Consider the following 57,671-nt stretch of genomic DNA (forward strand, 5'->3'; position numbering starts at 1 on the left):
ACAGATGCGTCACATGAGTGAACGAAACGGAGCTTACTCTACATAAAAATTCAACTCCTGAATAAATTCAATAACCACTCCGTTTGGACTGTAGATCAGAGCATTTTTGATAGGAAGTTGAGGTACCCCCAGAGTGAGGTTGTCTGGCTCCACTTAAGGCTTTGCCTTATGTGTGAGTGCCGTATGAAAGGCTTGGTCAACATCATCCAGATAAATTTTCCAATTTCAGCATTCAAAAGAGAATTTTAATCAATGGATATTAATGACATTGACATCCATAGGTTTTTCTAAAATAATAGAGTTTAATTGAATACTGGTACCTTTAATTCAGTCCAGAGAGGCTGACAAGGACAGCGGATTTTTATAATCGCGTGAGAAGCAGGGCATATTCCGTCAAGGGATGCTCTGTGTCTTAGCGCGGGTTATGATGAACAAAAGAGGCTACTTGTCAGTTTAATTTGACGAGTAGCCTCTTTTGTTTCTGCTTTTTTGGTATCAGGACACTTTATACTGGGGGTATTCTGATGAGTAAACAAGATCAAGAGTTTTCGTGGCAAGCGGTGCCGAAAACGCAGAGAAATCATTTTGGGAAGACGTTTTCCGTCATGTTGGCATTCACTTTCTTTTCGGCAAGCATGCTGGCAGGGGGGACGTTAGGCGTCAGCTTGACATTCATGGAGTTTATTGGGATCGTACTTGCAGGTAATCTGGCACTCGGCATCTATACAGGAGCACTAGCGCATATCGCTGCCAAAACAGGTCTTTCCACGCATTTGCTTGCAAAATATGCGTTCGGTGAAAAAGGGTCCTACCTTCCTTCTTTCCTGCTTGGCTTCACACAGGTCGGTTGGTTTGGTGTCGGTGTAGCCATGTTCGCGGTACCGGTCGCCAGAGCGATGGACTGGAATGTGTACCTTTTGATCTTCGTGTTTGGTCTCGCAATGACGGCATCAGCCATCTTCGGCATGAAGTCGCTCGTCATTCTGGGGTATATAGCAGTTCCGGCCATTGCTATTCTCGGTGGTTACTCCGTGTTCGAAGGAGTAAACACGCTAGGTGGTCTGCAAGGGTTGCTCGATTACTCACCAACGGAGTCGCTCACCGCCGCAGCAGCATTGACCATTTGTATCGGGTCATTCATTAGCGGCGGAACGTTGACGCCCGATTTTGCCCGGTTTGCCAGAACATCCCGGCAGGCGGTTACTGCAACGGTCATTTCGTTCTTTCTAGGGAACTCACTTATGTTCCTCTTCGGTGCAGTCGGCGCAATGGCTTATAATTTGGCAGATATCTCGGAGGTCATGTTCTTGCAAGGATTGCTCATTCCCGCGATCATCGTACTGGGGCTGAACATCTGGACAACTAACGATAACGCACTTTACGCTTCCGGGCTGGGCTTTGCCAATATCACTAAAATTCCGAAAAAGTTTTTCGTTATCGTTAACGGCATCGTGGGTACCATATTTGCCATGTGGATGTACAACAATTTCGTTGGTTTCCTGAATGTGCTGGGCGCGGCGATCCCGTCCATCGGTGCCATCATCATCGCAGACTATTTTATTGTGAAGCGCAGAAACTATAAACCATTTGCCGACATGACTTTCAAAAATGTAAACTGGATCGCGATGGTGGCTTGGGTTATCGGCGTGGCCTTCGCCCAGCTGGCTCCAGGAATAACACCACTTAATGCACTGATTGGAACAGCGGTTGTATACACCCTGATAATGCTGATCGTTGCTAAGAAAGAATCCAATGAAAAGGGGAATAAAAATGATTATACAGAACGCAAAATTGCGGGGTAAAGAAGGTTTATGGAATATTGTTGTGAAAGATGGGAAGTTTGAGCTTATCACGCAGTCAATGGAACTAACTGCGAATGAGGAAGTAATTGATGTTAACGGCTCACTTGTGCTGCCGCCGTTCATTGAACCTCATATTCACTTGGATACAACGTTAACAGCAGGTGAGCCGGAATGGAATTTGAGCGGAACACTGTTTGAAGGTATCCAGCGTTGGTCAGAACGCAAGGCCTTCCTGACGCATGAAGACGTCAAAACGCGTTCCAAAACTGCATTGAAGTGGCAGATCGCGCAGGGTATCCAGCATGTACGAACACATGTGGACGTCACCGATCCAAGCTTGACCGCCGTAAAAGCGATGCTTGAAGTGAAAGAAGAAATGGCACCGTTCATTGACATCCAGCTTGTCGCTTTTCCACAGGAAGGTATTCACTCCTTCCCAAATGGCGTTGAATTACTAGAAGAGTCGCTGAAAATGGGTGTTGATGTGGTGGGTGGTATTCCACACTTCGAATTCACAAGAGAATATGGCGTCGATTCAATGAAGGTTGCGTTTGACCTCGCTGAAAAATACGACCGTCTGATCGATATCCATTGCGACGAAATCGATGACGAGCAATCCCGTTTCTTGGAAGTTGTAGCCAAAGAAGCTTACGAACGCGGGCTTGGCTCCCGTACGACAGCAAGCCACACGACGGCGATGGGGTCATACAATGATGCATATACGTACAAATTGTTTAGATTACTGAAGATGGCTGACCTAAATTTCGTCTCCAATCCTCTGGTTAACATCCATCTGCAGGGACGCTTTGACACTTATCCGAAAAGAAGAGGATTAACTCGTGTCAAAGAACTGTTGGAAGCCGGACTAAATGTATGCTTCGGTCATGATGACATCTTTGATCCATGGTATCCGCTAGGCACAGGCAACATGCTACAGGTGCTGCACATGGGCATTCATGCTTCTCAGTTGCTCGGATACGATCAAATCGTAAATTCAATCGATCTTATTACGAAAAATAGCGCAAGAACGTTGAATATCGAGGATATGTACGGCATTGAAGAAGGTAAACCTGCCAACTTTATCGTTCTTGAAGCAGAGAATGAGTATGAGACCATTCGTAAACAGGCCGGAGTACTTTATTCGTTCAGAGCCGGCCGCAAAATCGCGGAAACAAAGCCGCGGGACACTTCGATTATTCTTGAGAACGGTTCGGAAAAGATTACTTTCAATAAATAATCGAATGAAGTATGTGCTGCATCAAGCAGCGTCTGCTTTTTAGCCAAAAATCCCTTCATGATAGTCAGGACTATAAGAGTTCATGTGATCACGAACTCTTCCTGCATACATGGGGGGATTTTTTTGATTCTTGTGTTTAGCCATTTTTCTATTGCAGGACGTTCCGGACCCAAACTCCAGTTTCACTAAGACTTTTTTCATAGCTTATTTCCAAGATTCGACCTTGTTTTCACCCACTGTATAGGCCAAAAGTATAAATTTACAACACTTTACATAAATCTATGTTTTTCCTAATCCTTATGAGATAGCATATTAGACGAAAGCGGTGGGCAATTATGAAAAAATCCACCGATCTATATTTTAAGGAGGAAGGATATGAAGGAGAAGCATTCAGGTTGGAAAAAGAAGCTGCTAAAAAGCATGCTGGTTGCATCTGTTGCCGTACCTCTGCATTTATTCACATTCGGAGCCGGCTCGGCAATATACGCTGAGGGGCCAAGCGACCCCGCGCCATTCATTGAAGCCAAAGTGGTCAACGAGCATGCAGGCCAGAAAATTCTGTTCGACAATACCCACGCGCAGACAGCCGGAGCGGCTGACTGGGTTATCGACGGCGCTTTTTCCGACTTTGGCAATGCGCTTGCGCAGGAAGGCTATTACGTCAAGGAGCTTCGTAAGACTACTCCGATTACGCTAGGCGATCTTTCCAGCTATGACGTCTTCGTCGTGGCCGAATCTAACATTCCATATAAATCCAGCGAGCAGGCAGCCATGGCGGAATACGTGGAGAACGGCGGCAGCATCTTCTTCATCGGCGATCATTACAATGCAGACCGGAATAAGAACCGCTGGGACGGCAGCGAGGCATTCAACGGTTACCGCCGCGGAGCTTGGGACAACCCGGCCAAAGGCATGAGCACCGAAGAGGCCGGCTCCGCGACAATGCAAGGCGTGGTCAGCTCCGACTGGCTGGCGGAAGAGTTCGGCGTCCGATTCCGCTTCAATGCGCTCGGTGACATCAACGCGACCAACATCGTGGCTCCCGATCAGGCCTTCGGTATTACATCAGGAGTATCAAGTGTAGCCATGCATGCCGGCTCCACGCTGGGAATCCTTGACCCGACCCGGGCGAAGGGCATCGTCTATCTGCCGAAAACCAACAACGCTTGGGGCAACGCGGTGGACCAAGGCGTCTACAATGGCGGCGGCGTAGCGGAAGGTCCTTACGTGGCCGTGGCGAAAAAAGGTGCCGGTAAAGCCGCCTTTATCGGCGACTCCTCTCCGGTCGAGGATGCCACGCCGAAGTATTTGCGCGAGGATACCGGTGCCAAGAAAACGACTTACGACGGCTTCAAGGAGGCTGACGATGCTGAGCTCTTGGTGAACACCGTTAACTGGCTCGCCGAACAGGAGAGCTATACGGATTTCACCCAGGTAAGTGGCCTGACGCTGGATCAGCCGACACAGCTGCATCCGTTTGAAGAGCCGTCACTTTCCACCGAACCTCAGCCAGAGCCATGGGCCGCGCCAAACGCCGGCTATAAATGGTTTGACCGTAACACCTTCAAGGCAGGTTCTTACGGCGGACCAGCGGCTACAGCAAGTGCGGTGTACAATTTCACGCACCAGACGGTGCTACCGAACGCGCAGGATTTCCAGATTCGCGTCAGCGTAGATAATCTTCCTGCCAATACCAGCGTATCAGGCTTCCAATTGGGTATCTACCAGGTGAGCAGCGGTGCCCAGATCGCCAAGATCCAGAACAGCGACGGCACTTGGCCGAGCAGCTATAATTACAGCGCCAACTTTAGCCTGACATCAGATCTGACGGGCCATGCCTATAAAGATCTGACCGTGCAGATCAAACCGGGCACCACGGCTGCTTCCAACCTGCGGCTGCGCCAGAACGGAACGAACCTGAAGACTGAATCGGTAACGTTCGGTAACGTCCCTGCAGAACCGCTTCCGGATGAGGAAGATCCGATTCCAGCGACCGTCTCCATCGGCGAAGCCCGGACCAAGATAGTAGGATCCTTGGTGACGGTTGAGGGAGTCGTAACAACTGAGCCGGGTATTTTCGGCGGGCAAAGCTTTTATCTGCAGGATAAGACCGGCGGTCTTTATGTCTACCAGAGCCAAAGTGGCTTCCATGCCGGCGACGCGGTTAAGGTAACAGCGTCCACGGCGCTGTATAATTCGGAGCTAGAGTTGACCGAAGTTGTGCAGATCGAGAAGGCCGGCACTGCGAAGCTGCCCGAGTCCGTTGACGTGCTGGCAGTGAACGATACCAATCAAGGTCAGCTGCTCAAGCTTAAAGACGTGACAGTGACGAATATTATCACCGCCACTCCAAGCGGTTCCTTTGAATTTGACGCCATCGCCGATGGCGGGACAAGCAATCATATCCGGGTGGATACCCGGACGGGCATCACGAAAGACAGCTTCCCTTATGCGGAAGGACAGAAGCTCAATATTACGGGCGTAGCTGCGATCTTCAAAGACGTATACCAACTCAAGCCTAGAAGTCTCGGAGACTTCAGCATTGTGGAAGAAGAGGTGGCTCCGGTAACGACGGCGACGCTGTCGGCGAATCCGAACGCTGCGGGCTGGTTGAACCAGCCCGTCGAAGTGACCCTGAAGGCCAACTCAGATACAGCTAAGGTTTATTACTCGCTGAACGGCGGTACGGAAGCCGTATACAGCACTCCGTTGGCCGTAAGCAAAGACGGACGGCATACACTGACTTACCATGCGGTTTCTGGCAAGGGCAAAGCGGAAGAAACCAAGACACTGAGCCTTAATATCGACACGATTTCACCGACAGCTGAGCTTACGGAGTCCGGTCATGCGGTCGGCGATGTGGAGGAGGAAGCCCAGCTTAAGTTTGTATTGACTGCCGATGATAACCTGTCTGGCGTGTCCTCCAAACAGCTTCTGCTGGATGGAAAACCCATTGCCGAAGGACAGACCTTGAACGCTGCGGAGCTGGGTGCCGGGTCCCATACAGTAAACTACATCGTGATCGACGCCGCGGGAAACACTGCAGAAAAGAGCTACACGTTCCAGATTACAGGTGGAGTCACTATCGCAACTGACAAACCTGGACAGCCAGTGTTGTCCTCAAACAGCGGCTACGGTTATGGACTCAGTGATGGCAACTTTACCGTCACTATGAACCTCTGGTGGGGCAATAACGCTACCAGCTATAAGCTTTATGAGAATGGCACGCTGATCGATTCCAAGTCTCTGAAGGATGTATCTCCGTCCGCCCAGACGGCAAGTACAACGCTTAACGGCAAGCCGAACGGCACCTATGTATACACAGTGGAGCTAACTAACAAATACGGCACAACCAAGAGCCAGCCGCTCACGGTGATGATCCGCGATGCCGCACCGGGCAAGCCGGTCCTGGCCCATGACAACTGGGACGGAGACGGCTCTTATAAAGTAACGATGAATCTATGGTGGGGCACTAATGCCACAGAGTATCGCCTTTATGAGAACGGGCAGCTGATTGACACGCAAGCGCTAAACGCCAACACGCCTTCGGCGCAGAGCGCTGCGACTGAGGTCAGCGGCCGCGCTTCCGGCGTATATGAATATCGGGCGGAGCTGGTCAATAAAGCTGGAGAGACCGTAAGTGATACCATCAAGGTAACCGTTAGCAATTAATAAGATGAACATTCAAAACTTGAACGAAGTATTTCAAGGGCTGCATATGTAAAAATATATGTAGAATCATACGTTTAAAACAACCTAGGGTTCATGCCTTAGGTTGTTTTAGTTTTGATTTCAATTCATTTAGAGAATATGGCTTGTTCATATTCCGTTCATATTGTCGTCACGAAGAGTACATCTTGCTAGATTACACTTTGAATATGTCGTCAAGGCGGCACTTCAGATACAGGGACAAGGAAGGGAAGAGATGAACGTGGCAAATATGGTGGAAATAAAAACAACTGGGACAAAGAGCCACAAGAAACGGAACCTATGGTTAAAAATAATCGGAGGTATTATAGGGGCGCTCGTGCTGTTCATTGGCATCGTTTTTATCGTTGATACAATCAGCGACGGAGTCGAGAAAAAGAAAATCGAATCGTATGGCCAGTATGTCAAAGTGGATGGAAAAAAAATGAATGTACTCATTCAAGGCAGCGGAGAACAAACCGTTGTACTCCTTCCGGGACAAGGAACCCCGTCGCCTGCACTTGATTTCAAATTGCTGATCGATGAAATTTCCCCCAATTATAAAGTCGTGGTAGTCGAGCCTTTCGGTTATGGTTTAAGCGATAAAACAGAGAAGGAAAGAACGACGGAGAATATAGTAAGTGAGGTTCACGAAGCTTTGCAGCAACTGGGTGTTGACAGTTACATTCTAATGGGACATTCCATCGCGGGACTTTACGGAGCGACCTATGTGAACACTTATCCGGATGAAGTTCTTGCTTTTGTCGGCATCGATAGCAGCGTTCCCAATCAACCCGGAATGGATGTCAAATTACCTTTGAAATCCATGCAGTTTCTTCAAAAATCAGGTCTGATGAGATTGTTCCAAAAAGTGAGCGGAGATCCGTATAAATCGCTTGCATTCGATGAGCATACTAAAGAGCAGATGCGTTTGATTTCGAATCAAGTCGCGAACAATCCAACGTTGATGAATGAATTGAGCCACCTCGGTTCCAATTTCAAAAATGGACAACAAGTCACAATGCCAAATGACTTGCCGTTGCTTCTTTTCGTTCAATCGAATAATGAGCACAATAAACAGTGGATTCCACTACATGAGGAGCAAGTCAAACAATCCGCACAGGGCAAAATGATCCCGATGGAAGGTTCTCATTACCTGCATCATACAAAATACAAAGAAATCGCCGAGGAATTCAAAGCTTTCATGAAGCAAATCCAATAGTATGGTTTGATAATTAAACTGCGGTGCCGAAATCGGCTCCGTGGTTTCTTTGTTTTTCCATTTAAAAATACGTTTTTAAACCTTATTCCTGGGACATTGGAGTATGGTATACTTCGAGACAAATCTTGGTCATTTCGTCAATGGATTTTGCAAAGTCGGATTGTATCCATTTGAGGAGAACATTATAGAGGGCCCCCGCTTTAAAGTATATTCGATACACATTCTCTTCGCTTTTGTCGTGAGCAGTAGAGAGCATCATTTCATTCAAGCAATCCAAAATCACATGATCAAACTTTGCGCTTTGAAGTGCTTTGTAGATGTTACGCTGTTGAAAAATAACTTCAAAAAGTACTTTGATAAATTTTTGAGGTTCTTTGGCTTTGCCTGTTAATTCATTGGTGTAAGGCAAGAGTTTTTGATTAATTTCGAAAATAAGCGAATCGACCAAATCCACCAGGATCTCTTGCTTGGAGGAATAATTGTTGTAATAGGCCGTTCGAGAGACCCCTGCGCGCTTCACAATATCGGTGATGGTAATTTTGTTAAAAGGCTGTTCCTGGATCAAGAAGACTAATGCCGTGCAGATGGCTTCTCTTGTCAAACGGTTGGTTTCTTTATTGGATTGATGCTGAGAGGTATTTGGACTGTATAATTCATGATTTGAGATGACATTTCCCCTCCGTTTGTACATTCTGGTTTTCATTTCATTGTTTTTCATGAGTCTTTTCAATATGCTAAAACCATAAGGCATTACAAATGTAATGTCAAAAATTTTAGTTAGATAAAATGGGAGGGCGTCATGTTAGAAAACTTATATAGACGATTGTCAGCGGTGCTGCTTTTGATCCTAGCACTCTGTGCTACATTATTTATTGGCAAAGAAACGGTAATCTCGATTGTGACCATTATCATTTTGTTAGTGGAATTAGGCATCTCCATTTTACTTTTTAAAAAGCGAGAGAAGTTACAAGTGGTATTTATTAGTGCGATTGTGGCAGAAGGGTTATTCATACTAACAAGAGAATTTTGGCTGCTTGCCCTTTCTATCTTGCTGCTGATCGTAGCGGGCATATGGAGAGGACTTTTTGAGCAAAAGGGACACAGAAGGGTCACTCCGTTTCTAGTGGTTCGTAAAGTGTTATTCAGCATTACAGCTCTTATCGTCACTATACTTTGGGGTATTGGAATCTATACAAAACCTATTACAACTCCTGTGGCATTAGCAGCTGATGCCGCCGTGACAATCGATGAACGTAAATTGGATTCTGCAGCAGTGATGCTGAAGGATATTGAAGTGATGAATTCTTTTGGAAGCCGGACAACCGGCTCTGAGGGTCACAATCAATTTATCGCATGGCTGGAGCAGCAGGTAACGGATATGGGGCTGCAAGTATCTCGTGATCGCTATACTTTTGACCGATGGGAAGAAAAGAGCAGCTCTTTAATGATTGATCAGCAGCCAATTCATGTCTCTTCAGCTTTTCCCTATTCTGGGGAAACTGACGAAAAAGGTGTAACAGGGGAACTGGTGTATACGAAGCGTGGTGAATATGAACAGGCTAGCGGAAAAATTGCTGTCATTGAAATTGAAAATTTTAAAAATTTCCCAAGTGGAATCGTAATGAACATGCGGGATTCATCTCCAAAGGAAAGCCAAATCGCCCCAAATGAAGGCGATCTAGTCCTCACTACAGCTTTAAAAGAAGCTAAATTGGAGCAAGCGAAGGAAATGGGTGTGAAAGCTGTTGTTGTTGTCTGGAAAGGGGTATCCGACGATAAGATTGAAAAGCAGTATGTGCCTTTTACTACCGATTATGCTGGAATCCCTGCGATCTGGGTCAATGAAACGGAAGGGAAAAAGGTGATAAGTGCAGCCAAGGAGCACAAAGAAGGTACGGTTATTTTAGAAGCGGAAATACAAAAAAATGCCCCAACAGAATCCTTTTATGTAAAAATTGACGGTAAAAATAAAGATGAAGCGATTATCGTAAATACTCATACGGATGGGATAAATGTGGTGGAGGAGAATGGTGCTGTGGGCATGCTGTCCATGATTCGTTACTTGCAGCAGGAGCAGCCGGAACGTACGATGATTTTCGCTTTTGTAACAGGGCATTTTAGATTACCTGATTTCAAAGGATCTTCTCAGGCGACTTCTACTTGGATGGAGGGGCATCGAGAGCTCTGGGATGGCGAGAACGGCCATATAAAAGCTGTAGCTGGAATTACGGTTGAGCATTTAGGCAGCATGGAGTGGAAGGACGATGATACGGGTCACTATGGTCCAACTGGACAAATAAGTACAGAATATACCTATGCGGGTAATGAAATGATGGCAGCCATTTGGCTGAAGGCTATTGAAAAGACAGACGGCACACGTGCTGTATTATTGCGAGGACATAACAAGTTTGAGTTTGGAGAGAGTCAGCCCTTATTTGAAGCAGGGATACCAGTAATTGGCTTCATTCCAATGCCCGACTATCTGCTCGTGGATAGTGACAACAGAGAGATAGATAAATTTGATGCAAAGCTCATGCATACGCAAATTATATCGTTGCTGAAAGCGGTCAAGCTAGTGGATGCAACGGAGACAACTAAGCTTGGGAAGTCAGATGGATACTCTTTTTTCTATGGTCGTACTAAATGATAGTGGCAGTTCAAGATTTGTCATGAAGAAGATGACATTAGTTTTAATTCAAAACACTGATGATTTGAGTCAGTGTTTTTTTGTTGCAAAGGGAGTATATATTAGGGATTAAGATAAAAAAATATCGGTTTTAATTAACATCGAGATAGGAGGAGACTTCTGACATCACATATATGCTAATGAATCAATAGCTCCTTCGGGTGATTTTTGTGTTATTCACTGAGTTGTCAGAAAGATTTGACCCTTTCTTGAACGTTTAGGGATTAAGAGATGTCAGTGATTGAATTACTTGAAATTTAAGATAAGATAATTTTAATCATTGGGTCACGTTATTAATTTGACTGCTCAGTATCAGGTAAATAGGCTAGCCAACTTTTGCTTTGTGAAATTTTTCTCTTTTTACATAGCAAAGAACGAGGAACGTCATACTAAAACCAACAGGCAACGATGTCGCTGAGCCCCGCTAAACCTGATATTGAATGCAGCCCAAGAATTAGCCGTCCTAATCATAAGCATCAACTTATGACGAAAAATGAACAGAGTTTGAAGGGAGCAGTAAAGAATGGCAATTGATACGGTGCTATGGAGCAGGCTGGTGACAGGCTTGACTCTCGGGTTCCACGTTATTTTTGCGACGATTGGCGTCGGTATACCGCTAATGATCGCTATTGCAGAGTTCATCGGGATCCGCAAAAAGGATCCCCATTATACACTTATGGCGAAGAGATGGTCTCGAGGATTTGTCATTTCTGTAGCGGTTGGTGTCGTGACCGGCACAGCGATTTCACTACAATTGGCCCTGGTGTGGCCGAATTTTATGAAACTGGCTGGGAATGTTATTGCACTTCCGTTATTCATGGAAGTGTTCGCGTTCTTTTTTGAGGCCATCTTCCTGGGCATTTATTTGTATACGTGGGATCGGTTTAAAAATCCGTATATTCATTGGCTGTTGACGTTTCCGATTGTCGCCGGGGCAGGCATGTCTGCCGTTTTTATTACGACGGTGAACGGATTCATGAACCAGCCTGGAGGCTTTGTCATGGAAGCTGGTCAATTCACAGCGATTGACCCGGTGCAAGCGATGCTGAATACGGCGACGTTCTCCAAGGTGTTCCATGTATTAAGCTCGGCTTATTTGACAGGAGCTGCCTTGTTAGCCGGGATTGCAGCCTTTGCAATGCTGAGAAAAGGGGTGTCCGCATACCACAAAAAATCCTTGAATCTCATGATGGCGGTTGTTTTGTTGTTCGGCTTGCTGAACACATTAGCTGGTGATGTGTCCGCCAAGTTTTTGGCCGAGCATCAGCCAGAGAAGCTTGCAGCGGCAGAGTGGCATTTTGAGACAGGCAGCGGTGTGGATTTGGTTCTAATGGGATGGCTGAATGCAGAGCATGAAGTTATAGGGGCTCTTCATCTGCCGAAAGTGCTCAGCTTCCTGGCCTTTGGAGACTTTAATGCAGAGGTAACGGGGCTGGAGGAATTTCCCAAAGAAGAATGGCCACCGCTTCTTGTTCACTACCTGTTTGATTTAATGGCAGGAATCGGATTTGCTCTGCTCGCTATATCGGTCCTATATTTCCTATTTGTGTTCTGGAAAAAGCGCAATGCGCTTAATAAGTGGATGCTTCGCATCATCGCACTGATCGCACCGCTCGCTTTTCTAGCTGTAGAGCTAGGCTGGTTTTATGCAGAGGTTGGGCGACAGCCGTGGATTATTCGTGGATATATGCGTGTAGAGGAGGCTGCCACGACTTCACCGAATGTAAGAATTATATTCTTCGCCTTATTGCTCTTGTACATCGTACTCGGCAGTATGTGTGTAATCGTGCTAAGACGCTTGTTCAACAATAATCCGGCAGAAGTTGAGATGGAGAAATGGATGAAGGAACATCCTAATCAATCTACGGAAAAGGGGGGCACTGAATGATGAGTTACGAAATAATTGGCATCTCGGTGCTCTGGCTGTTCTTGTACGGCTATTTAATTATAGCTTCCATTGATTTCGGAGCGGGATTCTTCGCCTTTTATGCACGTTTGACGAAGCAGGATCATCTCATTAATCGTCTGATTTCTCGTTATTTATCACCCGTTTGGGAGATCACAAATGTATTTTTCATCTTTTTCTACATTGGCATCGTCGGATTTTTTCCGGACACAGCCTATTATTATGGCTCCGCGCTGCTTGTTCCGGGAAGTATTGCAGTTATTCTTCTTGCGATTCGCGGTTCGTTCTATGCTTTTGAAAATTATGGTTCCAAGAAAAACATAGTATATCTTTTTTTGTACGGAGCTACAGGTCTGCTTATTCCGGCTTCGTTGTCAGTGGCACTAACTTTGTCTGAAGGCGGCTTTATTGTGAAGCAGGCTGAGACGGTTTCTCTGGATTACTGGGCGCTGTTTACCAATCCGTTATCGTGGAGCATCGTTGGACTGGCAATCGTGTCCGTTTTGTTCATAAGCGGCTCATTTCTGACTTTTTACGCATCTCGTGCAGAGGATCATTCCGCGTTGAAGCTGATGCGGAACTATGCCCTGTTTTGGAGCACACCGACGATAATTCTCGCACTGACAGCATTTATCTATTTGGGTCAACACAATGAGCGGCATTTTCAAAATATGATGGATTTATGGTGGTTGCTGGCACTTTCCGTTGCTTTCTTCATGATCGCAATGTGGCTGTTATATAACGGACGCCGTTACGGATTAGCGTTCATATGCATCATGCTGCAATTTTTCTGTGCCTTTTTCGCTTATGGGATTGGGCAATACCCTTATATTCTTGATCCGTATATCACGATTCAGAGCAGTGCAACTTCACCAGCAATGGGCTTAGCGTTAGTTGTTGTGTTTATCGGCGGTCTGTGCCTGTTGATCCCATCCCTTATTCTGGTCTTCAAGCTCTTCCTGTTTGATGCGGATTATGTAAAAGGGAAAAAATAAAGCTAATTGATCCATTACGGCGTGTTTGAGGTTTCTCTACAAGCCTATATATAAAGGAGGTGTGATCTGTGCCGAGGAAATCCAGTCTGATTTCTCAACAAATGTCTTCACAAAGAAATAATATGGCCCTCCTCGCGATCATTTCGCTCGCGCTTGGTACAGCTATTGTGAGTCAGGCTGGACTGCTTGCCGAAGCAGTCCAACGGATCTTTGTGGAGAGAGCTTCATTTTCATCGGTTATCCTGTTGCTCGGCATTCTTCTGGCTGTTATGGCTATACGCACATTGTTGTCATATGGAAACGGTAAAATTGGCTTGCGTATGGCTGCCACTGCCAAAACAAATATGCGCGCAGCCGTGCTGCAAAACTTGACCCATGCTTCCATGCCTTCCACCCTTCGTGGACAGACGGGAGGGAAGGTCAGTATTGCTCTGGATGCTGTGGATGAGGCTGATAGTTATTTCAGTCAGTACATGCCACGTATGATGGAAGCTGCTATCATCCCGATTCTGATTTTGGTCGTTACATTTATCCAACATGCCAACACAGGTTTCATTCTATTATTTACAGCCCCATTCATCCCACTGTTCATGATTTTGGTAGGGCTGAAAACGAAGAACAAATCCGAAGAAAAATATGCGCAGCTGGCCGAGTTTTCAGGTACGTTTCTGGATTCTCTTCAAGGGCTGGTGACGTTGAAAATATTTGGGCGGGCTCACCGTCAGCAACAGAAAATTGAACATAGTAGCCTGAGTTACCGTGATGCCACGATGGGCATTTTGAAGATTGCGTTTACGAATACCTTCATGCTGGAATCGATCGTGATGCTAAGCATTGGCATTGTCGCTCTCGAACTGGCCATCCAGTTGCTCGTTTTCAAATCTATGACGTTCCACACCGCCTTTCTCGTTTTGTTGCTCGTTCCCGAGTTTTACAACCTGTTAAAGAATACGGGAACGGCCTTTCACAGTGGCCGGACAAGTATGGGTGCGATTCGTAAGGTGGAACAGATGCTTGAAGAACCGGCAGGGGAGAGCAGGGACGAGATCGACAGCATGGATAGGGGCCACAGGGTAAGCAAATTGGAAATTGCAAATTTTAATGATCTTTCAGTACCGCCATCCATGGAAATAAATCATCTTCAGTTTCAATATGCTCCAGATTCATTCAAGCTTGAGACGGGTCAGATCCAGTTTAATCCTGGAGAACATATTGCGATTGTAGGTAAAAGTGGTTCCGGCAAAACGACTTTGCTCCATCTCATTGCCGGTCTGCTGAAACCAGAATCGGGAACGCTTCTGGTGAATGGAAGTCCACTCTCGCAATACGATGAAACCGAATGGTTCGAGCATGTTAGCTATATTACACAGCATCCGTATATTTTTGCAGGCACATTTTCTGAAAATATTGCGATTGGTGCTCGTGGGAGCATCTCTAGGGCAGAAATTGAGCGGGCAGGGGAGGAAGCAGGACTCGCTGCGCTTACAGCTCAATTGGAGCATGGATTTGATACCTTTGTTGGTGAAGGAGGCAGGGGACTGTCTGGTGGGGAAAAACAACGGCTTGCCTTAGCGCGCGCTTTTTTGAAGCGTCCTGCCATCATTTTGTTTGATGAACCCACAGTTGGACTGGATTTGCACACCGAGCGGGTACTGCAACGCTCCATAGCCAAACTGGCAAAAACGGCTACGATGATTACGGTGGCTCACCGATTATATACGATTCAACAAGCCGACAAGATTTTGTTTATGGACAATGGAGTGTTGGTGGACTCCGGACGACATGACGAGCTTTTGGAGCGCCTGCCACAGTATGCCGAGATGGTTGATGTAGAGCGGAAAGGAGGGGTACCATCATGAATGAGCTGGCTGTTCTGTCAAAGGCGATGATTCAGGAGCGCAAGGATATCATACTTTCGATTTTGGGTGGATTTATCGCCGGCATAGCCGGTGTGGCACTCTTTTCTGCGAGCGGGTATCTAATTTCGCAAACGGTATTTGCGCCACCGCTTTATACTTTGATTGTACTCACCTCGATGGTTAAACTGCTTGGTCTGCTTCGGGCGGCGAGTCGTTATGGAGAACGCTTGTATTCTCACCGAGCGACATTCTCCATGCTTAGCCGTTTACGTACATCCTTTTTTGCCAAGCTTATTCCTTTAACGCCTGGTATATTGAACAAAAATCGAAGCGGGGATCTGCTTGCGCGGATCGTTGGGGATGTGGAAAGTTTGCAAAATTATTTTTTGCGAGTCGCTTATCCTCCGATCATGGTCGTCATGGTGTTTTTGGCTACGGTGCTGTTTACTTCTACCTTTTCGATCTGGATTGCCGTTTTGTTTGTACTAGGTATGCTGATAACGGCATTCGTTGTACCGGGAATTGTGTTACTCGGGCAGCGGAGAATAGATGGACGCGTTCGTGAGCAGAGGGCGCAGCTGTCCACGGAAGTTACCGAAGTGTTGTACGGTTTCCGGGATTTGAAAGTATACGGTCAATTGGCACAGCGGGAGGAGCAGCTTCAGCATGCTTCCGCTGTATTGGCAACTGAACAGCAACGAGCAGCCGGGCACTTGCTGCGCGGGCAATCGATGCACACTTTTGTTACGTTTCTCGTTTCCTGGGGAGTGCTGACGCTCGGCGCCTATTTAATTATGGAAGGAGCGCTTGCAGGCGTATTTCTTGCCATGTTGGTCATGGCATCACAAACCGTATTTGAAGAAGCGACGGCTATGGCCACATTACCCGCGTATAAAGAGGATAGCGAACACGCAGCCAAACGACTGACGGAAACAGTTCAGACCTTTGATGAGCAGTCTTCGCAGCCAAGTGGCACATTGTCTATCAATCACGCCGTTACGATGGAACTATCCGATGTTACGTTTCAATATGAAGGGGAGTGGAGACCCGCGCTCAGGGATATGTCCCTGCACATTTTACCTGGCTCCAAAACGGCAATTGTCGGGCCGAGTGGGTCAGGAAAATCAACGATTATCGAATTGCTGCTCAAGCTTCGAACACCAACGGCTGGAGATATACGATTAAACGGCATTTCGGTGAAGGAACTGGATGAGACTAGCATTTGGCAAACGGCTAATGTGGTATTTCAGCAAAGTCATTTCTTCCGGGGAACGATCCGGGACAACCTGCTGCTGAATGGAGAAGACTATGCTGACGAACAATTGCTGGATGTGCTAGCTAAAATGCAGCTGCCCGATACATCGTTAACCGGTATGGTGTATGAAAAAGGGGAGAATCTGTCGGACGGCGAGAAGCAGCGGCTGGCTCTGGCGCGAGTGATGCTCCGCAAAGGACGGGTATGGCTTCTGGACGAACCAACGTCATCGTTGGATTATGTGACAGAAGAGCACGTTTTGAAGCATCTCTACGCACAGGCGGCTAATGATACGCTTCTCCTGATTTGTCATCGGCTTACCGGATTAGAAGAGATGGACCAGATTTTGGTCATGGACCAAGGCAGGGTAGTCGAATCGGGGTCCTATTCGGAGTTGATGGGGCAAAAAGGCTATTTTTATGAGATGAAACAAATCGAACAGCAAATGATCGGAGAAGTTGGAGTGTAAAAAAGCAAGACTTCTTCTGAGGCCAAATACATCAGCTCATAGGAAGAATACTTGTAATGGCTACTGGTTCTATGGTGACTCCGGATGATGTTGCAACAGCCATCGATAAGGGACTAAGACTGGTAGCGGGTATAATGTACGATAAATAGAATCAGCCACATTGGATGAAATTCCAATGTGGCTTTTTGTGTATTAAGTAATTTCTAATTTCGGATCACACGTAGATCTATCTTTGTTCACCGACAGAGGCGGGAACGCAGTTGAGCGAGCAATATAGTTTATTCTAATACATCTGTGGTATCGGAGTTCCTGGCGGTCTCCACCACGATTCAACAGTTTTCCAAACAGTATCATAATTGCTGCCTTTACCCATCAAATATCCAATGGCAACTGCTTCTGTTAATGTGTGTTGATAACCAAGGTATTGGGCTTCTCGTAATCCATGTCTAATAGCTGGTCTGATTATTGGAATAATTGGTGTTGAAGGTTAGCATCCCGATAATGTGGAGGTTGATTCACACTCATTCTATTACTCCTCACTTTGTATCAATATTTTGAAATAATTTATGGCGGGTATAGGTAAAAGCGGAACATGTCTTTAGCGTTTATTGTTTTTGAAGGTCACCTTTTGATCGGACGTAGTTATTCTCGAACGCCGGCTCGGACAGCGATTCTCAACTAGCGGCATTGGATTTACTTATATCTTTCAAGTCAAATAAAGCGCTCAGAGCTTTCGGCAATTTGTTGATGTACAACTAAAACAAAATAAGAGAGGAAAACGTCTATTATTAAGATGAATCTGTTATAGGAGGTTTTAATATGAAGAAAAAACTGGCCATTTCCTTATTTGCCTCAGCTTAACTTGTGCTTCCAGTAATACCGGTACTTAGCTTTGCAGCGGCTACATCTAAACCTACGATCATAAACAACGGCCAAATTAACAACAATCGAGTTCTCATTCCGTTACGAGTTGTTTCAGAAAATTTAGGCGCGAGTGTGGAATGGTTTCAAGCTGAGAAAGAAGTAAAAATTAAAAATGGCGACTCGACCATCTGGCTTGCTGCAAATTTCAAACGCGTAATCATTGTATCGCCGCCGACTACAGAAAACCCAGATATGCCGCATCGGGAATATATTGATTTGGATACTGCCACGCAGATCATTAATGGAACAACCTATGTTCCGCTACGCTTTGTTGGTCAATCGCTAAGTGCGAATGTGTTATGGAACCAACAGGCTAAGCAGGCGACACTGACATTGGGCGGTAAGGAACTCGTTGTCAACATGGAGCAACCGTCTGTTCAAATCTCTGTGAAGCATAAAATTATGGATCCACGGTTAAAACTACTTTCCGATAAATTAAATCAAGCAGCCGATGTCTCTTCAATTAAAAATATTAGTTCCTACTTTAAACCTTACTTTACGGATAAATTAATTAAGTCTATCGTTCAAAATAAAGGCTTGAATACAGCTAGTACCTATGAAACGCCTGCCTCGTCGCCAGTATACATTAACAAGACTTTAGCGACGCTTTCGCAATCGGTTATATTGGCAAATGGTCTAACAGGAGAAGATCAATATGCCGAGGATCGTACGATCACTCTCGTATTTACGAATGGTGTATGGAAGGTCGATAGCGTCAGCAAGGGGGCGAGGGTAATAATCTCAGGGTTCTCAGATTTTCAACCTCAATAATTATTCAAAGGCTCCTGATATTTGATTAAGAAAAACAAAAAGCCCTCATAAGAAGGGCTTATTTGTTATGTTTATTACTTACAAATTCTGAAAAGCAATAAGTGCCGGGATAGTTGCTAAAAAATGAAGATCAAAAATCCCCAACAATATGTCCATATGCATACGCCTACGTTAATTGGAGGAAGACAATTCTAAATCTAGAACATCTCACAGAGTGGATTTGAAAATAATTTACGGACAAGTGAAAGTACCTAGAAACGGTTGCGCTCACTCTGTCCGATTTTTCATGCCTATTGCATTACAATTATCCTAGGCTGTGCTTACTTAATATCTTATAAGAAATTCTTGAAATCACAGAAATTTATCCAATAGGGGGATGCTATTATACAAATATAAATAAAGACGAGGTGATGAAATGCAAACGAAATTGGCAGCGGACGCCATTCCCCTCACCAAAAAGCGGACTTCATGGATAAGAACGATAAAAAAGTATAAAGTGATGTACGCTCTCTTGTTCCCGGCATTAGTTTACTTTGCCGTATTCAAATACATTCCTATGGCGGGAATCATAATTGCTTTTAAAAACTATAACCTAGCTTTGGGACTATGGGATAGCCCATGGGTGGGATTTAGAAATTTTACAGATTTTATGAACGGCGTTTATTTCTGGGACATCATGAGAAATACGATAGTCATATCGCTGTATAAGCTATTATTCGGTTTCTCAGCTCCTATCATACTTGCTTTGCTGCTCAATGAAGTTTATACCCAATGGTTTAAGAAAATCGTACAAACGATCACTTATTTACCCCACTTTCTATCATGGGTCATTGTTTATGGAATGATGGTGGCATTATTAGCCCCAGGGGATGGTCTATTTAACATGATTTTGAAGGAATACGGTGTTGAACCCATCTCATTCCTAACGGAACCTGCCTGGGGCAGACTGCTGATCATCTTATCTGAAATATGGAAGGATATTGGATGGGGGGCGATATTGTACCTTGCAGCATTAGCAGGAATCGATCCAAGCTTATATGAAGCAGCTAAAATTGATGGCGCTTCCAAATGGAGACAGCTATGGCATGTAACACTTCCCGGCATTCGAGGCGTGATGATTCTGATGCTGATCCTTAAATTAAGCCATATTCTGGATGCTGGTTTTGACCAAATATTCATGTTTGCCAACAGCTTTAATCAGGAGAAGATCGACATTATCGACACATGGGTATACCGTGAAGGGCTCGAGCGACTTAAGATTGGCTTGGCTACTGCCGTGGGATTATTTAAAGCGGTCATCGGATTTGTTTTAGTGTTGGCAGCGAATAAGCTCGCCAAAAAATTCGATGGGCAAATTTGGTGAGGTGGTTATCGAAATGATCAATTTGACAGTCGGGGAAAAAGTCTGGCAAGCAGTCGTTTATTTTATTCTTATTTTGCTAGCTCTACTTTGCTTATTACCCTTTCTATATGTGGTTGCTGTTTCAGTGACGCCAGAATCGGAAGTGTTAAGAAGAGGAATTGTTATTATACCAGAATCCTTTACCTTTCTAGCCTATAAAGAAGTATTCATTTCTCATGGTATCGGGCAGGCGTATAAAATTACCTTGTTTCGAACGATTGTAGGCACTGCGCTAAATGTGTTCTTTACGGTAATAGCGGCATATCCGTTATCCAAAAAATATTTGCCAGGTCGAAGCCCATTTTTACTATTCATTGTCTTTACCATGATGTTTGGGGGAGGATTAATTCCAACTTATTTACTAATCCGCTCTCTGGGATTGCTAAACAGTCCGTGGGTATTGATTATCCCAAATCTCATTAGTGCATTTAATCTGGTGATCATTAAAGGCTTTTTCGAGCAATTGCCTGCTGAAATCGAGGAATCAGCGAGGGTAGACGGTGCAAGTGAGCTTCAGTCGTTATGGCGGATCATTTTACCCCTGTCCTTGCCCGTCCTTTCCACAATTTCCTTATTTTACGCAGTCGGGCATTGGAATAGTTATTTCGATGCTATTGTTTATATCAATGATTCCAACTTAATGCCGCTTCAAGTGATCTTGCGCAACATCCTGCTTAACGTCGCAACACAAAGTGCTGATTCGCTTGCCAATACCGGAGCTGTTAGTACGTTCGCAATACAAATGGCAGCAGTTGTCGTGACTACAGTTCCGATTTTGATCGTTTACCCATTTATGCAAAAGCATTTTACCAAAGGTGTACTCTTGGGATCGGTTAAAGGTTAAAAAGCTATTCCAACCTGAGTTGTTACGGGGAAACCGTGATAATATAGAAGCAAAGGAGAGGTCATTATGCAACGTAAAGCGATTACATTTGCTATTCTGACAGCAATAGTCGGTGTGGGAACGGTATTGTCAGGATGTGGGGACAAAAAAGAGGTTACATCGTCAGCTACGGGTAATTCACAAGGCCAGTCTAGTCCCTTTGATAAAAAATTGAAAATTTCGATATTTAACCAAGGCACTTTCAATGCTGCTGCTCCGATTCCTCCCCGTGAAGAAGATATCCAACGCCAAATGTTGGAGAAAGCAGTAAATATCGACTTGGAAATGATGATTCCTCAATCAGGTCAAGCAACGACTAAATTAAATACGCTCATTGCTGGAGGAGATATTCCAGATTTGATTTTCTTGAAAAGCCGGGCTGATCTCGCGCAATATTATGACCAAGGCGTTCTTGCGGATTTGACACCGTATCTGGATCAATTTCCTGAATTACAGAAACGTTTTAGCAACGACTCCTGGGAGGCGATGTCCTATCAAGGAAAAACCATTGGGGTTCCAGGTTATGATAATGTAAATGGTATCAGTCGAAGCTTCTTCATTCGCAATGATTGGCTGAAAAAGCTGAATATGGAAGTGCCAACGACACCTGACGAGTTATTCGAAGTTATGAAAGCCTTTACAGAGGAAGACCCGGACGGTAATGGCAAAAACGATACTTACGGATTCATAGGCGGCATGAATAAAGAGGGCAATCTGCAAACCTACGGCTTCGATAGTTTGATGTGGATGTTTGGCGTCAATCCTCCATCAGCCATTGATGTGAAAGACAATGAACCGGTGTTCCTGTATACCGACCCAAAAATGAAAGAGGCGCTCACTTATATCAATAAAATGATGGAAGCCAAAGTTGTAGATCCAGACTGGGTGACGATGAATACTCCCGATTTGTTGGACCAAAAGTTATTTAAGGGTAAAGTTGGCTTCATGATAAGAGATGCACGCAGGCTGGAACCGGATTATCAGCAGAAAATGAAAGAAATCAGTGGAGAGGTACCGGAATGGATCGTCATTCCTCCAATGATAGGTCCTTATGGTGATCAAATTGTAGAGAGAAAATCGTTCCAAGGCAATTCATGGGCCATATCCAAGAAAGCGGATAAGGACAAAATCATTCGGATCTTGTCCATGCTGAATTATCTCTTTACGGACAAAGAAGCATATCCGAATTTTGCATACGGAATTAAAGGAATTCATTGGGATATAGTGGACGGCAAGATCAAGAATAAAACCTCTGAATTATCAAAGGAAATGAAAGAAAAGTACCTATGGGTTGACCATTATAGAATGCCGCGTCGTGGTGATGATGCTGAGTACTTCAGCTTCCAGAATCCTAAGACGGCAGAAGCTTTTGAGAACAATCAGAAATACGTGGCGCCTACTTTGCCCGGGAATTTATTGACTGAAGACCCGAACGATACATTGGCAGCTGACCGCCAACGTTTCATTAATGAAAGTTTGGTCAAATTTATGACCGGAAAAGATCCTCTTTCTAACTGGGAGAATTTCCTCAATACGTTGGATACCAAGTTTGACATGCAGAAATATAAGGACACAGTAATCAAGCAATTTAAAGAAGCGGGCTTAATTAAGTAAATCAAGTAGAAACGGCTTCGCCGTCCTTTTAAAGGACGGTACCGTTTCAGCGAGAAAGATAAGGAACATTTATGCGCGAAGCATATAAATTCTTATCTTTTAAATAAAGAGAGAGGCTATAAATAGCCCCTCTCTTTATTTAAATATAAGAAAGTATAAGTTTTACTTTATACTTTCTCCTTCTATTTTTCGAAGAAACGCTTATCGTCCTTAAAAAGGACGCCGAAGGCGTTTCTTCTTATCATATGCTATTATTTGTTTAATACAGATTTAAAAGGAAGATGATAGATGCGAAGAAGAATCAGCTTGCCTATAAAATTATTTTTTATTGTGTTTGCATTTGTATTAAGCTGCATAATCTTGATAAGTCAATTGTCTTATCACTATGTCCAAAAGGAAATAAGAAAAACTGACATTTATTACACTAACCAAATACTAGACAAGGTAGATCAGTATTTCACAGTTAATTTTTCCTCCTTCCAGACGATCCTGTTCTCGGTCGAAACATCGGTGAAAGCCAACATTGACAATACAGAAGTGATTAAAAAGCAATTAAGAGAGCTGTATGAACTCAACAGTAATTACGTCAGTAATATTTATTTGATCAAAAGCGATTTATCCATTCTAGGCGGGAGTACACCTACCCGAATATTCGATGAACCTTTAGCTGAGAGAGAACCTTTGTTTGATGCGGCTGACAAGAACAGAAGGACTACATTTGTCAGTGATCCTTACAAATCTAAATATTCCGGCTGGACAGTTACGATGGTTCGATATCTGAACAGTGCTCCGTTTCCTATGGCCATTGCGGTAGATTTGGATCTAAATGCCATTGAAGAAACCTTGTTCAAGATTAATAAAAAAGAACAAATGGATTTGGCTCTAATCACCGCATCGGGAAAAATCATTGCCGGATTTTCGGAAAATAAAGGACCCATGAATATTCAAGATCATACTTTTTCAATCGGTGAAACATCAGCGGAACAAATTCTGAATACAACAGAAACAAGCCTTCAACTACATACCAAGGATGGCATTCCGGTCTCCCTTCTGAAAAAACCGACTGAGAAATTCAACTGGACCCTCATCTCGATCAACGATGAATCACGCTTGAAAGCTGCTTTGTCCAGACTGGAAACCTATTATATCGGACTTCTAGCTGCAGGGCTCCTCTTAAGTCTGTTCATTTCCTTTTTTATCGCCAAATATATAAGGACCCCTCTCTATGCGCTCAAAACAAAAATGAAGCGGGTGGAGCAAGGCCTCCTCACAACTACAATGTCGATTAACCGAAACGATGAGTTTGGAGATCTCTCCCGAGCATTCGATCGTATGCTGCAGCAAATTGTGGAACTGATACGGGGAGCAGAGCTACATAATGAACTTGAGCGGAAGCTGGAAATCCAAGTGCTTCAGTCTCAAATAAACCCTCATTTTCTGTATAACACGCTTGGTTCTATCAGCAATGTCATACGACTCGGACAAATAGAGAAAGTAGATGTGGTGATCGAGTCTCTCATTTCAATATTGGAATATGGGATAGCTGATGCTGCTGAGAAGGTTTCACTACGGCAGGAATTGCAAAATGTATCGGACTATATCTTGATCCAGAACATCCGCTACAACAGGAACTTCCACTTGATTGAAAATATCGAAGCAAATTTAATAGATTTCCCAGTTTTTCGAATGCTGCTGCAGCCCCTTGTGGAGAATAGTATCTTCCATGGTTATAACGGAGGGGGGATCGAAGGTCCTATTACTATTCATGCGTACAGAGAGGGCGGCATCGTCATCATAGAAGTAGTTGATCAAGGCGAGGGAATTCCTACTGATAAAATAAAGCATATTTTGATTTCAGAACCGAGTGATGTGGAAGTGAAAAGGAAAAGAATCGGGTTAAATAATATTCATGACCGAATAAGACTTCACTACGGAGAACAGTTCGGGCTCCAAATCATAAGCATACCTAAGGAAATAACCCGTGTTCAAGCCTTATTCCCAGCAGGCTCGCTTAAAGGAGATGCATGATGGTGAGAGACTATACCTGCTTCATTGTTGACGATGAAGATCTAATCATTCAGAGATTGGAATTGTTTTTTAACGAGCTCTCCCATAGGGATAAGCGATTTCGTTTAGTGGGAAAAGCGAATAATGGACTGAAGGGGATAGAGGAGATAGAGAAGCTTAAGCCGGATATCGTGATATCTGATATCGTTATGCCGCGAATGGATGGAATTTCCATGATTGAGCAGCTAAAACCAAAGCTTCCCCATACCCAATACATTCTTTTGACCGCCTATTCATCCTTTGAATACGCCCAGAGAGCTATTCAAGCCAACGTATTGGAGTACATTGTTAAGGTTCCGCTCAGGGAAAAGGATTTAGATCGCGCTTTAGATAAGGCAGCCGGGATTTTAAATGAGGCTAAGAAAAAAGAAGCGGAATTTCAATCGTTAAACGTATCCGTGCTTGAAAATAAATATAGAGTCCGCAAGCAATTTTTTAACGAGCTTATCAGAGGCGAAATTCCTTCTCATCGGGCATCGGATTTTGCCAATCGCATGCAATTCCATTTCTTTGAAGCGAACTACTGCTGCTTCATTGTTGAAATGAATCTGTATGAAAGCTTCCGAAACGATTATTCAGCGTCTGATCAAAACATCTTGAAATATGCGATTACGAATATAATCGAAGAAACTGTGGTGAATGGTGGCAGAGGTGTAGCTGCGGATCTATCCGATAATCGTTTTATTGGCTTTCTTTCCTGGGAAAATAATCGTAGCGATATGGACACGGAATATGCTTGCCATTCTTTGGGTAGTCAGATCGTCACCCACTTACATCAATATTTGAATCAAAGGGTATCCGTAGCTTTTGGTGGTCCACACCGAGGTTGGGAATCCATCAAACAAGCTTACATGGAAGCTAATAACGTGAGTGAGGATTTCTATTATCATGAAGAGAAAGTAGTCAAAACACCCATGCATCGGTTCCATTACCGTAATGACAAAAAGGAGGACTTTCAGCTGAAACTGGCTGATTTTCTCACATGGATACAAAGAAAAGTTTCCAAGGAAGCGCTGGAGAAAGAACTCTCTGCTTTAAACCAATTTGTGACGGATTATAAAATTCATAAGTCCATCATGGCACCTATGCTTCAAGGCTTGTACAGAGACATTACTGCGAAATTTAAATCGGGGAACTCGTTGACCACGGATGCATCAGAGTTTCCCATAAAATTCATGACATTTCGGGAGCAGCTTGCTTATATTGGCGACTTCACCTTAGAATATGTACACGCTGGCCAACTTTTACATCGTATAGAAATCATGAGTGCTATGCGGTTTATAGAGAAAAACCTGAAACAGAGATTAACGCTGGAGGCTATTGCCGAGGAAGTGAATTTAGCTCCATCGTATTTTAGCAGCTTATTCAAAAAAACAATGAACGAGGGCGTTATCAGCTACATCAACCGCAAAAAAATTCACTTAGCTCTCGAGCTATTAAATGTTCAGGATTATTCTTTATTGGAATTGTGCGAGGAAGTAGGAATTGTGAATGAAGGTTATTTTTGCAAATTATTTAAAGAATATACGGGTGATACGCCTAAGCAATATCGGATAAAAATGACACGGTATGAATCCAAATAAGGTTGCAAAAAATGTATAAATTTCTCGCGAAATCATGTAAAAAAAAGGACAGCAAAAGGCTTACCATGATAGAAGGATCTAATCATGGAGGTTATCAAAATGGAGCTTATTAAAGCAGATGTAACCGTCGTAGGCGGAGGTATTGCTGGGATATGCGCTGCCATCGCTGCCGCACGCCAAGGGCTGCAGGTTTCACTTATTAATGATCGACCGGTTCTTGGAGGAAATGCGAGCAGCGAGGTCAGGGTTCATATCAACGGGTCTGCATATCTCGGAAACAGTCCATCCTATTATGCACGCGAGGGCGGGTTGGTGGAAGAACTCAAGTTGAAGATTTTTCACTATAATCCGTTATACAACAAGAAGCTTATGCTTTCGCTTTCGGATACGGTCTTGTTGGATATGGTTTATGCTGAGGCTAATATTTCTCTATTTCTGAATACATGCGTGCATGAGACGGGCATGGAGAACGGCAGAATTAAATGGGTGGAGGGCCTTCAATTGGCTTCCGAAAGAAAATTTCGTTTCGAAAGCCGAACCTACATCGATTGCTCCGGAGATGGAGTTGTCGGATATCAAGCAGGTGCTCTCTTCCGCTGGGGGAGAGAAGCGAAGCATGAATACAAGGAAGAATTGGCTCCTGAAGTGGCGGACCATTACACCATGGGCGATACGATCCTGTTTCAAGCCCGTGACGTAGAATATTCCGTTCCATTCAAAAGGCCTGGCTTTGCGTATGATATTACGAAGTTGGACTTTTTCGATAGTATCAGAAAAGGCTTAAACCATCGGGCTTTACCAAGAAAAATCAATGGGCTTGGCGGATTGTGGTGGCTGGAATATGGTGGACATATGGATATTATCAAGAATAATGAAGACATCGCATTGGAACTGCGGAAATTGGTGTACGGGATTTGGGATTATATCAAAAATAGCGGCGAATTTGATGATGTAGACAATCTCATCTTGGATTATGTATGCCCGATTCCGGGAAAGCGGGAGTCGAGGCGGTTCATAGGGGACCACATGTTGTCTCAGAACGACCTTACAGCAAAGCCGCATTTCGAAGATGCTGTATCCGTCGGTGGATGGTATATGGATTTACATGCGAATAAGGGCATCTACGATGAGGGGCCAGCTACAGCATGGAATTTCGTGCCAGGATTGTACAATATCCCTTTCCGCAGTTTATTTTCACGAAATATTCCTAATCTCATGTTTGCTGGTCGCAACATAAGTGCTACCCATGTGGCTTTCGGATCTACTAGGGTAATGGCAACCTGCGGTTGTATGGGGCAGGCGGTTGGAACGGCTGCTTCGTTATGCTTGAAATATGAGATAGACCCCGCAGCCATAATCGAATCTCATATGGAGGAGCTGCAGGGGCTGCTGCTTCGAGATGGCCAAACGATTGTAGGGCTTCAAGAGGAATTGAATCCTTACTTCGCAGACGGATTAACTATTCGTGCCTCGTCTCAGCGCAGCTATGATAATCTTCATCCAACTGAAGAGATTTCCTTGGAGAAAGGGTTATGTTTGGTTTTGCCGATTCAGACATCCGTGGCTGAAAGTGTACGGATCAAAATTAAAAATAGGTCCGAGCATTCGGAAACTTTGCATGTGAAGCTGTTTGGCGGGGAACGGAAGGAAAACTACATTCCCACCAGCGAGTTGAAAGATTACCGCTTGGTTATTGCTGCCGGTCATGACGACTGGATTACGCTAAACTTGGGGTGCAAGAAACCGGCTGACGACAAAATCTACATCGTATTGGAAGGTACGGCGAGCCTTGCCATCTACAGCAATGAAGAAAAAATCACTGGAGCGGTCAGCTTCCATTATAAACCGGAAGAGCCGTCCAGGCTGAAGAAATTCAATAAGAGCATTTGCTTCAAGGATCTGTTACCGTCCCAGAGTATGTATAATCCCGAGAATGTCGTCAACGGCTTCTCCAGACCTTATGGTCTACCAAACGGCTGGATTTCTGAACGTACGGAAGAACAGGAATGGTTGGAATTCTGTTTTGCAAGCCCCAAAAATGTAGACGAAATCCATCTTGTTTTCAATTCACAGTTGGATTTGGAGCATTTCAACGACCCGATCGAGTCCCTTATCCAAGATTATGATATGACCTTGACCTTAGAAGACGGAACCGAGAGGACAATCATAGCTCGTGGGAATTATCTCACGTTGAATAAACATAAGGTGGATGCGAAATGTGTAACCCGAATCCGGATTAATTTCTGCGCAACGTATGGTTCACCTTATTTTGAAGTGTTTGCAGTAAAATTGTTTGCTCCTAAAATTGATAAATGAGGTCAGGTGAAGTCACGATGAAGGAATTATTCCCTCGTAATGGGCTCCCCAATATAATTCAGAAATTGGAAAATGGGGATACCGTAACAATCGTCTATTTCGGCGGCAGTAATACTCGTTCTGAAGGCTACAGGGTCATGACGGCGGATTGGCTTCGTGAGAAATATCCTAAAGCGGATATCCGCTCTGTGAATGCAGGCATTAATGGGACAGGATCGGATTTGGGTTGTGCCCGTTTGGAGACAGATGTACTGCGTCATCGGCCTGATCTAGTATTTGTTGAATTTGTCGGTAACGATGGCGGAGATCCCGAATCCAAGGCGCGGATCGAAGGGATTGTCCGTCAGATCCGCAAGCGGAGCCGGTTTACCGATATCCTGTTCGTTTATACGCTGAAGGAGCGGGATGTGGTCGGATTTCAATCCGGGCAATATCAGAAGGGGGCTCTAATGCAAGAGGAAGTGGCCGACTATTATGGTATTCCTTCGATTCATCTGGGCGTAGCGGTCAGTCACTTGGTGTCGGAGGGAAAACTCGTTTTTACCTCAAGGGAAGACGTGTCCATTTCCGGAGCAGTTGTTTTTACGCATGATTCGATCCATCCGACTATTCCCGAAGGACACCAGATTTACACGGATACGATCACCAGGTCATTTGAGACAATTAGCGAACTCAGAGGTCATCAGGGAAGGTTAGTACATCACTTACCTCAGAATCCATTGGTCCCGGCTAATCCTTGGGAGTATGCGACCATGCTGTCACTGGATAGTCTTACTACTTTTTCCGCAGGATGGTCTTACATGACGCCCGATGATTTTGCTTTAGTGCGCGAGTACAATTGGTTGTTCCCCGGCCTATGGCGAGCAGTCGATCCTGGAGAGGCTATCACGGTGCAGTTCGAGGGCACCCATATCGGGTTATTCGATATCGGTGGGCCTGATTCTGGCAGATTGAAGGTGTCGGTGGATGGTGGGGAACCCTTTATTATCGATCGATTCACACTACACAACGATCATAATCGAAATCAGTATGTATTCTTGCCGGAGCTCCCGAATGGGAAACATACGGTTCGCTTTGAAATCGATACCGAGAAGACAGACAAAGCGGCCGTGTTTGAAGCATGCGGCAATGAACGAAGTAGAGAGCACGTTAGGCAGCATCCAGATTGGTATGATCAAACGGTGATTCAGCTTGGGAAGTTGTTATTAGTGCAGCCGCCATTATAATTAATCATTAGGCTTTGTACAATTGGTAGACCTACATCATAACTGACTGCAGTTGAGCGGACAGTTATGATGTAGGTCTCTTTTTTAAAGGACGACAAAGTCGTTTCTTCTTGCTTAAAATCTTATAAGAAATTCTTAAAATCAAAGAAATTTCACAGTTCTGTAACATGCTATGATAAAACCGACAGAGCGGGCTTAGTTAGAAGGATAAGGCTAATTGCTTCTATACGATCTTCGAACAAAGGAGGGCAATATTATTTTGAAAGCGTTATCAACACAAGGGAGGCTGTGAGTTGTATGATAAAAAGGAAGCTGTTTTTCTTAATCGTTTTCATCGTGACGATATTAGTTCCTTTCAGCCTAGTCGGACTAAGGACCGCATACGCGGAGCCCTTACCGTATAAGACGATTATCATCGATGACGGGAGCATCACGATCAATGATGTTGTGACACCTGATGTGGGTAACGAGAACAACGGATATTCAGCTCCGAATTGGACCACAAGTACAGGGGTGAAGGGATATGATAACTCCAGTTCTAAATATACGAGTACAGCAGGCAGAGCGATATCCTGGAATCCACGATTGGAAGCGGGAACGGCGAGAATTTCGTTATACAAACTTAACTGGGAAGATAAAGCAGATAGCAATGTGAAAATTGAAATCGTCCACAATGGAACGACTGACGTTCTCTATATGGATTTGCGGCCTTCATTTGGTGCTCCTGCGGGATGGGTTGATTTGGGAGAGTACTATTTTTCCGGAGTTGGTAAAGAATTCGTTAGATTAACTCGGTCTACCAGCACAACCAGCACGATAATTACGCGAGCTGATGCGGTCAAGTTCGAAGGGAATATTCAGCAAAAAGAGCCGCATAAGACGATCATCATTGATGATGGAAGCCTCACGATTGATGATGTCGTCACCACTGATGTAGATAACGCAAATAACGGGTTCTCCGCTCCTTATTGGACTACAAGTACGGGAGTGAAGGGATATAATAATTCCAGTTCCAAATTTACCGATGCAGTAGGAAGAAGCATCACATGGAATCCGCGATTGGAAGCAGGGACGGCGAAAATTTCATTCAACAAGCTTGATTGGGCGGATAAAGCAGACAGTAATGTTAAAATTGAAATTGTTCACAATGGGATTACGGATGTCATGTTTATGGATCTGAGGCCCTCGTCGGGCCCATCGGCCGGATGGGTTGATTTGGGGTCCTATTATTTCAGTGGTGATGATAGCGAATTTGTCAGACTGACTCGAACGCAACCTACGACCGGAAAGATCATTACGCGGGCCGATGCGGTCAAGTTTGAAGGGAATATCCGGCAGCAAGCTCCGCCGTTGCCTCCGCTGCGTAGCCGTACATTGGCGAATCTCAGTTACACGGAAAAAGGCAGCATCGAGAATGCCAGCTACAAAGTAACCTTCTATGAAGCAGCTTGGGATGGTGGCAAATCCATCGTTCGTGATTTGTTCTACAAGGACTCGGATACGGGGAACTGGGTGCCTGTCAATAATGTGGCGGAAAGACTTGAAGAGCAATGGGTCTTATTAGATGGGAATGCGGGGAGTCTAACCAATTACTACGATACGATGAACAAACGCTGGATTACATTCGACGAGATTGATTTCCCTGACAGCCACACGGCGATATTAACCGATTCTTCACATGGAAGCGATTACGATTTACAAGTGAACTGGTCCATGTCAGGGGATAAACCTGATGTTTCCTTCGCCTTTACACCCCGCCGGGATGGCAATTATGTGATCGGCTATCAGTCTTTCACAACTGAGCAAATCTCTGGCATCAATGAGGTGTTAAATGGTTTTAGGTCACACTCCAAAATGGTAGGTTCGGTGGAATCAACAAGCTTAAGGGAGCTAAGCGCTCCAATGAGTCTGGTTGAAAAGAATGACGGTTCGGGGAATCCATTGACGTATGGGGTATTTGTACCTTCGGATGAGCTCCCGGTTGAATTTGAACCGACGGGAGGTGTTACGAAACAAAGGCTTGGCATGAGCCTTGTCAACAACGAAGGCAGCGTGCAGCCAATCTTGTATGCTCCTCAATTAGGGACTTATTCGCAAATGGCCGCAGAAAGAACTTATCAATTTCATATGGGACTAATCGCTCAAAAAAGCAATTTGTATGAGTCCTACGCGGATATTCTTCGCAATGAGTACGGTTATTCCGCATACCGGGAAAATGTATCAGATCAGTCGCTTACTGACGCGATGTTCAATATGATCGATTTACTTAAGATAGAGCCGCAAGGGGATGACTCTGTTGATTATGTCCCGTCACCCAGCGGATGGTGGAGCCGTGCCAAGGGCTTTATTGACATCGAAAACGAGGATAGTGTTCGAACAAGCTCGAATGCGGTTCTTTTGGGGGCTTACTATTTGACTGGGGATGACCAGCTTTACGATACGAGAGCATTGCCATCCGTCCAGTATGGCTTATCGCGAAATGGTATAGGCTGGTCGCCGACGCAGAAGCCAGTATACGGTGTGCCGTCGTTATGGAAAATGGCAACCTTGCCGTTTGATTTTTCAAGCGTAGCCGCTGTCAATCAGATGATGGGGACTACGGCAGGAATTGGAGCGCTGGCACAGGAAGAGTACCTCGTGCGTGATTCTGACCAGAAAGACCGGGGTCCTGTCATTCAGCCCCTGATGATGTATCGTATGACGGGAGATGCGCAGTATTTACAGGCTGCCAAGGATGCAGCCGACAGCTATATCATGCAGCATATTGATACACCTGCATCCGTAAATGTGAGTAAAAATGAGTTCATTTATTATTATAGCAAGCTGTGGATGGAGATCTTGGAGCTTTACGAGGAAACTCAGGAACCCAAATACTTGAATGCTGCTTATAAAGAAGCCAAACGGTATGCAACGATGTTCGTTGCTCGTCCGGTTCCAGAAGGTGCCGTTACGATTCCGCAGCCTGAGACGTATAATTACGCGGAGTCGTTCCATTGGCCGGAAAGTGGTAAATATCAATATCCTCGGATCAAGCTCCCAGAAGATGTAGCCGGAGGCTTACAAGCGGATAGTTGGCTTGTTTCTCCCAATGGATTGACGTTTGAAGCAGGAAGTACAACTGGCTATTATCGGATGAATGCTCAGGAAGCTCCATTCATGCTGAGATTGTCGCTCTATACAGGTGATAAACTGCTGCAGGATATTGCTCATAATTCGGTTATTGGTCGATATTCGAGCTATCCAGGTTATTACTATAAGGGCTTCGCCGTTAGTCAACTTGAACCGGAGTTTCCTCTGGAAGGCCCAAGCGGGGCTACATCTATTTATTATCACCATATACCGGGACAGCTCGGGCAAACGATGGATTATTTGATCAGCGAACAATCGTTGAAATCGAATGGAAATATTACATTTCCTTCTGTATTTGAAACAAATTTTTTATGGTTCAAATATCACCTCTATGGAAATAAACCAGGTCATTTTTACGGTAATTCCAACGTTTGGCTCTGGATGCCTAAGGGGATAATTCAGACCAACCATCCTCAATTGAACTGGATAACGGGAGAGAGCGGGAATAAATTCTACATCGGGTTAAGCAACGAATCGTCAGCTGAAGTCCAGACTCCGATCGAACTGAATGCGCAAATCATTGGGTTCAACCCGGTACAAGATTATACTGTAACCATCATCCGCGACAATGGCACACCAGAGCAAGCGGTTATGAGTGGCGGAATCATTCAAGCCACGGTTTCAAGCAAGGGAATAACCGCTATCATTGTGGAAGGACTCAACATTCAAGTGCCGCTGCACCAGGTCAGAACTGCTGAAACATCGGATGCAAGCTATTTCTTCGATATCCACAGTCCAATAGATGCGGTTAAAGGCATGCTGATCGTCAAGCCCGACGAAACGGCTTACGATGCTTATGTGCAGGCAAAAACGACGAAACCAGCGACGATCCATTATTCATTGGATGGCGGGGCTACGTATACAACCATTCCAGATAAGATCTATCCGATGGAATGGTCGATACGGGTAAACGATTTATCCCAAGCCTTCACTTATTATGTGGAATCGGAAGGGAAACAGACTCGCAAGCGGACACTCTATCTGCCTGATCAGGTAACCGAAACTCCAGTTCAACCGGATTGGCAGGAGGGTTCATCTATCATTGTGGATAATACGGAGGCAGAGACAGAAGGCGTCTGGATACGGGATACAACGGCTAACGACTACTACTATGATAACTATGTGTACGCCAAATCGACTGCCGGCACAGCAACAAGCAGAATTGTATGGCGGCCTAAGCTGCCGGAAACTGTTACTTACAGCGTGTATTACAAGCTTCCGCAAATAACCGCTACCAGTGAAAATTGGGCAACGAATGCCTCATTTACCGTTTATTATAGCGGAGGCTCCGAGACGGTTACCGTAGATAAGACAGCGGCCAATGGGACTTGGGTGCACCTAGGAGCTTATCCTTTTGCAGCAGGCGATAGTGGGTACGTGGAATTAACTAATAAGGCCAATAAGTCTCGAGTAGTTGCCGATGCGATAATGTGGGTGGACCCGAACAAGATGCCGGAATTGGAGTCTGCGGTGATCCTGTCGGATCGGAACGAACTGCAGATGACTCAAACCGCACAACTGAGCGTAACCGGCTATTTGGATAACGGTCTGATTGGTGATCTATCAAAGGCAAATGTGCAGTATTTCGTTGATCGAACCGATCTGGCTGAAGTGGACAGTAGCGGTTTGTTGACCCTTCTAAGTCTCGACGGGGAAAAGGATCACATTGAGGTATGGGCCACTGTAACGATGGACGGGTTGACCTTAACAACACCGCCTTTGACAATTGCGATCAGGGACTTAACGGTTATTGTCGACAGCACGAATACGACTGGGTTGTACACGACAGAAGGGTCTTGGAGTCAAAGCAATTTAGCCGGATACAAAATTGGTGTTAAGTCCCGTTACTCTACCGTTCAAGGATCATCCGCGACGTGGAAAGGACAGTTTCCAGAGGGGAAATATACGGTCTCCGTCTACAAGCTCGTCCATACGACGGCAAATGATAATTATGTCAAAGTGGAAGTGAAGCATCAGTCGGTTACCGAGGTCACGTATATCGATGCATCCGTCGGCTCGTCGGGTTGGGTTAATCTAGGAACGTTCGATTTTACTGGAGACGGCAGCGAGTATGTTCGTTTAACAAGGGTTACTCCGACAACGGTAGATCCGCCAACTCTACCTGCTGATATGATTTATACGAGGGCTGATGCAGTCAAGTTCGAACGGCATTCCAGTAGTCTGCCGTTGCTTGCAAATGGGGTGCCAGGTAAACCGACACTATCGAATAATAGCGGTGTTGCGACAGGCTTACATGATGGCAATTATGAGGTTACGATGAATATGTGGTGGGGAAACAATGGCACACTGTATAAGTTGTACGAGAATGACCAATTGATCCAAACGAAGTCACTCCCCGATGTTTCGCCAGCTGCCCAGACTTCCATTATTCCTATTCAAGGAAAGCCGAATGGAACCTATGTGTATACATGTGAGTTATCGAATTTGTATGGAACGACTTCATGTGATCCACACACCGTCACCGTGACTGATGCGAAGCCCGGCAAACCTGTGTTGTCTAGTGACAACTGGGATCAAGATGGGGACTATAGCATTACTGCTAATATGTGGTGGGGCACGAACGCAGCACAGTATCGATTATATGAAAATGGCGAACTTATTGAAACGCAATCTTTATCTTCACAAACACCAAGTGCTCAATCGGCCACTACACAAATTTCAGGGAAATCTCCTGGCATCTATCAATATCGCGGTGAGTTTATGAATGGAAGTGGAACAACGGAAAGTGATACGATACAGATTATTGTAAAATAAACCTATGAGCTGAGTGGATGAGAACGATCCATTCGGCTTTTTTATTTCTTGGAATTTAGTATTGAACTGTTTAGCTTTAATCATCATTAAGATCAAGTCAAATTTGTTCTAATTCAGTCTAAATAAGCGCTTACATTAGGGGGTAGCTAAACTTACAATTATGTCTATCCATTTAAATTTGGGAACTTCTTCTACAACGGCGACGAATTTTACTGTCATAGACTTTCTTGCAAAGCTAGGCTGAATATTTGAAAGGAGGGACGTCATGGGGATTACTAGACGAAAAACAACTGTGATTATCTTGTTTACCGCTCTGATTGTTTTTGCTTTACTCGTGTTGAGCTTAACTAACAAAAAGGCGGAACTGCCTGGAAATTGGATATTTACAGTAGATGGATACGCCGTAACAGAGGAAGAATTTCAATTTTATGTAAAGGAGCAAAGAGCTATAACGGCAGACTATTTCTTCAGAACTTATGGGGTCCAAGTAGATGAGGGCTTCTGGACACGTCAATACGGCAAAAATCATGAAACTCCATCTGAATACGCCAAAAAATCTGCGATGACTGCATTGTTAAAGACCAAGCAGGAGCAATTTTTTGCAGACGAGCGGGGGATTGCCCCTTACAAAAGCTTTGATGAGCTAAAATCCGACATGGAAGAGGAAAATGTAAAGCGAGCTAAGATGGATGATTCAGAAGGAACTTACTATGGGTTGCCTCAGTTTGACTTAAATCAATACATGCAATATTTAAGTGGCGCCCGTTGGCCGGATTTGGTAGAAACCCAGGTTAAAAAAACGAAAATGAGCGAAGCAGAGTTGCAAGTTGAGTATGCATCAAAAAGTGCGGAATATGTTCGTGTTGCTGATGAATTAACGGCCGCGTTAGCGACAGCGGGACAGGCCAAGGAAGAGAAAGTGCTAAATCGTTTGGATATATCCAAAGAAGAAACCGAGTCTCTTAAGTTCTGGGAGTCTTTAGCTGCTGCTTCTGTAGGTGAGACAGTAATCGGTAAATATATGGGCGAGGATGTCGTTGCCACATTAACCACAAAACCGAAAATCACCAAGCTTAAACTGGAAGAAGTGAAAGATTCCATTATATACGGATGTGCGGAGTCTGACTTGCGAGCGTTAATTGCAAATACGAATAAGTTGAAGATCGTGTATAACGGTAATCGATTCAGTGCATTAGTAGTGAACTAGAATAGTTATGTTTTTAAGTTTATAAAAATCTATGTCTATTGAGACTTTCATAGATGTGGATTTTTTATAAAGTAGTAACTTATTAATTTCAAAGGGAGGGATTTTTGGGATGAAACGATCGAAATGGATGCAAAAAGCTTTGTCGATGATTACGGCAACTTCGTTGGTATTCCCTGGTCTGTTCGGCTTGGCGCCTTCATCTGAAGTGTCAGCTGCGGGAGCGGGCGAATCTTTTGACTCTGTTGTACTAGAATTGACACAAGCAGCAGGTCAGGCAGGCAGGGTAAATCTTACCTATAAAGGTTCGCCTTTAAGCAGTCTGGTGAAGGGACCGGTTATTGACGAGGTTAATTATGATTCCAGCAATTCGAATCTTTTAACTGTTAATAATCAGGGGAACATTACTTTAGCGAGCGGTTATACATTTGCATCGCCAGGTGCTCCGGGCATCCCAGTGACAATCACGGCCGCGGCGAGTTATTACCATGACTCAGATGTGTTATTCATGGAGGATTTCGAGTACAACAATGGTCCGATGACATCAACGGTCAAATTAGGTTCTTCATACACGCTGTCCGATGCTCAGTCCCGTTCCGGATTGAAAGCGATTACACCTTCGAATGATACGAATAATGAAAATGTAGCCCAAGACGTGGCATTGCCGGCAGGGAGCAATTATAAGATGACGGCATGGTATTTTGACCCGTATCCTGATGAGGAGAAGACAGCGACGGATAGAACTCAATTTGCTATTGTAGATGGCAAAAATGGCACCTTTGCCGGGACATTCTATCAAAGTTCAGAGGCTGATGTTATTCATAACCCGACTAGATATACTTGGGCATATGCACCATCATCAGCGGGTACAGCAGGCAAACGTTGGAAAGATAGCGGGGCTTTACGTTCCACAGGCTGGCATAAATTCGAGTGGCTTATTACACCGAATGGTGCGACTTTACAAATAGACGGAACATTAATATCCGATTCAGCGCAAAGTGATATTTACAAAGCTATGAAGAGCGGTACAACCATTCAGCCTAAAATAGCTGGAGGATGGAACAATCAGTCAGGCAACAAAGCTTATATTAAGAATAAACATCTAATCGACGATTTTTATGTTGTAAAAGATGTGGCTACAACAACAGGAAACAGAACATTAACATTGAATTTGGCACCTCCCGGCGGATTGCCAAATTTAGAAATAATCACTCAGCCAACAGCGGCAAAAGTGAAACAAGGTGAGACAGCGACATTTAGTGTTACGGCATCAGCCGCTGCTTCAGCATATCAATGGTATGTATCTGATGACGAGACTGGTTTGAACGGGACAAAAGTCAGCGGAGCTGATAAGGCGCTGTTAACGCTTCCCAATGTGGACTCAGCTTCACAACAAGGCAATTTCTATTATTGCGAAGTGTCCTCGACAGACGGAATTGTGGTGAAATCCAATGCTGTACCGTTGTTGATAACCACCAAGACACAGGTGAATGCGCCAATTAACCCGACGCTTGACTTAGACACGGGCATTTATAGTGGCGCTTCTAATTACGGTGATACCCTTGTAACACTGTTCAAAGACGGTGGACCTGTTGGTTATTATTTATCGAAAAATGGGGGACCCGACCGGCCCAACAATCATGAAAGGCATCATGTTCTGCCCTATGCAAGGGCACTGGGAGTGGGCAACTACACTGTTACAGCCATTGTCATTAATAATGCGGGGGACATCAGTGAAGAAGTTGCAGCATCCGGAAGATTGAAGATCGAGAAATTGCCTGCACCGGTAAATGTCAGATGGAACGGCACATACGCTACATGGGATCGCGTCGCTAACGCATCTGCCTATTCGGTTCAACTCTTCAGTAATGGGGTGGCTAAAGGAAGCCCGATTGCAGTAACAATCAATGATGCGGCTTTGTCCCCGACTTTAAATGATACATTTAAAATAACAGCAAACGGCAATGCAACGTCACGATTCTTGGACTCTGCTGAATCAGGGGAGAGTGCACAATATTCAGCCAACATTGCGCTAATTCGCCAGAGCGATACTTTACGGGCAGGAGATAGAACGCGGTTAATCGTAGACACTGCTGATGTGTTCGTTGCTGATAACATCAGCTTCAGCCCGGTAGATCAAGACAAGGATAAGATTGAAGTTGATGATGCCGGATTCGTAACCGTTAAGAAAGGTTATGTTCCGACAGGGAACGAAGAGGTCACTGTTCAGGTGAGCGTTGATTATTTCAATAAGGCTGACACTATGTTTTACGATGGATTTGAAGGGGAGAAGAAATTTTCAAATGGTACGAACGGATATGTTCACAGCGATGTGATGTCCCGTACCGGAGGAAAGGCCGCAACATCAAGCGGCGCCGGTCAGGTGGCTACTGTTCCAGGAACCTATAATTACGCCCCTGCAACCGGTAAGACAACAATCGTTACTGCTTGGTACTATGATGATGGCAGAGCGGCTTCCAATGACCACGCTGTCTTTGGCTTAACCCCATCATCCAATGAACATATCGCAATAAATTATGGCAATGGAGATGGCGATTGGGCGGCAAATCTGACCAATTACGCAGTCAGACCCGGTTCATCAGGGAGATTCTATCCTGTAGATGTCAAGCGAAGCGAAGGCTGGCATAAATTCCAATGGTTCGTTACATCAACAGGAACGACCTATAAAATCGATGGACAAGACGTTCAAAGGCAATCAACAGATGGCGGCAATTTTGATACCCTAGTTAAGAACAATATTTCCAAGATCGATGCATTGCAGCTTGCTACGAACTGGGGCAACAAGGCTGGAACGGTTAAGGATATACAGAACAGGCACTTTATTGATGACGTATATGTTATCGATAGTGGAGTAACAGCCCAAACCGGAACAGCTTCTATTACGCTAAGGCTCATGCCTAAAGAGTATAGTAACTTGGAAGACAGCACATATGTTATTGGTCTGGATGACTATAATATCACCGTAAATCCTGATTTAGCAGATCTAGCTGGAGTGGAGATCGGCGCTGTAACTCTGCAGCGGGATGTGGATTATACGGTTAGCGGTAATGTATTGAAGATTAACAAAAAATCATTCGCAAGAAATAATATCGTGCCGGGAAAATATACGGTTAGACTTGATCTGAATCCCGCCGAAATCACATTCGAATTGAACATTCTACCACTTGAAGTCCGTGATTATTATTTCTCCAATAACGGTGACGATCATGCAGATGGACGCACACCGGCTACGGCATGGAAATCAATCTCCAAGATTAATGAATATGTATTTATGCCAGGTTCAACCATTTATCTGGATGCGAATAGCGTATGGAATGAACAAATCAGACTGCGCGGTAATGGTGAGGAAGGGAATCCGATTACGCTTACAAAATATAATACGACCGACCCTAACCAACGCCCGATAATTAATGGTGGAGGAACAGCGTCAAGCCCATCAGGCATTTCCTTAAACGGTACAATTGAGTTATATGACGTTAACTATTGGGTAGTCAGTGGAATTGAAGTAACGAACATCGGCAATAAAGCAGGTGACGGCCGTTCCGGTATCGCTGTAATGTCACGGATTTCCAAGCTGGGACAAGGTCAGTTTAATATTCAAGATTATGCTGATGCTCGTATGCAAGGAATCGTCATTCGAGATAACTACGTGCATGATGTTAATGGGCTGCACCAAGCAAATGGAGCAAGTAAGGTATCCGGCGGTATCATTATTAATGGTTATGTAGATATCTTGGTTGAAGGTAACAAAACCCTTCGCTGCGATAACGAAGGTATTCGCAACAATGCCTACGGACCAAGCAATCCTGGGACGAATAACACAGGCATTACTTGGAGTAACTCAAGCTATCCTTGGGCATCAAACGCTGTGTTTAGAAACAACTGGATTTCTAGTTCGGTTGGAGATGGCATTGTCATGTCCGGCGGGAACAACTCCCTTGTGGAACGAAATGTGGTCACAGACAGCGGTTACAGCTATTTAAGCGATAAGAGCGGCAACCTGGTTACAAACTGGGGGCCAAATAATACAACGCCAACATATCTAGGCTCGCAAAACTATGCGGCAGCGTGGATTATGGCAAGTAAAGGCACGATCTTCCGCTATAATGAAGCCGTGGATAACCCATATCATGCAAGTAATGACGGTATGGCTTGGGATATTGACAACTATTGTCAGGACAATGTGTATGAATACAATTACAGCCGAAATAACTATGGCGGTTGGTACTTACAGATGAATGCTGCCAAGGGCAATATCGTTCGGTATAACATTAGCGTGAACGACGGTCGCAGCCCGGATTTTAACAAGAGCTTTAACAGTCTTATATTACTTGCGGGAGGTTCTTCAACGAGTGAGGAATTAAGCGGTTTATACTATAACAATGTCATCGTCACACCATTGAAGAATAGCAGTTCGTTAGTATTTGATCCGACAGCCTCCAACTTGCATATTTATTTCCAAAATAATATTTTTGCCTACACCGGGGAAAACAACCAGGTTGGTCTGAAAGGCGGGGGAACATCATCTCCATTTGCAGCCGGACGGTTTACGAACAACATTGTATATCCGGCTAATCTTTTTGGTAGCATGAACGCAGGTGGAGGCGGGTATCTAGGTGCAGGCGTAACAGCAACAGACAACCGCTATGTAACGGAAGAGGAACTAAATGCTATATTAAATGATTATAAATCTGCGCCGGAACATTGGATTACCAGCAGCGGAACAGTGGATGCCAAGCTTGATTACAGTGCGATGAACGGGTTCCGTCTTGCTGGCGGTAATAACCTAGCCTATGGTTCAGGTGCCGAGATTGCAAGCCCATATGTGGATCGCGCGAATGCTCTGCCTCATATGACGGAGAGAACAGACTTCTTCGGCAATCCACTTAGCGGCAGAACGCCTTCCATCGGCGCACATAACCCTTATGCGGTAACTTTTGATTCCAATGGTGGCAGCGAAGTGGTGATGAAGTTCGCTGATATGGGCGGGACAATTACCGAGCCAACAGCGCCGACAAAAGAAAACACAGTTTTCGACGGTTGGTATCAAGATGCAGGATTAAACGATGCCTGGGATTTCGTTGCTGATCCTGTTACAAGGGATATTGAATTATATGCGAAATGGGTTGAAGACGCAGGTACTGCGCCAACGATTACGACGAATTCGCTTGCGGTTGGCAAGGTAGGACAGCCTTATTCGACAATTCTTACCACTGATAGCGATAAGCCGATCAAATGGGCCATTGTAGATGGTCTATTACCATCAGGATTGAGCTTGGATGAAGATGCAGGTGTTATCTCGGGTACACCGGATCAATGGGGTCAGTTTACATTCAAAGTTCAAGCTAACAATGACGCAGGCAGTGACTCGAAACCGTTCAGTATAGTGATCACTGAAGCTGTCTCCGTTGACACAGCTCCGGAGATTATCACTAAGTCTTTGCCTAGTGGCAAAGTTGGAGAACCTTATACGGTAACATTAGCGGTATACGGCAGCGAACCGATTACTTGGAAGGTCCAGGGAGGAGATTTGCCAGTAGATTTGAACCTAGATGAAGCAACAGGTGTTATCTCGGGTACACCTCAAGAGGCAGGATCATACGAATTCACTGTTGCAGCAACGAATGATTTTGGTATAGATAAGCGAGTATTGAGCATCGAGATTAAAGAGGATAAGCCAGTTGACACAGCTCCGGAGATTATCACTAAGAATCTGCCAAACGGCAAAGTTGAACAACCGTATACGGTAACATTAGCAGTATATGGCGACGAACCGATTACCTGGAAAGTGAGTGATAATTATTTACCTGCTGGGTTGAATTTAGAAGGAGCTACGGGTGTTATTTCAGGGGTGCCTACTGAAGCGGGAACATACAAATTCACTGTTACGGCTTCCAATCATGCTGGCATGGATACAATAGAGTTAACTATCGTAATTACTGCAAATAATAACGGTGAAGGTTCAGGTGGCCAAATCAGCACGCCGACTCCTTCGCCAGAATCACCGGTAGCGGATCTTATTGATACTACAGTCAAAGAACAGCTGAAGAAAGGCAATTCCATTGAATTGACGATGTCAGCCGGAAAAGATGAGCTTGAGATTCAAAGCGATACGATCGGTGCGATTATTAAAGCCAACAAACCGCTAACCGTTACGAATAACACCGTATCTGTTGAATTGTCCCCTGAATTGTTGAAGCAGTTGAATACAGGCAAGAGGCTGAAGGTTGTCATTAAACCTGTAGATGAAAGAGACAGAGTTATAGAGCGGGGATATGAGTTGAAGATCTTCGCAGATGGTCGGGAAGTAACGGATTATACAGGACTTATACCAGTAACCTTCGATCTGACAAAAGAGAAGTTGTCGACTAACGATATTAGCAAGTTATGCGGTATCATGCTTCGATTAGACGGCAACATGGAACGCTTAGGCGGCAACTATGACCGTGAGACAGGTAAATTTACCTTCATGGCAAAAGGGCTAGGCTATATCTTTGTTACAACCAAGCCTGAACCTGTGAAATTAGAATTTACTCTAGGTAAGAAAGGGTATAAATTAAACGGAATCGAAATGAGTATGGATGTTTCGTTGATGGTAGTTAAAGGCAGAACTTTAGTACCACTGCGCTTCGTTGCGGAGAGCTTAGGAGCAAATGTAGGCTGGGATAACATTACGAAAACCGTAATGATTACCTTGGAAGGTAAGACTTTGTCGATTTCGATCGGTGAACTTGCACCAGGAATGGATGTTGCAGCTGAACTTGTAAACGGACGTACTATGCTCCCATTACGCTTCATTGCTGAGTATTTTGGTGCAGATGTATTCTTCGATAATACTACGAAATCCATTAGTATCATGAAGTAGTATTCGCTAACATTAGCAGCTACACACGAAACCCTCTAACATGTAATGCAATGTTAGAGGGTTTCTAATTTATAAAATTCAAGCTTCTTATCTTAAGGTAATCGAATCATAATAAATTCCGGCACTATGAGGATGTGTAAGAGGAAAAGAACATGTATCTAACGCTACTAGAGCAAAGGGTAGTTCAAAGGAGACTAATTTGATATTTAGCAATTGCAAATTGAGTCATTGATTTTGAAGTTCATCTTTTGATCGGTAAAGAATGAATCCATTCTTTACCGATCGTTCTCAATATGTTACATTTACTATTAGGGAGGGAATAGAATGGCAAGAAGCAAAGAATTCGAAGAGAACGAAGTATTAGATAAGGCGATGAAGCTTTTTTGGGAACAGGGTTACGAGAAGACATCTTTGACAGATCTTGTAGAGCATATGGGAGTTCATCGAAGAAGTTTATATGACACATTTGGCGACAAGCATACGCTGTTTTTGAAAGCAATGGACCGATTTCGCGATAAAGTGAATGCTGAGCTTACGGGGGAAGTTAAACGTTCCAATACTGCAACTGAGGCACTTCAGCTTATCTTTAGTTTCATAATAAATGGTGAAGAAGATACGCCCTCAGGCTGTTTGATGGTAAATTCAGCCGTGGAATTGGCAATGCGCGATGCCGATGTGGATTTGAAGTCCACTGAATCGTTCACCTTATCAGAGCAGCTGCTCAAAGATATTATTCTGTGGGGGCAGAAGGATGCAGAGTTTAACTCAGATTACAATGCCGACGAACTAGCGGAACATCTACATTCTGTTTGTGTGGGGTTAAGGGTAATGACAAGGACTTCAGTGCCTAAAGAAAAATTACATCGAATAGCCGATTTATCAATTAAACTTTTATATAAGTAATTATTATTTAAAGATAATTGCTTATGCACATTCTAGAATGATCGTTCTCGAAATATATTTCGTTTCTTGCTATAGTTTTCTTTCACAAATGATCTATTCTTGTGTTCATTTTAGAATGATCATTCCCATATAGTAGTTAAACGATGAATAAAAGGAGTAAATAAAATGATAATTTCTGAACAAGTGGCATTTGTAACTGGAGCAAACCGAGGTTTTGGCCGCCATCTCACCCTAGAACTTCTATCCAGAGGGGCTAAGGTTTATGCAGGTGCAAGAAATCCGGAAACCATTGATATTCCAGGCGTTATACCTGTAAAGCTTGATATTACCAACACTCAAGAAGTTGAAGCAGCTGCTATCCTCGCTAAGGACGTTACGCTTTTAATCAACAATGCAGGATCATCTACTGGCGCTTCTTTGCTGGAAGGAGATGTGGAAAAAATACAGTTGGAGTTTGATACGCACTTCTTCGGTACGCTATACATGGTTCGTGCTTTTGCACCGATCATTGAGAAAAACGGGGGAGGATCGGTTTTGAATATTCTTTCCGCATTATCTTGGTTTAGTTCCGGAACTGCGGGTGCTTATACAGCCGCGAAGGCTGCAGCATGGGCATTGACGAATGATTTACGTATAAACCTGTATCCACATAATGTGAGAGTAGCAGGATTACATGTTGGCTTTATGGAGACAGACATGACATCCAGCTTAGAAGTTCCCAAAGTAAGCCCTGCAGATATCGCAAAAATAGCTATTGATGGCATAGAATCTGGCAGCTTTGAAATTATTGCTGATGATAACAGCCGAATGATACAAGGTGGACTTGCAGGTGGCGTTCCTGCACTATACCCTCATCTTTCTTAATACCAATTTCATTTTCAACTTAATTTATAGAGGAGAAATCCAGTTCATAGCTTAGTTACTGGTGGACGAAAGAAATAGTATGCGGAGCAAATTATGAAACTAAGCGATGATCTTATGAAGTAATCGGCTTGCTGCATGAAAAAGAATATACAAGAAACGGGAAGGTATAAGCAAAGATAATCTGCTTATGCCTTCCCGTTTCCTATATAAGATGATTAATTGTTGCTTCCGCCATGACGAAGGTCGTCTGCGGGATAGGGGGTAGATCGTCATTTGATTCTCTCTTCGCTCAACTCACCAAAAAAAATGTAGTAGCGTTTATGCTCTAATATTTTCTATTTGACAATTGGAATGGGTTTAGCGTACATAAGGGCTTTATTCCGTTCATACTCTCATAAAGGATTTCATAAGTTGGTAATATAAATAACCATTTTTTAGCAAGCCCACAAGATCTTTTACAAGAGAAATTCAAGAGAAGGGAGGCCTATGATGAAAGGTTATCCTATATATCCCTACATCGGCTGGCGGACTAAGACCGTTATGGAGCCAGTAGCATTCCCGCCGCAGCACCAGGATCAGAACCCCGGTTTGGAGTACTTGATGGAACCCAAGCCTATTTTTGATAATCCCGGTTATATCGGTAGTGGCAAGCTAAAAGGAAAAGCCGCCATCATTACCGGAGGCGATAGCGGATTCGGACGCGCTATCGCGGTAGCATATGCCAAAGAAGGAGCGGATTTGACACTCGTCTATTTGAACGAGCACAGGGATGCAGCAGAGACCAAACAGTACGTTGAGCAATTCGGCGTTCGTTGCCTGATCCTGCCTCGCGATCTTCGCAATCCGGCTGCCTCATCCGAAATTGTGGCGGAGACGATACACCATTATCAAAGGCTGGACATTTTGGTCAGTAACGCCGCCGTGCAGCCGTACACACCCAGCATTATGGACGTTTCTGACGAACAACTGGAAAATACCTTTCGAACGAACGTCTTTCCTATGTTTTATTTGACGAAAGCCGCCATACCTTTTCTTAGTCCAGGCAGTGCGATCATCTGTACGACTTCAAGGGTGGCCTATGAGGGAAACAAAAACGCCATCGACTATTCGGCAACCAAAGGAGCGATTGTATCCTTCATTCGTACAATGGCCGTATCGCTCGCCGACAAGGGAATCAGGGTCAATGGGGTGGCTCCTGGACCAGGATGGACGCCTCTTACTGTGAGCTCTTGGCCTGCTGAGATGGTGAGTACCTGGGGCGTCGACAGCCCGTTCGGTCGTGCTGTGCAGCCATTCGAGGTTGCGCCAGCCTACGTCTATTTAGCGGCCAGCGATTCCATGTTTGTGACAGGCCAAGTATTACACGTAAATGGAGGAGTGATTCGATATTCATAAGAGTGTTTGTTATACCTGGAACATAGTGAAAATACACAAATCCGCCTAGAAGGCCGGTGAGCTCAAAAAGAAGCCAAGAGAAATTTTCGTTCCTGGCTTCTTTTTGGCGGGTCGCTAGCCATGGATGGTCTCCAATGACACAAAAGTGCCAACATAAGGATGTCTAATGAAAGGTTAAATACTTAACGTTGGGGCAACTTTTACTCCTTGGTTTCTTTGTCCTTGCCGCCGATATTAAATCCTAACTTTCCATTATATTTGCCTACCTGTCCGGCAACACCTAAGCCTGCTCCTTGACCACCGCCGAGTTGTGCCTTGGCCTGGGCGCCGAGACCATTTTCGCCACCAAGCTGCAAATGGGTTTGCAGACCCGCGCCTTGACTGAACCCCAAGTGTCCTTCGGCATCAGCACTCATACCGTACTCTCCGCCGACCTGCGCCCCCGTATGAAAACCTGCCTCTTGACCGCCACCTATTTGGGTTTTTGCCTGACCCGCAATCCCGTACTTGCCGAAGGCCTGGGCTTCGGCATTGAGCCCTAGACCCTGGCTGCTGTCCAGATGAGTATTGCCTTGCGCATGGATTCCATATGAAGGAGTGCCTATATGGCCGCCCGCATACATACCCATGCTACCTAAACCTAAATTCCCGCTAGCATTTAAACCAATGCCGTGTTTACCGCCTACTTCTCCTCCAGTATTTAGCTTAATCCCCTGCCCGCTGCATTCATTTTCGTTCATATAACCATTTAAAAGTTCTTTTTTGGTGTTTTCGCTGTCTGAGGGTAGATCTGCCAGACTGCTTTCTGAACGGAAGAGATGGTAGTAATGAGAGTAAGGGAAAGGATTGTAACGGGTAAAGTAAGGGTATACGGATGGATTAGCCTGGCTGTTTGGATATTCGTTCCCAAAGGTCATCTGGGATACCTCCATTATTCAATTTATTACAATAGCCTATTCATGGATGAGTTGAAGTGATACCCTTCCTAAGTAAACTGTATGAATTCAAGGTTCGCAGCCGACGCACAACGAGCCGGGCGAAGTATCACTTATTTTTAACGGGGAAATCTACAACTACCGGGAGCTGCGTGAATCGGTGCCGGCGGCGTGACGAGCTGCTGTGCGCGCGCACCTGGTTACTTCGGACAAATAGGTGGGCGGAACGACCGAAGTCAGTGACCAATATGGTTAATTATGTAAGAAAACATGGTTATTGATCAACTCATTTATATGGGTGGATTTTTTATGCCGGAAAAAGTGGGGGAATCGGCAAAGGGACCAAGTTCTTATCCTATAAGGGACGATGTTCTTGTCTACCGACATCTTGGTTGTCCAATGACACAAAGTTATGTAGGCATATTTGTGTCAATGAAAAATGCGATCGTAGATGCTGAGACAAAAGCCTGTGCACACTGCATTAATGAAACATTATGAATATTTAGTTGTATGGAGGTGCTAATTCCACATGTTTGATTATTTTAGGAACAAAATTTAGATGAATGTTTGACGATTAAGAAAGTAAATGTATCAATTTTGAAATGAACAACGTTTGAACATATTGTTACGCATTACGAAGAAATCATGGAACTTAATGAAAAGGAGCGTGTTTTGATAATGGAAAAGTTTCAATTTCGATGAAAATGAATGTGTTACTTTTTTCTGGAATATCTCTGCAAACGGCTTAAAAGGCGTTAAAGCTACGACTAAGGAAGTCGAGGATACCGGTGTTTGGTTTGAGTTTAAGGGGGATGAAGATCAGTCCGTTTGTCACTTATGGGGAAATGCATCTTTTTGTCCGTGAGGGCAGCACATAAGCGGAAGGCACGCATGCTTTAACGGTGAATTAAAAGACAGCTGCACATTTTGGAGACAACTTAAGTTCAGAAGATATTATCAAATTAATAGAATCATCGGAGTCAAAAGAATCAAACAGGGCTTATTCCAACTCATAGACATATGTACAAAATACGGGTTTTGTGAGTAAGTAGTATATAAATTAATGAGACCAGCCAATTTTAACTCATAATATTGCTAATCAGCTGTTCATTAATGATTGTCAATTCAGTGTTCAAATTAGCGTCCCTTGTATGAACATAATCTTTATCTTTTCTTTTTATAGAAATCAATTTATCTCTAACAAGTATTAATCTTTAAAGTGCGCCTAAATCTCGAATAAAACTTCGTGTGCTTATAGTTGTGTTTTGTTGTTGCATGTTCTTTACGTACCTCTTAAATATAAAAGCTAATTATTACCATTAATTAACTTATATCAGTATCTTCATACACGTTCAGTCTTAAAGCTCCAATTTTAAAAGCAACTCTTCAGCTATCCTTAATTGTCTTTCCCGTTCTTTAGTTGCAGCCTCGGCCACCGAGGAATATTTGGATATATTTACCATTTTTACGGCATAGTCACTGCTTATCATAGCGTGTCCTCTCATATGTCCAGTTGCAATGGCTTGTGCAAAAGAACGAGCAGCATACTTACTTGCTTCGGTTGTGGACTCTTTCGCCAATTCATTGACTATAAATCCAACTTTTCTTAAGTCGAAGGCTCTGATATCACCAGCTATACGCTTTTCTAGCGTTTCTATCCCTAAATCAATTCGCGGGTCATTTACAAGATGTTGATCCAAATGCTCCAGGTGTTCAACAGCAACGCTTAAAGCCCATTTGGCCAGTAACTTCTGTGGTAATTTCTCAAGCTTTTCTTCAAGTTGATTTCTTAATTCATTATTGTCTACAATCTTTATCTTAGGACTACTGTAAGTAAATTCGTTACTTGCTTTTATTTTCTGCTCATGTTTATTCCATGCATATTCTTCAATGTTCAAAAGATCACTCCCCCATTACAGCACGGCACTCTTTAATTGCTTCAGATCTTCTTTCATAAAAAGCGTGTACCACACGGAAAAAATGTAAATTAACCAGATTCTACGCGAATAATCACCTTTATTACTCCGATGCTGGATAAACATCTCTTCGATGATATTCATATTGAATATTTCTTCAATACCACTATATCGTATTTGCTCAAACATTATATCTGAAATCGGGGTCTTAAGCCAATCACGAATGGGTACGGGAAATCCTAATTTTGGGCGATTCACAATCGCATCCGGAACGATTCCTTCCATAGCTTTACGCAAAGCGAGTTTTGTTGTATTTTTGCCAATCCGATTGGAGACTGGAATTTTACTAGCCGTTTCAAAAACCTCTTTATCTAAAAACGGAACTCTTAATTCCAATGAATGTGCCATAGAGAGCTTATCTGCTTTTGACAAAATATCGCCAGGCAACCAAAAATTCATATCAATAAACTGCATTCTTGTCGTAGGATCTAGGTGTACTGTCTTGTCATAAAAAGGTTTAACGATATCCGTCGGATGTAAAAAGCTATTTTGAGCGTGTACCGATTCATGGAGCAAATTCATCTTTCCGCTTTTGTTAAAGATATTAGCATTACCGAAAAAACGCTCTTCTAAAGGTGTCAGTCCCCGAAGTAAATAGTTTTTGCCATAAAAATGATATGGATAGATGGTTAATGATTTTCGTAACGTATCCTTTATGAAGTTGGGCATCCATGTGATGGGTCTTAATGCATCTGGCTCTCTATAGATCCGGTATCCTCCGAATAATTCATCAGCGCCTTCCCCTGATAGGACAACCGTGACATGATCTTTTGCAAGCTGATTTAGATGATAAAGAGCAATGGCGGAAGGATCCGCGACAGGCTCATCAAGATGCCATACCGTTTTCGGAATACTCTCAAAAAAGTCTTCTGTAGATAAGATGTGAAAATAATGATCCGTTCCCAGTTTAGCTGCCGTTTGATTTGCAATGATCGTTTCATTGTTTACCCCTTCAAATCCAATCGAAAAGGTCTTTGTTGATTCTTCAGCTTTCATCATTGCAGCTATAGCTGTAGAGTCAATTCCACTGGACAAAAAACACCCTCTATTCACATCACTTTGTAAATGAAGGTTTACAGACTCTTTCAATTTCCACTGAATTTCTTCCGCATAGTCTGCTAAAGATCGTTTTACCGGATGAAAATGGGGCTCCCAATATTTCTCGATCTTCATTTCACCATAAGCGTTAACAAACAATCGCTCTGCAGGTCCTAATTTATGAATATGTTCAAACATCGTATCAGGGTGCGGGACATACTGAAAAGTTAAGTAGCTAAATAGACTTTGATACTGAAGCTTTCTTGGTACCCCTTGCACTGCAAGTATGCTCTTAATTTCCGAAGCAAATAAAAGGTTATTCTCATCTTTGTAATAATAAAAAGGCTTGATGCCAAAATGATCTCTAGCAGCAAAAAGCGTCTGTTCCTTAACATCCCAAATCGCAAAACTAAACATTCCTCGTAAATGATGGACACAGTCCTTACCGTATTCCTCATATAAATGCACAATGACTTCTGTATCTGATTGCGTTTGAAAGTGATGTCCCTTTAGCTTAAGCTGATCTCGTAGTGTTTTATAGTTATAGATTTCACCATTAAAAACAATCCAAAGAGTACGATCTTCATTCGTCATCGGTTGATTTCCATCACGTAAATCTATAACGGATAACCTACGAAAACCGAGCCCAATCCGAGAATCGAGCCATACACCTTCATGATTAGGACCTCGGTGATTCATTGCCCCTGTCATTTGTTTTAAGGTTTCTTCTTGTGGGGGTTGTCCATTACATTTTAAGATTCCTGCTATTCCACACATGCTATTGTAGTCCTTCCTATAGTAAAGATTAGGATATAGAGTGCCCACAATTGCATTGATCAATCATCTTTTTTTTAGAATCACGCTGGTGAATCGTACTTTAATCCATAAAAAAACGCCGAATGATTCACTATATGAATCGTTCGACGTTTTACGTTTAATGTTTCTATTCGATATTAACCTGCTTAACTATCTTCGCCCCCTGTTTGCGTAAGGCATCGTAATCGTATACTTCTTTAATTTCACCTAACTGGCTTTCAATAGTAGTTAGATCATTCATTTTAAAATAGTTACTCAAAATCTCGTACGGTGTCATTCCTGGTTTCTTCCCAGGTACATCTTCTATCGCTTCTTTCCATGGTAAGTTTGCCTTATCCATCGTTAGCTCCAAAGCAGCCCCAGTTTCATAACGGATACTTCTTTCTAAGAAAGAAGGCGACTCCGCTTGTCCGTTAGCAATAAAATCATACGCTTGCATAAATGTCACATGGTAAGGCTCCTGCTTGGTGGCCAGCACCATTAAATTACCGCCAGTTAACTTACTATAACGATATTCCAAATACCTTGCAGAACCTTCGATAGCCTCTGTCTTCGTCTCGCCAATTAATTGCGGCCATTTATAATATCTGTAATTTCGTACAACTGTCCAATCATGTAAATACTTTTGAACGAGTTCAGGATTGCTTTCAGCCATTGCTTGATCCAACAGTTTGAATTCAATACCCATCAATGCGTAATTTTCTTCATTTATAGGATAGTTTTCGATATACTCAGCACCATTGGCATCATACGTCCATTCTTTTTGTTTGAAGATATGAAACCCTTCGTGCAATAAAAAAGATGAAAAATCAAAATACAGCGCGGGATCGCTGAACATTTTGGGATACTACTTAAAATACATTGTTTCCATACCTTTCAGATTTAGCGTTCCAAAATTAGCTGGAAACCATGCTGAGAGGGTTGTTGGTGAAAAACGACTGATCCGATATACCTTCGGTAAGCCCATCGACTCAGGCAGACTGATTTCTTGAGCAAAAATCCCTTTCTTCATAGGCACATTCACGGCAAACCCTTCGCTACGAAACAGACCGCTATCCTTAGTCGTTCGTACCAGTAACAAGGGTTTGGAGTCAAATCGATAATCCTTATTCCAGAGCTGATCACTGGATTGCTCAAAATGGTTATACAACTCGGATAACTCTGTCAGCATCCGCCGATCGGTTTCAGGCAAGGATTCAAACGTAGTACGGTAGGTCTTATTTAATAAAATCGATACCATGCATATTCCAACTATTGCTGACAATATCGTTAATAGAATGTTTCTTTTTCTATTTCTTTTGCTCATGATTTACCTCGCTGTTTATCTCTTGTTATATGAGTAGTATGATATAAGCTAAAAAAAACGCCGAAAGATTCACTAAACGAATCGTTCGACGTTTTCTCATTCACTCTTATTTTATTTCACTCATGAAGCTTCTGAAATTCTCCACGATTTCTTTCGATTTAGTATGGTGTAAATAATGATCGCCTTCAAACATCATCATCTTCCCATGCAAGGAATCTTTGATCTGTTCTTCATGTAAAGCTGCCCAGCCCTCAACATCCGAATTATCTTTTACTAAGAAGAACATCACGGGAAGTTCTTTAGGGAACTTTAAATTCTCTGCGGCTTTGAAATTGCTTGAGAAATGCTCTGCTTCGCTGATGATATTTGGATTCATCATGTTTTTAAGCGAAATCATTCTATTTTGCTCTTTCGTTTCATCATCAACATCGGGTGCAATGATTTGATCAGGCGAGAGTTTAACCAGCAATCTGTAGAAACCTGATTGTTTAAGTGATTTTAAGGCTGCTGTTGGAAGTTCATCGCCGGCTCCTTGTGCCGGAACACTGCTGTCGATCCCTACGAATGCACTAACTTCGTTTTTGTACTTGTTCACATAGTCTAGAGCATAAATTCCGGATATGGAGTGTCCCATCAGAATATAACGGTCTATATTTAATTGTTGTAAACATTCATGTAATTCACTCACAATATTTTCAGTACTTCGTTCTTTTTCGGTGACATCACTTAATCCATAGCCAAATGGCTCAATCACAACCACTTTGTAAAATGGAGATAGCTCGTCAACTAGCGGCTTAAAATCAATACCCGGCGCTGCAGTTCCGTATCCTGGTAGTAATACCACTGTCTCGTCACCATTTCCATGAATCGTGACGTTCATGTTTTTTCCATCTACAGGTACAAGCTGACCATAGGGCTCGATTTTACCTTTCTCAATTTTGTTGCAGATCACGTTAACAGTAAAAACAATAGCTAGAAAAAGCGCTATGGCTATCACTATAACTCCTATTGCTTTCAGTAAAAAGAAAAATGTCTTTTTCATCATGTAATTCCCGCTCCCCCACATATATTATATCTTCTCTTCTATCCACTTCATTCTAACAATCCAGTCTTAGATCCTGTGAAACACAAGTTTAAGTGAACCTTAACTTTCAGGACCAGCTAACGAATTCGAATTAAGCTTCCGTTAAGATAACTTTTTATAGATAGGATTCCTCTTCCGCCCATTGGATATCACACAAAAAAACACCTTTAGATATTCGCTGATTAGCCCATAGGACCATTCAACGATATTCTAAAGGTGTCCTTCCATTTCATTAGTTAAATATTAGTTCAAAGTTTCTTTACGCGATAAACGAATTTTTTCAGGCGTAACATCATTTCCCTCAGGATCTACAATCGTCACTCCCGATAGACTGTTACGAACTTGTCCACGAATTTCACGTAGATAATCTTCACGCAAAGCGATCTGTTCCACCCATTCACTTTTTGTCAGACCTTCTTCACGTTCTTTCCTGGCTAGTTCATTAATACGAGTCAAACTGGTAATCATCTATGTTCCTCTTTTCTGAGTTTTGATTAGCTTGCTAATAAATTAACAACCATCTGTTTCATAAGCCTTCTTAATAATAAACGTTCTTCGGGTAGAATTCCTGTTAATAATTTATCCAGTTGCTTATTCCATATACGTTCCACAGGTTCACAGAGATTACGTCCGGCTTGAGTTAGATATACTCGGCTTACTCTGCCATCTTCAGGATCTCTTTTTCGAACAACAAACCCATGATTCTCAAGCGATTTCACCATATTCGTAATGGTTGGAGGCTCACAATTCAGACTTTCGCTTAACTGGATCTGTGTCATTCCATCTGATCTCCATAACCGGCATAATAACTGTTCTTGGCCCACATGAAGATTAAATTCTCTAAGCAATGCTGCATAATCTCTACGCATTTCCGCTGAAATTCTATCCAGTAGTTCTCTTATCTCATCTTCAATCACAGCTTGTTCCCCCGAACCACCTTACAAATTAATTAGCAAGCTAATTATATCATGTTTTTAAGAGGATTTCAAAGGTGGACGATCTTTAGATATCACCCACCAACGAATCCTCTTTAGGTTGGAGCTTCATGGTATAGAATTGGTCTTCAATTACTGTTTTGCGGGAGTCTCACTTCAAAGATTGTCCGCACCACACTGCTTTGCGCAGATACGGTTCCATTATGCTGCTCTACTATATTTTTAGTAATAAACAAGCCAAGTCCCGTACTTCCTGTTGGATGTGATCGAGCACGATCACCCGTGTAAAACATATCAAAAATACGTGGCAGCTCTTCCGGTTCAATACAATTTCCATAGTTGATCACTTCAACGACTACCTCGTTAGCGTCCAAGTAACCGTGAATATCAATAAACTGGCCGTCGTTTCCGTATCGGGCCGCATTCGTAAGAAGGTTCTCAAATACACGTGCTAACAATTCCCCGTCACCGTAAATCATCAGAGGTTGTGTCATATCCAATCTGGAGGTTAGACCATTTTTCTCAAAGACTGGATACAATTCTTCATTTAATTGCAAGAGAAGCTCACTGAGATCAATCGATGATTTCTCAAGCTTAAGCTTGCCATAATTCATTCTTGTAATTTCAAACAGCTCATCGATCAATTTTTCTAAACGTTGAGATTTGGTATAAGCAATCGTCGTGTAATGCCTGGTCTGTTCAGGGGTTAATTGATTGTCTTTCAAAATAAAATCCAAATAGCCAATAACCGAGGTTAGGGGTGTACGCAAATCATGCGCCAGATTCAACACGAGTTGATCTTTACTGCTCTCGGCAATGTCTCCCCGCTCAATAGCTTCTTGCATATTCTCAATGGCTAGATTGAGATCATGACCAATTATCCCAAATTCATCTTTGGAGGGTATATCTACTCGTTCGGAAAAATCACCTGACGCTAGCTGATGAATCCCCTTTGATATTTCTTTGAAGTATTTTGCATACGGCTTAGTGAATAAGAAGAAAAATAGAATGGCTAGTGGTATAAAGATAATTAAAAATGTATTCACATCTCCGATATCTCTTATTACATAGCGAACTTGGGTTAGTGGATTCTCAAACTTCACCTCAGAGTGATAATATCGCTGGAGCGCCTTATAGATTAAAAAGGTTATCCCACCGGATACTAACATACTGGCCATCAGCAGCATAATCATTTTTGTACGAAAACTATAAATCATTTTAGGCATTGGATGTATACCCTTCCCCTACAGTATTTATCTTTGTAGTGATAATGGTATATGAATTCAATCTAAATCTCAAATTATTAGCATCACAGATCCTTTTTCTCAAAAATCCGCAATGAAATGAGATAAGAACAGCTGAGTAAGAACACGTAAGCCAGTCCTAGTATGATATAAGGAATAAAGCTAGACTTCACGCCAAAACTCTGCCAGTTCTCTATGTTAGGAAGCCATTGAAGCATACTGCCGATCAAGCAACTCCTTATTGCGTTTTACCAGCATGTATTTATTAGGGAGAGATTCTTTCATCTCATTAAAAACTAGCCGCCCCTCATTCACAAAAACAATATAATCCGCTATCCGGTCTAAATCAGTCGTGTTATGGGTGGAGAAAAGAATAGATTTCTGCTCATCCTGGATATGCTCACTAAGCAGACCAAGCAGTTCTCTTCGGAATATGGGATCAAGACCTGCAGTAGGTTCGTCCATGATGAGCAGATCTGCACCGTGCGATAAAGCAATGGCGAGCGAATACTTCATTTTCATCCCTTTGGAGAGCTCCTTAATCTTTTTCCGCGAGGAAAGCTTGAACATCTCTATGTATTTCCTATAAGTCTCTTTATCCCACTGACTATAAAAGGGAGCAATCATCACCCATCATCATTTTAATTAAAGTTGTTTTCCCTGCCCCATTGGGTCCAATTAGCCCCGTTATATACCCTTCCTTAATACCGAACGTAAGTTCGCATAGGCTAAAATGGCCATATTTTTTAGATATTTGATTCATTTGAATGACATCGTTCACTCTGTCTCCTCCTCATACAGCAATTTCAACATCTCACTGAACTCAGCAAAATCAATCCCTAACATCTTACTCTCGTCGATAATCTCCTTCATTTTGTTCTCCATGATCCGTAGCCGTTGTTCACGAATAAACTCCTGATCTGCACCAGAAACAAAGGAACCTTTTCCCACAATGGAATTGATAAGGCCTTCCCTCTCCAGCTCTTCGTAGGCTCGTTTCGTTGTGATTACGCTAATCTGCAGCTCTTTGGCTAACAGCCGAATAGAAGGTAAAGGCGTACCTGAGACTAACTCTCCTTGTAGGATCATCTGGCGGATCTGACTTACAATCTGTACATAGATCGGTTCACCGGAAGTGTTGGATATCAATATGTTCATGAACTCGTGCCCTCACTCCTAGTTTATGTGTATTTAATGTATATATGTAATATATACACTATACTCATCGTTGTCAATGATCTTTCAAGTTAACAAAAACAAGCCGATTCCCATGAAAT

At 43.6% G+C, this 57,671-nt stretch carries 36 protein-coding genes and 1 pseudogene; 25 read left to right on the forward strand and 12 right to left on the reverse strand.

Annotation, left to right across the window (positions count from 1 at the left end):
* The first annotated feature begins 524 nt into the window (after positions 1-524).
* The 4 genes from codB to QNH28_RS15345 all read left to right on the forward strand — a co-directional run bounded on the left by codB (position 525) and on the right by QNH28_RS15345 (position 7,948).
* Positions 525-1,802: a cytosine permease gene (codB, locus tag QNH28_RS15330; RefSeq protein ID WP_283912160.1), complete on the forward strand. Its 1,278-nt coding sequence runs from the start codon at positions 525-527 to the stop codon at positions 1,800-1,802.
* Positions 1,771-3,039 (forward strand): cytosine deaminase, encoded by a 1,269-nt coding sequence (locus tag QNH28_RS15335; RefSeq protein ID WP_283907464.1) that lies wholly within the window; start codon positions 1,771-1,773, stop codon positions 3,037-3,039. The genes codB and QNH28_RS15335 overlap by 32 nt, the downstream gene beginning before the upstream one ends.
* 375 nt (positions 3,040-3,414) lie before the next feature.
* Entirely contained in the window at positions 3,415-6,711 is a 3,297-nt protein-coding gene (locus tag QNH28_RS15340; RefSeq protein ID WP_283907465.1) for a chitinase N-terminal domain-containing protein, read from the forward strand.
* 253 nt (positions 6,712-6,964) lie between these two features.
* On the forward strand, positions 6,965-7,948 hold the full coding sequence (locus tag QNH28_RS15345; protein ID WP_283907466.1) for an alpha/beta fold hydrolase: 984 nt from the start codon (positions 6,965-6,967) through the stop codon (positions 7,946-7,948).
* Positions 7,949-8,030: 82 nt separating this feature from the next.
* Here the strand turns inward: QNH28_RS15345 and QNH28_RS15350 are convergent, their stop codons facing one another.
* Entirely contained in the window at positions 8,031-8,666 is a 636-nt protein-coding gene (locus QNH28_RS15350) for a TetR/AcrR family transcriptional regulator (protein ID WP_283907467.1), read from the reverse strand.
* An 81-nt stretch (positions 8,667-8,747) separates the two neighbouring features.
* Between QNH28_RS15350 and QNH28_RS15355 the strand changes: the two genes are divergently transcribed.
* The 19 genes from QNH28_RS15355 to QNH28_RS15445 all read left to right on the forward strand — a co-directional run bounded on the left by QNH28_RS15355 (position 8,748) and on the right by QNH28_RS15445 (position 47,060).
* Entirely contained in the window at positions 8,748-10,595 is a 1,848-nt protein-coding gene (locus QNH28_RS15355) for a hypothetical protein (RefSeq protein WP_283907468.1), read from the forward strand.
* A 562-nt stretch (positions 10,596-11,157) separates the two neighbouring features.
* Complete coding sequence (locus QNH28_RS15360; RefSeq protein ID WP_283907469.1) at positions 11,158-12,522, forward strand: cytochrome ubiquinol oxidase subunit I; 1,365 nt, start codon at positions 11,158-11,160, stop codon at positions 12,520-12,522.
* Positions 12,519-13,535, forward strand: a complete 1,017-nt coding sequence (locus tag QNH28_RS15365; protein ID WP_042188427.1) for a cytochrome d ubiquinol oxidase subunit II — start codon at positions 12,519-12,521, stop codon at positions 13,533-13,535. The genes QNH28_RS15360 and QNH28_RS15365 overlap by 4 nt, the downstream gene beginning before the upstream one ends.
* A 68-nt stretch (positions 13,536-13,603) precedes the next feature.
* On the forward strand, positions 13,604-15,394 hold the full coding sequence (cydD, locus tag QNH28_RS15370; protein ID WP_283907470.1) for a thiol reductant ABC exporter subunit CydD: 1,791 nt from the start codon (positions 13,604-13,606) through the stop codon (positions 15,392-15,394).
* Complete coding sequence (cydC, locus tag QNH28_RS15375; RefSeq protein ID WP_283907471.1) at positions 15,391-17,118, forward strand: thiol reductant ABC exporter subunit CydC; 1,728 nt, start codon at positions 15,391-15,393, stop codon at positions 17,116-17,118. The genes cydD and cydC overlap by 4 nt, the downstream gene beginning before the upstream one ends.
* An 864-nt stretch (positions 17,119-17,982) precedes the next feature.
* On the forward strand, positions 17,983-18,813 hold the full coding sequence (locus QNH28_RS15380) for a stalk domain-containing protein (RefSeq protein WP_283907472.1): 831 nt from the start codon (positions 17,983-17,985) through the stop codon (positions 18,811-18,813).
* A gap of 415 nt (positions 18,814-19,228) precedes the next feature.
* Positions 19,229-20,176, forward strand: a complete 948-nt coding sequence (locus QNH28_RS15385) for an ABC transporter permease (RefSeq protein WP_283907473.1) — start codon at positions 19,229-19,231, stop codon at positions 20,174-20,176.
* 13 nt (positions 20,177-20,189) lie between these two features.
* Positions 20,190-21,059 carry a carbohydrate ABC transporter permease gene (locus tag QNH28_RS15390; RefSeq protein WP_283907474.1) on the forward strand — a complete coding sequence of 290 codons (870 nt, stop codon included), beginning with the start codon at positions 20,190-20,192 and terminating at the stop codon, positions 21,057-21,059.
* A 66-nt stretch (positions 21,060-21,125) separates the two neighbouring features.
* Positions 21,126-22,712 (forward strand): extracellular solute-binding protein, encoded by a 1,587-nt coding sequence (locus QNH28_RS15395; RefSeq protein WP_283907475.1) that lies wholly within the window; start codon positions 21,126-21,128, stop codon positions 22,710-22,712.
* Between the two features lie 288 nt (positions 22,713-23,000).
* Complete coding sequence (locus QNH28_RS15400; protein WP_283907476.1) at positions 23,001-24,740, forward strand: sensor histidine kinase; 1,740 nt, start codon at positions 23,001-23,003, stop codon at positions 24,738-24,740.
* Positions 24,737-26,362, forward strand: a complete 1,626-nt coding sequence (locus QNH28_RS15405; RefSeq protein WP_283907477.1) for a response regulator transcription factor — start codon at positions 24,737-24,739, stop codon at positions 26,360-26,362. The genes QNH28_RS15400 and QNH28_RS15405 overlap by 4 nt, the downstream gene beginning before the upstream one ends.
* 99 nt (positions 26,363-26,461) lie before the next feature.
* On the forward strand, positions 26,462-28,678 hold the full coding sequence (locus QNH28_RS15410) for an FAD-dependent oxidoreductase (RefSeq protein ID WP_283907478.1): 2,217 nt from the start codon (positions 26,462-26,464) through the stop codon (positions 28,676-28,678).
* A gap of 17 nt (positions 28,679-28,695) precedes the next feature.
* Complete coding sequence (locus QNH28_RS15415) at positions 28,696-29,904, forward strand: SGNH/GDSL hydrolase family protein (RefSeq protein ID WP_283907479.1); 1,209 nt, start codon at positions 28,696-28,698, stop codon at positions 29,902-29,904.
* Positions 29,905-30,201: 297 nt separating this feature from the next.
* Positions 30,202-35,808 (forward strand): golvesin C-terminal-like domain-containing protein, encoded by a 5,607-nt coding sequence (locus QNH28_RS15420; RefSeq protein ID WP_283907480.1) that lies wholly within the window; start codon positions 30,202-30,204, stop codon positions 35,806-35,808.
* A 265-nt stretch (positions 35,809-36,073) separates the two neighbouring features.
* On the forward strand, positions 36,074-37,015 hold the full coding sequence (locus tag QNH28_RS15425; RefSeq protein WP_283907481.1) for a hypothetical protein: 942 nt from the start codon (positions 36,074-36,076) through the stop codon (positions 37,013-37,015).
* Positions 37,016-37,124: 109 nt separating this feature from the next.
* The gene (locus QNH28_RS15430; protein WP_283907482.1) at positions 37,125-43,898 is read left to right on the forward strand and encodes a stalk domain-containing protein; all 6,774 of its coding nucleotides are present in this window, start codon (positions 37,125-37,127) and stop codon (positions 43,896-43,898) included.
* Between the two features lie 324 nt (positions 43,899-44,222).
* Complete coding sequence (locus tag QNH28_RS15435; protein ID WP_283907483.1) at positions 44,223-44,801, forward strand: TetR/AcrR family transcriptional regulator; 579 nt, start codon at positions 44,223-44,225, stop codon at positions 44,799-44,801.
* Positions 44,802-44,966: 165 nt separating this feature from the next.
* Positions 44,967-45,665 (forward strand): SDR family oxidoreductase, encoded by a 699-nt coding sequence (locus tag QNH28_RS15440; protein ID WP_283907484.1) that lies wholly within the window; start codon positions 44,967-44,969, stop codon positions 45,663-45,665.
* Positions 45,666-46,154: 489 nt separating this feature from the next.
* The gene (locus tag QNH28_RS15445) at positions 46,155-47,060 is read left to right on the forward strand and encodes an SDR family oxidoreductase (RefSeq protein WP_283912161.1); all 906 of its coding nucleotides are present in this window, start codon (positions 46,155-46,157) and stop codon (positions 47,058-47,060) included.
* A 200-nt stretch (positions 47,061-47,260) separates the two neighbouring features.
* Here QNH28_RS15445 and QNH28_RS15450 read toward each other — a convergent pair whose 3' ends face one another.
* A complete protein-coding gene (locus tag QNH28_RS15450) occupies positions 47,261-47,977 on the reverse strand; it encodes a hypothetical protein (RefSeq protein ID WP_283907485.1) in 717 nt (238 codons plus the stop codon).
* Between the two features lie 85 nt (positions 47,978-48,062).
* Here QNH28_RS15450 and QNH28_RS15455 point away from each other — a divergent pair, with 85 nt between their 5' ends.
* Positions 48,063-48,170: a hypothetical protein gene (locus QNH28_RS15455; RefSeq protein ID WP_283912162.1), complete on the forward strand. Its 108-nt coding sequence runs from the start codon at positions 48,063-48,065 to the stop codon at positions 48,168-48,170.
* A gap of 95 nt (positions 48,171-48,265) precedes the next feature.
* On the forward strand, positions 48,266-48,493 hold the full coding sequence (locus tag QNH28_RS15460) for a hypothetical protein (protein WP_283907486.1): 228 nt from the start codon (positions 48,266-48,268) through the stop codon (positions 48,491-48,493).
* A gap of 860 nt (positions 48,494-49,353) precedes the next feature.
* Here the strand turns inward: QNH28_RS15460 and QNH28_RS15465 are convergent.
* The 10 genes and pseudogenes from QNH28_RS15465 to QNH28_RS15510 all read right to left on the reverse strand — a co-directional run bounded on the left by QNH28_RS15465 (position 49,354) and on the right by QNH28_RS15510 (position 57,552).
* Positions 49,354-49,893 carry a putative immunity protein gene (locus tag QNH28_RS15465; protein ID WP_283907487.1) on the reverse strand — a complete coding sequence of 180 codons (540 nt, stop codon included), beginning with the start codon at positions 49,891-49,893 and terminating at the stop codon, positions 49,354-49,356.
* Between the two features lie 15 nt (positions 49,894-49,908).
* Positions 49,909-51,786: an asparagine synthase (glutamine-hydrolyzing) gene (gene asnB, locus QNH28_RS15470; RefSeq protein ID WP_283907488.1), complete on the reverse strand. Its 1,878-nt coding sequence runs from the start codon at positions 51,784-51,786 to the stop codon at positions 49,909-49,911.
* 166 nt (positions 51,787-51,952) lie between these two features.
* A pseudogene (locus QNH28_RS15475) lies at positions 51,953-53,065 on the reverse strand (hypothetical protein).
* 172 nt (positions 53,066-53,237) lie between these two features.
* Positions 53,238-54,176: an alpha/beta fold hydrolase gene (locus tag QNH28_RS15480; RefSeq protein WP_283907489.1), complete on the reverse strand. Its 939-nt coding sequence runs from the start codon at positions 54,174-54,176 to the stop codon at positions 53,238-53,240.
* 282 nt (positions 54,177-54,458) lie between these two features.
* Entirely contained in the window at positions 54,459-54,683 is a 225-nt protein-coding gene (locus tag QNH28_RS15485) for a DUF896 domain-containing protein (protein WP_042188496.1), read from the reverse strand.
* Positions 54,684-54,709: 26 nt separating this feature from the next.
* Positions 54,710-55,132, reverse strand: a complete 423-nt coding sequence (locus tag QNH28_RS15490) for a MarR family winged helix-turn-helix transcriptional regulator (protein WP_283907490.1) — start codon at positions 55,130-55,132, stop codon at positions 54,710-54,712.
* A 146-nt stretch (positions 55,133-55,278) separates the two neighbouring features.
* Positions 55,279-56,376, reverse strand: a complete 1,098-nt coding sequence (locus QNH28_RS15495) for a HAMP domain-containing sensor histidine kinase (protein ID WP_283907491.1) — start codon at positions 56,374-56,376, stop codon at positions 55,279-55,281.
* A gap of 216 nt (positions 56,377-56,592) precedes the next feature.
* Complete coding sequence (locus QNH28_RS15500; protein WP_283907492.1) at positions 56,593-56,916, reverse strand: AAA family ATPase; 324 nt, start codon at positions 56,914-56,916, stop codon at positions 56,593-56,595.
* 85 nt (positions 56,917-57,001) lie between these two features.
* The gene (locus QNH28_RS15505) at positions 57,002-57,175 is read right to left on the reverse strand and encodes an ATP-binding cassette domain-containing protein (RefSeq protein WP_283907493.1); all 174 of its coding nucleotides are present in this window, start codon (positions 57,173-57,175) and stop codon (positions 57,002-57,004) included.
* A complete protein-coding gene (locus QNH28_RS15510) occupies positions 57,172-57,552 on the reverse strand; it encodes a GntR family transcriptional regulator (protein ID WP_283907494.1) in 381 nt (126 codons plus the stop codon). The genes QNH28_RS15505 and QNH28_RS15510 overlap by 4 nt, the downstream gene beginning before the upstream one ends.
* Positions 57,553-57,671 lie beyond the last annotated feature (119 nt).

Origin of the sequence: Paenibacillus sp. G2S3 (assembly GCF_030123105.1) — a bacterium.
Taxonomy (GTDB): domain Bacteria; phylum Bacillota; class Bacilli; order Paenibacillales; family Paenibacillaceae; genus Paenibacillus_AQ.

Bases quoted from the DNA above. Each gene is read 5' to 3' on its own strand.
- codB (WP_283912160.1), top strand. From the start codon at position 525: ATGAGTAAACAAGATCAAGAGTTTTCGTGGCAAGCGGTGCCGAAAACG.
- QNH28_RS15335 (WP_283907464.1), top strand. From the start codon at position 1,771: ATGATTATACAGAACGCAAAATTGCGGGGTAAAGAAGGTTTATGGAAT.
- QNH28_RS15340 (WP_283907465.1), top strand. From the start codon at position 3,415: ATGAAGGAGAAGCATTCAGGTTGGAAAAAGAAGCTGCTAAAAAGCATG.
- QNH28_RS15345 (WP_283907466.1), top strand. From the start codon at position 6,965: ATGAACGTGGCAAATATGGTGGAAATAAAAACAACTGGGACAAAGAGC.
- QNH28_RS15350 (WP_283907467.1), bottom strand. From the start codon at position 8,666: ATGAAAAACAATGAAATGAAAACCAGAATGTACAAACGGAGGGGAAAT.
- QNH28_RS15355 (WP_283907468.1), top strand. From the start codon at position 8,748: ATGTTAGAAAACTTATATAGACGATTGTCAGCGGTGCTGCTTTTGATC.
- QNH28_RS15360 (WP_283907469.1), top strand. From the start codon at position 11,158: ATGGCAATTGATACGGTGCTATGGAGCAGGCTGGTGACAGGCTTGACT.
- QNH28_RS15365 (WP_042188427.1), top strand. From the start codon at position 12,519: ATGATGAGTTACGAAATAATTGGCATCTCGGTGCTCTGGCTGTTCTTG.
- cydC (WP_283907471.1), top strand. From the start codon at position 15,391: ATGAATGAGCTGGCTGTTCTGTCAAAGGCGATGATTCAGGAGCGCAAG.
- QNH28_RS15385 (WP_283907473.1), top strand. From the start codon at position 19,229: ATGCAAACGAAATTGGCAGCGGACGCCATTCCCCTCACCAAAAAGCGG.
- QNH28_RS15390 (WP_283907474.1), top strand. From the start codon at position 20,190: ATGATCAATTTGACAGTCGGGGAAAAAGTCTGGCAAGCAGTCGTTTAT.
- QNH28_RS15395 (WP_283907475.1), top strand. From the start codon at position 21,126: ATGCAACGTAAAGCGATTACATTTGCTATTCTGACAGCAATAGTCGGT.
- QNH28_RS15400 (WP_283907476.1), top strand. From the start codon at position 23,001: ATGCGAAGAAGAATCAGCTTGCCTATAAAATTATTTTTTATTGTGTTT.
- QNH28_RS15405 (WP_283907477.1), top strand. From the start codon at position 24,737: ATGATGGTGAGAGACTATACCTGCTTCATTGTTGACGATGAAGATCTA.
- QNH28_RS15410 (WP_283907478.1), top strand. From the start codon at position 26,462: ATGGAGCTTATTAAAGCAGATGTAACCGTCGTAGGCGGAGGTATTGCT.
- QNH28_RS15415 (WP_283907479.1), top strand. From the start codon at position 28,696: ATGAAGGAATTATTCCCTCGTAATGGGCTCCCCAATATAATTCAGAAA.
- QNH28_RS15420 (WP_283907480.1), top strand. From the start codon at position 30,202: ATGATAAAAAGGAAGCTGTTTTTCTTAATCGTTTTCATCGTGACGATA.
- QNH28_RS15425 (WP_283907481.1), top strand. From the start codon at position 36,074: ATGGGGATTACTAGACGAAAAACAACTGTGATTATCTTGTTTACCGCT.
- QNH28_RS15430 (WP_283907482.1), top strand. From the start codon at position 37,125: ATGAAACGATCGAAATGGATGCAAAAAGCTTTGTCGATGATTACGGCA.
- QNH28_RS15435 (WP_283907483.1), top strand. From the start codon at position 44,223: ATGGCAAGAAGCAAAGAATTCGAAGAGAACGAAGTATTAGATAAGGCG.
- QNH28_RS15440 (WP_283907484.1), top strand. From the start codon at position 44,967: ATGATAATTTCTGAACAAGTGGCATTTGTAACTGGAGCAAACCGAGGT.
- QNH28_RS15445 (WP_283912161.1), top strand. From the start codon at position 46,155: ATGAAAGGTTATCCTATATATCCCTACATCGGCTGGCGGACTAAGACC.
- QNH28_RS15450 (WP_283907485.1), bottom strand. From the start codon at position 47,977: ATGACCTTTGGGAACGAATATCCAAACAGCCAGGCTAATCCATCCGTA.
- QNH28_RS15460 (WP_283907486.1), top strand. From the start codon at position 48,266: ATGGTTATTGATCAACTCATTTATATGGGTGGATTTTTTATGCCGGAA.
- asnB (WP_283907488.1), bottom strand. From the start codon at position 51,786: ATGTGTGGAATAGCAGGAATCTTAAAATGTAATGGACAACCCCCACAA.
- QNH28_RS15480 (WP_283907489.1), bottom strand. From the start codon at position 54,176: ATGATGAAAAAGACATTTTTCTTTTTACTGAAAGCAATAGGAGTTATA.
- QNH28_RS15485 (WP_042188496.1), bottom strand. From the start codon at position 54,683: ATGATTACCAGTTTGACTCGTATTAATGAACTAGCCAGGAAAGAACGT.
- QNH28_RS15495 (WP_283907491.1), bottom strand. From the start codon at position 56,376: ATGCCTAAAATGATTTATAGTTTTCGTACAAAAATGATTATGCTGCTG.
- QNH28_RS15500 (WP_283907492.1), bottom strand. From the start codon at position 56,916: ATGAAAATGAAGTATTCGCTCGCCATTGCTTTATCGCACGGTGCAGAT.
- QNH28_RS15510 (WP_283907494.1), bottom strand. From the start codon at position 57,552: ATGAACATATTGATATCCAACACTTCCGGTGAACCGATCTATGTACAG.